The organism is Bacillota bacterium, assembly GCA_009711825.1.
Classification (GTDB): domain Bacteria; phylum Bacillota; class Proteinivoracia; order UBA4975; family VEMY01; genus VEMY01.
Map to the genome: position 1 here is coordinate 1 of VEMY01000040.1, position 55603 is coordinate 55603.

Below are 55603 nucleotides of genomic sequence, written 5' to 3' on the forward strand. Positions count from 1 at the left end.
TGCGATGAGCTGCAAGACATAACATTCACTGCTGCTCTTCAATTATTGGTCAGCCTATTCGCTGTATATGTCATGAGCAGGGCTAGACTAAATCAGGAGCACATTAGGGAGCTTTATGGCCAATTTATTGCTGACTTACCTAGTTACTTCAGGAGGTCAGCAGGGTTTTGGGTGTGCGAAACTTGAGTTACTAACCAGAATAGATTTTGCTGTTTTTTGTTCATTTAGACTCCCCTCCGGTTCCTTCCAAACGAAATAATTGATCAATCGACACATCAAAATATACAAGCATTTTCAGGGCCAGTTCCAAGCTGGGATTGTACTTATGACTTTCAATCGCATTAATTGTTTGTCTTGTTATCTGCAAATCTTTGGCCATTTGGACCTGGGTAATGCCTCGTTGCATGCGGATTTCCCTTACATAGTTGACTACCTTCATCACAACACCTCCGCAGCCACTGACAAGGTACCTTTACACATAGTATAAAAAACAAGGGCAGTAATGTCAAGATATCTTTACATAGTTGCCCTTGCCTGGAGATCAAACTTCATCCAGCTTGACTGTCTCCGGTATATAGGAGCTGGAACAAAGGTCATCGCACCCGCCAACGCCTAATGCCCGATGAAAAACTAAATGAACTCGGGTCTTGTTGTTTAGGATTACAAGTTTTAGTTGCAAAACTCTCAGAAAAACTGTATTTTTATAAGCAAGTTCTATTAGTTGGTGCTGAATATATATGTCATTCGCCGAAGTGGAGGACACAAAATTGATACATCACTCTTCTTATCGCTGGCTAGTGCTTTTGGGGGCTATATGGCTCAGCAAAAACAGTCTACGCCTGGAGCATTTACCAGCTTCCGTTGCAGGACCTATTCAGTCAGAGATTAGGGGTTCCTGCTGAATCACTGGCCACCCCAGTCAGCATGATTTTCTCGCTAATCATCCTCACATTTGCTATCACCACCTTGTTTGGCGGCATGCTTCAGGACCCGATTGGCCCACAAAAAGTAACATTAATCGGAGGTCTTTTGCTGGGTGGCGGTTTAATCCTTGCCAGCCAAGCATCAACGATTGGCCAGATATATTTATTTTATGGAGTTATCAGTGGAACCGGTATGGGATTCGCTTATATTACCCCCTTGGCCACCTGTAACAAATGGTTTCCGGATAAGAAGGGGATTGTATCTGGGTTTGTTGTTGCTGGAATGGGTATTGGCACTTTGGTATTCACTCCGATTGGCCGGCTAATGGTTCTAAATCGAGGAGTTTTATCTACATGGCTGATCCTGGGTTTGGTTTTTATGGCGCTGATTAGCTTTGGCGCCCTATTTCTGAAACTGCCGCCTGATGGCGCTACTGACGCGAAACCGCCGGGCCGACAGCAACTCAAGTCGGACACCCGACTTAAGGACTACTCGCAAGCTCAGATGCTGCGGACAAGCGCTTTTTATCTGATCTGGTTTATGTTCTTGATTGGCAGTGGCGCCGGCCTGATGGTTATTGGCCTGGCTGCTCCAATTGGACAAGAATTGGCTGGATTAACCGCGGGACAGGCTGCCGGGGTAGTTAGTTTGCTGGGAGTGTTTAACGTCTCGGGTCGAATCCTCTGGGGCGCAGTCTCAGACAGATTCGGACGCACCAAAGTCCTGTTTAGCATGTTTATCTTAACTTCCTTATCTCTATTAATGCTTTCGATAAGTACTTCCCTGTTTCCACTCGTCTTCGCATTTGCTTCAATTACCCTATGCTTTGGTGGTTTTCTTGCTGTTTTCCCGGCGACGACGGCTGAATTCTTTGGAACCAAAAACCTGGGCGGAAATTATGGACTGGTCTATATCGCCTATGGAATCGGGGGGACAGGCGGCATGTACATGGGTTCTATACTGCCCCTGACCACCGCATTTGTTGTGGCCGGCATATGTTGTTTGGGAGGCGCCGGCCTGGCCCTGATGACCAGGGCGCCTGCTAAACCTACCCAGTCCTAGCCCCCTAACAATCCATAACCAAGAGGGCCACCGGAATAGTTTCCCGGTGGCCCTGTTTATGTTTAGCTATCCAATTTTACAGTCTCGGCCATATAGGAGCTGCGAACATAGGGCCCGGCGATTACATATTTAAAGCCCATTGCTCTGCCTGTCGCTTTGTATTCCTCATAGACCTGCGGCTCCACATACTCTTTTACTGGCAAATGATTTTTACCCGGACTCAGGTACTGGCCGATGGTGATTACGCCACAGCCCGCATCCCGCACGTCCTGCATTACCGCTTCCACTTCCGCCTTGTCTTCCCCCAGACCCAGCATCAGACCGGATTTGGTGATAATATCAGAATTTAACTGCCGGACCTGACGTAAGAGCGCCAAGGAACGCTGATAGTCAGCACCAGGGCGAACCTCCTGATACAAAGAGGGCACCGTCTCCACATTATGGCCAAAAATATGGGGCCGGGCGGCGACCACCGTCTTCAGGTCCTGCCAATTACCACGAAAATCTGAGGTGAGTATCTCTATTGTCGTGTCGGGATTAAGATCCCTTACTGCATTTATTGTCTTGGCAAAGTGTCCGGCACCGCCGTCTGCCAAGTCATCCCGAGTAACACAGGTGATAACAACATGCTTCAGTCCCAGTTCCCGGGTTGCTTTAGCGACATTCTCAGGCTCGGCAGGGTCCGGATTGACAAGCGCGCCGGCCTGCACAGCACAAAACCGACAATTCCGGGTGCACTGATTGCCAAGAATCATAAACGTTGCCGTTCTTTTACTGAAGCACTCCCCGATATTAGGGCAGCGGGCATTTTCGCAGACAGTATTCAGCTCATGCCGGGAAAGCAGTTGGTACATCTCATGGAGCTCTCCCAGGTTGATCTTTTTCCGCATCCATTCCGGTCGTTCCGGGCGTTTAACCATTGGCACTCATTCCCTTTTGGTACTCAATTTCCGTAAAACCAAAAACCTGGGCAAATTTCTCCCGCAACAAGTCTTGAACTTCTGTCATTTCTATGCGCATCCCCAACTCCAGCTCCATGGAAGTTACTCCTTTGTCCGTAATCCCACAGGGATTGATATGTCGGAAATAGCTGAGATCAGTGTTGACATTCAGTGCAAATCCGTGCATGGTTACCCAACGACTGATGGCAATACCGATGGCGCAAATCTTGTTATCCCCAACCCAGACACCGGTGTACTCAGGATTCCGCCCACCGTGAATCCCGTAAACAGATAACGTTTGGATTATTGCTTCCTCGATGTTTTCGACAAAGCCGGGCACATCCCGACCATAACGGCGAAGATCAAAGAGAGTGTAGCCGACAATCTGACCCGGTCCATGATAAGTAACTTTGCCGCCTCGATTTGTTTCGATAACCTGGGCGCCCAGCTTCTCCAATTGCTCTTTGGGAAGCAGAATGTGGCTGGCACTTTCGCTGCGGCCCACGGTATACACATTGGGGTGCTCCAGCAAAAGCAGAGTATCTGGGCAGAGCTCGCGGCTAATTTTCTGTTGCAAATCCCGTTGGAAGTCAAAGGCTTGAAGATAGTCCAGCTTTCCGCAATCAATAACTCTCAGTGTTTTCGTCGACATTTTTATCACCTGGCCTTAAAAAATGATTGCCTTAGTATTGTAACATAAGAGCCGCAAGCTGTGTGTCATATGCAAAAAATGGGAGGCAGGGCATCATTCAGTTATAGTCCAATCTATGGTAAACTGGACAAGTGTACTGCTTACAGGAGGGACTGAAAATGCTTAAACAATTTATACCCGGTGTGGTATTTGTCTATATCCTCACCTTGACAGCGCGGCTGCTGGCAGGTCTCATTAGTCCGGTGTTAGAGCTAGAAGCTCTAACAATAGGGATTATTTTAGGTATTATTCTGGCGGGGACAGTTAAACTGCCAGAAACCTTGCGACCTGGACTGAATTGGAGCCAAAAATACCTGTTGGCCGCGGGCGTCGTGTTGCTTGGTTTTCGCCTAAACCTGCAGGCTTTATCCGAGGCCGGCATCCGGGTCTTATTATTGGTTCTAATATTTGTACCGCTGGTTATCCTGGCGGGAGTATTGATTGGCAAATTGACAGGCACCGATACTAAAGTAGCTACGATGCTCGGCCTGGGCACCGCCATCTGTGGTTCATCAGCGGTGGCGGCCCTGGCGCCTACACTGGATGCAGACGAAGAAGACACGGTGCTGGCAGTCTCTGTGGTCAGTATCCTGGGTGCCGCCGGACTATTAATCTACTCTGCCGCCGCTGTGGGTTACCAGGGGTCAGACACAGGTTTTGGCGTCTGGTCCGGCCTGACTTTGCATAATGTCGCCCATGCCATTGGCGCTGCCTTTGCCCGCTCTGAACTGGCGGGGGAGATTGGCACGGTGGTGAAACTGGCCCGGGTCGCGATGCTTGCGATAATCGCTCCCCTACTAGGCGTGATGTTTAAATCGCAAAAAGCTGGCGCCAAAGCCGGCATCCCAAACTACGTATTGCTCTTTGTTGCCGCTGCCATACTGGGCAGCATGCTGCCGCTGTCGGGCGTGGTAACGGATGTCGTCAGCGATATAAGCTCAACTTTAATCACCATGGCGATGATCGCAATGGGTCTGGCAGTCAATTTTGGCACCATCAGGGCGAAAGGCGGCCGGGCCCTGTTGGCAGGAACAACGCTATTTGCCGGCGCCTCCCTCGTCGCCTTTTGGCTTACGATTCAGCTATTCTAGCAAAATCAGCCCTCCCGAAATTTTCACGGGAAGGCTGATTTTTTTGATGCGCTGCTTAGGGGGTGCAAATATAACAAGCTGTTCTAGGCCCCAAGGGTCTAATCGCCAGAGCTGCGAAATAAGTCTCCATTTCGTGCCGAGCCTGCCTGACAAACTTAAAATAGTTGCCCCCTTCTAACCACTCGACGATATTGACCGCCAGCGAACGTTGCTGATTATAGTCAATTATCAGGATTTTATACCGGGTTATTCGGCTCAACTCTGCGTACATCTTTACCCGTTCCGCTGCCGGTAACCCATGGGCCACAAAAGTGCAGAAAGAAATATCAAAGCTTTTATCAGAGAAGGGCAGACGTTCCGCTGCGTTAGCCCTGATGAAATCCACGCCTTTGTTAGCCGGCCGCTTCGCAGCTGCAGCCAACATTCGCCCCGCAGGGTCTATCCCCGTCACCTGCAGCCCCTTCTGTTTGAGCACCGCGCATAATGCCCCAGTGCCACAACCAACATCAATTGCAGAGGTATAGCTGGAGATGGTCAAATCCCGCAGGGGACCGTCTAGCACATTGCCAAAGTGCTTGACCTGATACTTGTAAAACAATGCATATATAAGCGCAATTCGATCAAATAAACCGGGACTACCCATTCTTATTATTACTCTCAATTATAGTTTTCACCCTGCCCACCAAACCGTTTTCCAACTTGACCTTGATGCCGTGGGGATGGGTGCTGGATTTGGTAAGGATCCGGGCAACTCTGCCATCTGTGAGTTTGCCCGAATTTTGATCTTGTTTTAGAACCACTTGCACCGTATCTCCCACATTTATATTGCTGCGTCTTGTGCCGTCCATTTCCCGTCTCCCCTACAAATCTGCCATCAACCGTTGCAAATCGGTCAGGAAACCGTTTACAGCAGCCTCTGGAGTTGCCCAGGAAGTAACAAGCCGGATTGCTGAATGCTCCTCGTCAACCGGGGCCCACCGATAAAACGCATACTTGGTCTCTAGCTCATGGATGACCCCATTAGGCAGTATCGGGAAAATCTGGTTGGATGGCGAATCGGTGAGGAAATGTCCACCAAGTTGGGAGATGCCCGTGGTGAGCATGGCCGCCATCTTATTGGCATGACGGGCAAGCTCAAAAAACAACTCATCCCGAAAAAGCTCCCGGAATTGTATGCCCAGCAAGCGGCCTTTTGCAAGCAGCGCTCCCTTTTGTTTGATAATATAGCGAAACTCCGCTTTCAGTTCTTCGCGGCAGAGCACCAAGGCTTCGCCAATCAGGGCCCCGTTCTTTGTGCCGCCAATATAGAACGCGTCAACCAGCGCCGGCAAGTCCGAAAACTCCAGATCATTCACCGGCGAGCAGAGCGCTGAACCCAGCCGCGCTCCATCCATGAACAGCAACAGGTCATGAACCCGGCAAAAATCGCTAAGCCCGGTCAATTCCTCCTTGGAATATACGGTGCCAATTTCGGTGCTGTTGGAGACATAGACCAGCTTTGGCTTTACCATATGTTCATCGTCGCCATGTTCATCAAGAACCCGCCGGATATCCACCGGCCGCAGCTTGCCATCGGCAGACTCAACAGCAATGATTTTATGTCCGGTGGCCTCTATGGCGCCGGTCTCATGCACGCAAATATGTCCGGTGCTGGCCGAAATCACTGCCTCGTGGGGACGGAGGAGTGCCGAAATCGTGGTGAGATTTGTCTGGGTGCCGCCAGCAAACAAATGGATGTCCAGATCCTCCCGGCCCAATTTCTGCTTGAGCACCGCCACCGCCTGGCGGGTAAAGCTGTCCTCGCCGTAGCCGGCCTCCTGTTGCAAGTTGTGCTCCATCAATGCCTTGAGAATGTTGGGATGTGCTCCCTCGCTGTAATCATTCTGGAAACTATACAAATTTACACCACCCTGATTAAACTATCGAATACTAAAATATTAGCTCATTGATTCAGTTCCGTCAAAATCTGCTGATACAAATCCCTTGTCTCCGCTTCATCCGCGGCGTTGAATATTAGAGACGTATCCGTAGTTTCCAAATAAATAAAAGGCGGCCTGTCGATGTTGACAAACAACCTGGCTCTGCCAATTCCAGAAATGCGGAAATCTCCCTTTTTTGCATTTCCAATTGCAGCACCATTGGACCGATAGCCCACTTCCGGCATTGTCTCTAGTAGCTCCACATCGGTAACTGTGGAAAACTCAACCTTCCGGCCGTACATGCCAGAGATGTTAAGCACACCATTCTCAATCGTGTAGCTTGGCGGGGTAACTGTATGGTAATAAAGTACGCCCAAACCGATGGCGACTAGCGCCAGAATACCAACAACCACGTAGGCAGTCCCTTTCGATTGTGGCGTCATTTTTCCCTCGGCATCCCGGGTATTGCCATCAAATTTCTGGGCCCGGATAACAATGTAGATGACAATCGGGATATAAAGCATGAAGGTGGCGGCCGGCATGAAAACAACACCAAGCTCCGAAAGCACTCCCCCCGCTAAGGTTACCCCTGCCAGGACAAACATCGTATTGCCAATAAACCGCCCCAGGCCTTCGGTGTCAACATTCTTCTGCTTTTCCCGTGGCATGGTGTTATACCCGGCAATCAACCAATACGCCTGCTTATATTTTATCAACAAGCCGAACACGACCAACATCACGCTGATGAAGCTCGAAACAATAATCATTGCAATACCTCCCCAATTTGACCTATTGTACTAATACTATAGTACACCTGAATTGATTGTCAATGACTGAATACTTACAGATCAGTTACTATTATGTACAACAAAACAGCACCGTAGTGGCGCTGTTTTGTAGATCACCCAGTTTAGTAACTAGGCAGGTTCATAATCCCAATTAAAGGCAGGTACCGTACCTTGCCAAACATACTGTTCAAATCGCCCATCCCAAGAAGTCGGGGATACCGATTCCCCAATTCTACAGTGATGCTGGGAATGCCAATAACCCGGGACCCCCAATAAGTTGAGGTGGAGGAAGGATCTGCATTATGGTTAATCCCTTCCATCCTGAAACCGGAATAATTCCGCATCGCTGTGACAATTGCCCGGTCCCTGTTTAGCTGAGAGCCGGACTGCAGGTACCACCAGAAGAGAATTTCTCCAAAGGAGTGGTAATCAAGAAGTAATTCCGGATTGTTGCTGCGAACCCAGTTTGCCACTGCCCGGGTCTCCGGCTCCGATTCGGCGCTGGGGCCCGGGTGCCAAGCATAGTAGGGATCAGGATTTTCACTCTGCCCCGGCTGGGTGGACCAGCGGACATCAAAATTACGGTTTATATCAACGCCGCGAATATTCGCTTTCCAGCGAGAAAAATCCTCGCCCCAGTTCCCATTTAAAGCCAGCAGTTCCTCGGCACGGTCAGGAAATGCACTTACCCCCTGCTGCACCAAAGTCACACCGTCGGGATTGACCATGGGGATAAAGGTAATGGAATACTTGTCCAGAATATCTTTGACAGACTCGCCACTGACGGTAATGTTCTGGTCATACTCCCATAGTAATGTCTCTACTGTTCGCATGACCACAGGCGTAGTCATCCACTCGGAAGCGTGGAGAGAGCCCAAAACCAAAACATCCCTAGAGCCCTTGCCGACTGTGATTGACCAGATATTTCGACCCTCCACCGACTGACCGACAACTGCCGTGCTGGCCAAATCCGGGTAATGTCCGGCAAGTTTCTGTAAGTCGTTGGTGAGGTTGCTATAAGTATAGCGCTGCCGGTTAAAGTTCAGACGCACTTCTGCCCATTTTGCATTCAATTGCTGTTGGGCCTGGTCGATTGCAGATTTGACTGCATTTATCCGACTGGAAAGAGAGTCTTTAACGGAACCATCGTGTAGATTTCGGACCAGGTTGTTGGCGGGACTATATGCGCTGTTGGCCGAGTTGATTGCACCCTGGTTGGAGAGGTTAGAAATTCGGGATTCAGCCCTTTCTACAGCTTCGGTAGCTGCCTCTTCCGCCTTACGGTGCAACTCCTCCTGGGCTTCATCTATCTCCTCCAGAATCTCCTCCAACTGTTCATGTAACTGCTCCTGAACATCACCCTCAGGCAATTCTTCAACCAGTTGGTAAGCTGCATCGTAAGCTGATTGAGCCGCATTGACCCGGCTCTGGCTGGAAAGATCGCTCAAAAGCGCTTCAACTTCCTCGACTGCTTCCGTTGCCGCAACTTCGGCATCAAATTGCTCCTGGACGGTTTCCAAAAGTGTATCAATAGCTGCTATTTGTTCCAGCAACGCAGCTCTAATATCCCCGTCATGCAAGTCTTCGACGAGCAAGCGGGCAGCTTCATATGCCTCCCTGGCCGCGTCGATTTGCTCCTGGGATTCAATAGTTTCGAGTTTACCCTGCACTGCACCAACTGCTTCCGTGGCAGCTTCTTCGGCCGCGAGTTTCGCCATGGCAATGTCTAGGGCCTCCTGGGTTTCGTCAATAACCTGCTGGATTCCGGCAAGGCGCTCCAATAACCCATCACGCACCGTGCCTTCCTTTAAATCTTCAACCAGTTCTGCAGCATTATCCCAAGCTTCCCGGGCAACGTCAATTTCTTCCTGTGTTTCCAGGTTCGGCAGCAACTCCTTAACCTCGTCTACAGCTGTATTCGCTGCATCTTCAGCCAAATAAGCCAGGACAAAGCCGCTGCCCAAGAAAAGAACTACGCCCAAAATAGCTGTTATTACGATTAGGCCATAAATATTTGTCTTTTTGGTTAAAAACCCGCTCTTTGTATTAGCCCTTTGCTCGCTAACCCCCACTACATTCCCATCCCCCAATCAGTTAATTGTCCACCTTATAAATTTCTAGCTGTCTGAGGGAATTCCTTGTTAAGCGCCTGCTAATTGTCTCCAATTATCAAGATTGTGGCAGAAAATATAACATGCATCTTATAATGAGTGCGGGCAGAATCAGCATTGACTAATTTGAGCATGTGGTCTTCACGACTTCCTGCACCCTCTGTCAGGGTCTGACATCGGTCTGTATTTCAGAATCAATTACTTGTATACTAAAGAAATGAATTCTAATAAAGGAGGTAACATCATGGGCTTTAATAAAATCGTATCCGTTGATAATACCGGACTACTGGAATCAGCCCGGGCCAAATTGCGAAAGCTGGCCAGAGAAACAGTGTTCTATGAAGATTATCCCGATACCAATCAAGAGATTATTGCCAGGATTGGCGATGCCGATGGCGTGCTGGTATCCTGGAATACTCCGATAGACCGGGAAGTAATTGCGACTGTCGCAACATCAAGTACATAGGCATGTGCTGCACGCTTATCGATGCAAAGAGCGCAAACGTCGATATTGACGCGGCCAAAGAGCGCGGGATTCAAGTCCTTGGCGTCCGGGATTACGGCGATGAAGGGGTCATCGAATTCATAATCAGCGAGCTGGTCCGACTATTGAAAGGCCTCGGAGAACATCAGTGGCAGCCGGTGGATTTAGAGCTGACAGGCCAGACCCTGGGAATCATCGGCATGGGCACTCTGGGGAAAATGCTTGCTGAACAGGCACAATCCTTTGGAATGAATGTCTTCTATTACAGCCGCACCCGTAAACCTGATATAGAAGCAAGCGGGGTCACTTATCTAGAATTAGACGCCCTTCTGCAAAAAGTGGATATCATTTCCACCCCAAGGCGAAGCCGTTAATCATTTTATATTTTGTTTTCATTTACTTACATTCCCTCCCGCAAGGATTTTCTCCGCATAGGCAATCAATCGTCGCTTACGGTCAACTTCTTGTTGCAAGCGTTCGTAACCCAGTTCTGTTATAACATAGGGCTTCTTGTTATCGTCAGTCTCCTCCACCAACTGGATCAAATCTGCCTTAAGTAGTTTTTTCAATGTGGTATACAGCGAAGCCGGCCCGATTGTAATTTCATTGTTGGTTAGTTCCTCAATTGTTTTCATTATCAAGTAACCGTGTTTTTGTTCTGTTAGCGATAGCAGAATAAAATATGCCGGGTCAGTTAGCTCCCCCATATCCATAAAATCTTTTCTCGGCAAGCCCAAACCCTCCATATATCATATAGTGATATATCATTGTTTGATATATATGTCAATAACCCCCCCCCCGCTGATTTCTCAGCAGAGGGATTACCTCATTTATTCTTTAGATAAAATTTCGCTAGTTTTAACTGTCAGACAGCGGTTTCCCGGCGGAGTTTGCGCATCCATGGCACCAAAACAGAAACTGTGTTCTGGTACTCAGCATAATGCGGTTTGTTCGCGAGGATGTGTCTTTCCATTAGCGGTATGCTGATGAATACAAATAGAAGCGTCATAGCGGCTGGTCCAATTACCGTCCACCAAATTGACGTGTTGACGCCGACTTGCATTACCCACAATCCCCACCAGAAGAGGAGTTCTCCAAAATAGTTGGGGTGACGGGAGTAGCGCCAGATTCCCTCATCAATATACTGCTCACGGGACTGGGCACGTTGTTTAAAGCGATCCATTTGTTTGTCGGCGATGAGCTGGATTGCGGCAGCAATGATACAGAGGACAAATCCCAACGCCAGCAGCACGCCAGTTCCCGGCCCAGGCTCAAATAGAGCGAAAAATACCGGAGCAATGCCCAAATATACAACGATTGTCGGTATCAAGTGTATGCCGCCCAAATTGACCAATTGCCACCAGTTGCCAGACCGTTTCTTAAAGTAGGTATAGCGCCAATCCTGATGCTCAATACCTTGCCAGCGCGTAGCCCAGTTGAATGTCAGGCGTATCCCCCAGACAAAGAGCGCGAATAGGAACAAAATATCGGGAGTACTAGGACTGCTTCCTCTGACCAACAACCAGAAGCAGACAACATACAGGGGCGCCACCGACCAGTACGGGTCGTAGAGACTGGAGTTCTTGTAGACAATACCGAAGAGCCAAATGATGACAGTGGCAGCGACGTCACCCCAGAAAGTAGACAACAAGAGACTTCCCCCATTGGTCAGGCGTTGAAATAGATAAAAACCGAGAAAGGCCAATACATAGACAACAAACACAAGTCCAAACACTCCAGACCGATTTTTTACAAACCGCATTGCAACCACCTCCTGAATTAGTACCTATTTTATATCGGGCAGTGAACCAACTCTTTTCCACATAATACCAAAGCCCAAACAAAAAGCCAACCAGATAATGGTTGGCAGACAGGGAGCTTCTGCTGGAGGGTGCAGAATGCTCCCCTGTTAAACAGATGGATATTGGGCATTTATCAGCAGTCTCGATAAATCCGCAGACAGGAGAGGTTTGTCATCATTCCAACCTGCTAAACGCAGCTGCTGCATTTCTTTGTGAATTCGCTCCATTTTTTCGTCCAAAATGGTCATTGCTTCGGCGGCCTCTTTGAGATCGGCGTGCAAAGAATGGGGAATATCCTGTCCGTCCTGAAACTTATAATAGATTTTGTGCTCCAGACTAGCCCAAAAATCCATAGCAATGGTCCGAATTTGCACTTCAACATACACTCTCTCGGTGTGATCAGACATATACACTGGTACTTTAAGGATTATATGCAGACTCCGATAGCCGTTGTATTTTGGCTGCTCGATATAATCTTTGTATTCGACTACCTCAAGATCTGGCTGCTGCATCAACATCCCGGCGACACGGTAAATGTCAGAAACAAAGGAACAGGTGATGCGAATACCCGCTATATCCCGGACATTCTCCCGAATTGCCGCAAAAGACCACGGACAACCTCTACGCCGCACTTTTTTCAGGATGCTTTCCGGAGTCTTGAGCCGCCACTTCACATGCTCAATTGGATTATATTCGTGTATATGCTGAAATTCTTGCTTTAAAGTATTAATCTTTGTATTGACCTGATCCATACCCAAATTATAGCAAAGTAGAAATCGATTCATGGCCTTGCAGAGATCTTGCATTTGCTCCGGGTCAGAAAACTCGCTTGTTTCACCCGGTTGTATCAGTACAGCTGAAGTCTTGGCCTCCATTTCCATCGCTCCTTGCTTGTGCCCGGTGGCCCCCCGTAGGGGGCCCGCCGCGCTATTTAAACGTCCGGGAGGCGGACGGTGAACGTTGAACCCTGCCCGGGGACACTTTCCACATCAATCCTGCCACCATGCATCTCGATAATCCGTTTTACCAATGCCAGGCCCAGACCACTGCCCTCCCGAAAATGAGCTTTTTCCCCCTGGTAAAATTTCTCGAAAATCCTGGATTGAACCTCAGCGTCCATACCAATGCCCTGATCAGCAATCTCAATGAACACCTGCTTCTCTTGCTGCCAGAGGCGGATATCAATTGTCCCACCCTTTTCCGAGAACTTTATCGCATTGCCCAGCAGATTCAACCAGACCTGATGCAGCAACTCCTCGTTACCTTGGTACATAACTGAAACCAACTCAATATTAAAGGTAATGCCCTTAGTTTCCCATTCCGGTTCGAGGAGCACAATACTCTTTCTGATTTGCTCATCCAAGGCAAAGGGCGTTCCCCGCTCAACAATTTCTTGGGTTTCCAGTTTCGATAACTTCATCATATTTGATGACAGGCGGGAGAGCCTGCCGGTCTCTTCGACAATGATTTCGGCATACTCTGCCCGTTCCTCGGGACTAAGTCCGTCGCTTTGCAACAAGCGGGCAAAACCCTGAATGGATGCAATCGGGGTCTTGAACTCATGGGAAACATTGCTGATAAAATCTTTACGCAGATACTCAATGCTCTTCAGTTCCCTGACCATGCGGTTAAAGTTCTCTGTCAGCTGCCCAATCTCATCATTGCTCACTGCATCCACCTGAACGTCAAAATTCCCCTTGGCAATTTCACGGGTAGCTTCACTGAGTCGGCGAATTGGCTTGACAACAATATTCACCATAAGCACCACCAGCAATACAGCAATAGCAACATAAAAGAGCAACGAATCCCACATTCGGGAGGCCATAACTGTAAAAATCGTGTTTTGCGGTTGAAGACCAATCCGGATATAGTCGCCATTTACGCGAATCAAGGTTGTTGTCCGAATAAATCTCCCGGTGGTCAAGAACACCGCTTCTCCATGCTCCAACTGGTCCCAGTCCACCTGCCGCAGTTCCAGTTCACCTGGTTCGACGGCTCGCACTTCATACATTGATGTGGAAGTGATGCAGAGAATTTCGTCAAGGCTCAAATTTGTCTTGGCATACAACTCCCGGACCGATTCCGCGATATCCCGCTGGTCCTGCCGGATTTCCCCTGCTACTTGCTGGGAAAAAAGGGTCGAGGCCAGAAACGACAGGGAGGAGGAGACCAGGACGATGAACACAAAAAACAGGATCAGCTTGATGCTGAATTTTCTCATTCGAGCCGTTCCGCCTTATAGCCCAGGCCGCGAATAGTGAGAATCTGAAAATCTTCTGTATCGGCAAACCGAGTCCGTAGGCGTTTAATATGCACATCTACTGTGCGTTCGTCGGTTTCCACATCTATCCCCCATATTTCGTCCATCAACTGCCTGCGGGTGAATATCTGTTTTGGATTGCTAAGTAATTTAAACAGCAGGTAAAATTCTTTTTGCGGCAACACAAACGAACCGGTATTTGTGCTTACAGTAAGCGTGTCGTAATCCAGCTCTATATTGCCAAAGTTGAGACGCCGTTCATTTTGAATCTTGGCCCGGCGTAAAAGCGCCGATACTCGCAATAGCATCTCGTCCATATCGATTGGCTTGACCATATAGTCATCTGTACCCGCCAGAAAGCCCCGTTTCTTATCTTCTAGGGTTTCCCGGGCGGTAACCATGAGAATCGGCAGCTCGCATTGCGCTTTCCGCAGCTCATCTGTCAATTGATAGCCATCCATATGCGGCATCATGATATCACTGATTAATAAATCCACATGTTGGCTGTCCAGGATATCTAATGCCTCCCGACCATCTTTACAAGTCAGGACATGATAGCCGTTCCGCTTCAAGACGGCGGCCATTAGTTTTTGTAAATTCTTATCATCTTCGACGATCAGTAATGTGAACATGCACTCACCTCATTGTTTATCAACACTTACGATGACAGTATACCCCCAAAAAATGAACTCAGCATGAACAATTCAGATTTTTCTCAGACCAGAAAAACAGCCCATGCCGAACAGGACGGCATGGGCTGGTGCTATTGGTTCTGTCCAGTGTAGATGTGAACGGCGTCTCGCAGAAAAGCGGCCAGTCCCGGCTGCGCTTTGTCGTAATAAGAGGTAAAACGCTCGTCATCGACATACATCTGGGCCAGGCCGGCATGGGCTTCCTTGTTGTATTCGGGCCAGTAGTAACTGAGCCACTGGCGATGCAAATCAGCTGCCTTTTGCGCCAGCTCGCCGGCGGGATCGCCGGTTTGATAAGCTGCCTGTAAAATAGCCATTAACTCTTCATTAAGCTTGGTTACTTCAGCATACTGTTCTTCGGTCATATTCATGACCTTGGCGTTGGACGCTTCCACAGTCTTGTCGCCATATTTTTCTCGTACTTCTTTGCCATATCTTTGCTCGTTCTCTGCCACCAGCTTCTTCTTAAAGCCTTGGAATTTTTCCTTGTCTGACACCGTAATTCTCCCTTCATTGTGCGCAATCGTTTTGTCCACATTGGCGATCAACGCATCCAATTGCGCGCGTTTTTCAAGAAGCTGCTCACGGTGTTCCCGCAGCGCCCTTTCCTTGTCAAAAGCAGGGGCAGTAATAATTTCGCGGATTTTATCTAAAGGAAACCCCAATTCTCGAAAGAAAAGAATTTGCTGAAGCAAATCAACCTCGGCCTGGCCGTAGATGCGGTAACCAGAGGAATTGATTCTCGCCGACGTCAGTAACCCCACCTGGTCATAATACCGCAGTGTCCTGGCGCTGACTCCAGCCAACCGACTGAGTTTTTGCACTGTGTATTCCATGAGCTCACCTCCTGAACATAGTCTACACCTTTACGCTACGTAAAGGTCAAGGATTATTCGGGAGTAACTTTAACAATATGACCGCAGAGACAAGTTGTCAACGTGGCAAATAGAGTTGAAAGTGAAAATGCCCATTCAACCTCCGTCCCTAAATGGGCAAAAAAGTTAGCGCCGGCAAGTACCAGCGCTGTTTTTTAGAGCTAGAGAATTAACAAGAATACTCCTACTACAATACCTACGTAAAACAGGTTTACCAGACAATAACCCATTATATCCTTGGCTCCCAGTCCGGCTATACCCAGGGCAGGTAGTGCCCAAAACGGTTGAATCATGTTGGTCCAGCCATCGCCCCAGGCAATGGCCATTGCTGTTTTGGCTGTATCAACACCCAATTCCACAGACGCGGGCATCATAATTGGCGCCTGGACTGCCCATTGCCCACCGCCCGATGGTACAAAGAAGTTAACGATTCCAGCGCTTAAGAAGGAGAAAAATGGGAAGGTAGTTTCATTAGAAATGTTCACGAAGAAGTTTGACATTTGAGCTGCGAGGGACAAACCCTCCGCGTTGGCGCCAGTCATCATTCCCATAATCCCGGCATAGAAGGGGAACTGAATGATAATTCCACCTGTTCCTTTGGCGGCAGTAGCTACAGCTGTAAGGAATCTTCTTGGTGTGCCGTGCAAGATAATACCGGCTGTCAAAAATAAGAAGTTAACGATATTCAAGTTGAGGTCAAAACCGTTATTTGAGAAGTAGTTTACCAGGAAACCTATACCCATTAGTCCGATTATAATTGAGAGTAAGGGACTGTTCTCCAGTTTTTCTGCCGGAGTCATGTCCTCTCTGGCAACAGCAATTTCTGCTTCATCATCCTCAAGCAGTTTGGGGTCAACGGAGACTACATTCTCTGCCTTGGGATGCATAGCTTTCATCAAAAACGGCATGGTTACAAGTAAAACGAGGACAGGAACAACTGTAAACACTGCAAAAATTGTTTGACTGGTTGGTATTACTTCAGTAACTGCACCTAATGTCATTTCTGCCAAATCTGCTGTTGCGGTAGCAACTGTAAGCGGAATAGAGCCAGAGAAACCGGCATGCCAGATGACAAACCCAGAGTAGCCTGACGCGATCAGTAGCCGGTAATCAACACCTTTAACTTTTTTAGCCAACTCTTTTGCGTAGAGGGCTCCAATTACCAAACCGAACCCCCAGTTAATCCAGGACGCAATAAGTGCAACCAATGTGACCGCAAAAATTGCCCATCCGGGGGTCTTGGGAATACTAGCCAACCCTCTCAATCCACGCTTTACTACCGGCGCCTGGGCTAGAGTGTGACCTGTGACCAGTACCAGGGCCATCTGCATGGCAAAGGCCAACAGGCTCCAAAAGCCGTCGCTCCAGTGACTGATCATATCCACCGGAGTTTGCCCGGTGGAAAGAACTCCCATAGCAAAAACAATGATTGTCAGCATTACAGCAAAGAGAAAGGGGTCCGGCAGATACTTCTGCACCAAAGCTACACAGGCATTGGTAAACTTTCTAAACATCAACAATTCCTCCTTTAAGTATTGCTTATTTTCAGGGCTTGTCCCTAAAAACCATCAAATTAGATTTTCATGCTTTTTACATTATCGGGGATAATCAGTTTGGCCTCTGTGTTCGACACAACATCTTCAATTGTCGCTTCGGGGCCCAGTTCTTTTAATAATAGACCGCGCTCTGTCACTTCAATAACAGCTTGTTCGGTAATAATTAAGTTCACTTCATTGGCTGCTGTCAGGGGAAGATTACACTCCCTAAGAATTTTATGCTTTCCTTTGGCAGTGTGCTCCATGGCGACAATTACCTTCTTGGCGCCAACCACTAAGTCCATTGCTCCCCCCATGCCGGGAACGAGTTTGCCGGGAATCATCCAGTTAGCAAGATTACCTTTTTCATCAACCTGGAGCGCACCCAGGACAGTAACGTCTACATGCCCGCCCCTGATGATTGTAAAGGATGTAGCGCTATCAAAGAATGCTCCACCTTTATTGATTGAGGACGGCCTTCCTCCGGCGTCGGTCAAATCCATGTCGCAATTATCCGGGTCAGGCGCGGGCCCCAAACCAACAAAGCCATTTTCTGACTGAAATAGAACATCTATTTCTGGTGGCACATAGTTTGCCACCAGTGTAGGTAGTCCAATCCCCAAGTTGACGATATCGCCATCATGCAGTTCCTGTGCAACCCGTTTCGCGATTACCTCCCTGATTCTGGCCTTATCCATTAGTTCACACCTCCCACAATATAATCAACAAACAAGCCAGGTGTCATAACGTCATTTGGAGCGATTTCTCCGACCTCAACAATTTCCCTTGCTTCAACGATAACAATGTCAGCAGCTGTGGCCATTATTGGGTTAAAATTCCTCGCCGACTTTTGGTAATAGATATTGCCTTTCTTATCTACCTTCGCGCCTGCAATTAGGGCAATATCAGCTTTCAACGGCAATTCCAGCAAATATGCTGTATCGCCGATAGTCAACTTTTCTTTCCCTTCCTCCACTACCGTTCCCAAGCCTGTGGGAGTGAGAAAGCCTCCCAAGCCAGCACCGGCACAGCGAATTCGTTCAACCAATGTTCCCTGTGGAACCAGCTCAACTTCGGTCTCTCCCGCATTCATCTGTCTGCCTGTTTCCGGGTTAGTGCCGATATGCGAAGTAATTACCTTACATATCTGTTTGTTGGCAATTAACCGGCCCAAACCATACTCGGTTGTCGATGTGTCATTACATATCACAGTCAAGTCGCCCGTGCCCTGTTCAGTCAATTTGTCAATCAAGCCATGGGGACTGCCACAGCCCATGAAACCACCAATCATCACAGTGGCGCTCTGTTTGACCAGTTTCACTGCTTGCTCAGCTGAAATTATTTTTGCCATCTCTACCACCTCCATTATTGCCTTTCAACTACTAGTGCCACGCCTTGTCCGCCACCGATACATAACGTAGCTAAACCATTTTTACTGTTCCTTTTTTGCATTTCGTAGATAAGCGTAATCAATATTCTGGCGCCGGAAGCGCCAATCGGATGCCCCAGCGCAATTGCTCCACCATTTACATTCACCTTATCCGGATCAAGGTGCAAATCCCGCACAACTGCCAGGGATTGAGCGGCAAAAGCTTCATTGGCCTCAACAAGATCGATATCCTCCACGGTCAACCCAGCTTTGGCAAGCGCTTTTTTGCTGGCGGGAACCGGCGCGTAGCCCATAATTTTAGGATCCAGGGCTGCCGACGCGTAAGATTTAATTGTTGCCAGCGGTGTCAAGCCTAATTCGTTGGCTTTTTCCCGGCTCATTATCACCAGAGCAGCTGCGCCGTCATTAATCCCCGAAGCATTGCCAGCGGTAACAGTGCCATTCTTTTTAAATGCCGGCTTCAGTCTGGCTAACTTTTCGATTGTCAGTCCATGCTTTGGGTACTCATCGGTGTCAACCACAAGTGGTTCTCCCTTACGCTGCGGGATTTCAACAGGAACAATTTCAGCGTCAAACTTGCCGGCCTTTTGTGCCTGCTCCGCCTTCTGTTGGCTGTACAATGCGAATTGATCTTGCTCTTCCCGGGTCAGGTTCCATTGCTCAGCGATATTTTCAGCGGTTACTCCCATGTGGATATCATTAAATACATCCATCAAGCCATCAACCAGCATACTATCCACTAGCTGGCTGTTTCCCATCCGCTGTCCCCAGCGGGCTTTGGGCAACAGGTACGGAGCATTACTCATGCTCTCGAGGCCGCCGGCCAGAACAACATCAGCGTCACCCAACATAATAAATTGTGCTGCCATGCTCACCGCCCGGAGTCCAGAGCCACACAGCTTATTTAGGGTTAAAGAAGGGACTGTGTCAGGAATTCCACAGCCGATAGCCACCTGCCGAGCCGGATTTTGTCCGAGACCGGCTGAAAGGATATTGCCCATTATTACTTCGTCGACCGCGTCTGGAGCTAACCCGGCCCTGTTTATCGCTTCTTTTCCGGCGATTACACCTAATTCAACTGCAGATAGACCGGATAGACTACCGCCAAAGTTTCCAATCGGTGTCCGGGCTGCACCAACAATTACCACTTCCCGCATATCTATTACCTCCCGTGATTTGATTGCACATTAGTATTTTGCAAATTGCGTGCCAGACAAATAAGGTGAGCCATTGGTGAAAAACACCGATTTTAAAGGGTCTCTGATGCGCACATACATTCAGGAATTTTATTGTGTAGCTATTTTGCTACACCGTTGACCACAATTTTATTTGAACCGGCAATCCACCATGTATTACCGACCCTGCCGAATGTAGCAATTTGTCTACACTCATCAAGGCCTGTGTAGACAAATTGCTACACAACAAAAAAACGAACCGGAATTCACACTTCCAGTTCGTATTTCTCCATCTTTTTGTACAGGGAGGTACGATGAATGCCCAACTTTTGCGCTGCGAGTTTTCGGTTACCGTCCGCTTCAATAATTGCAGCCCTGATTGCTTGCTTTTCGGCTTCCATCAGTATCTGTTTGAGTGATCTATCGCGCGCGCTTGGTGATGGTTGGTGACTTGCCCGGATATAATCCGGCAAGTCTTCGGGAACAATCACTGATTGCGGTGCGAAGTTAATGGCACGTTCTAAAACGTTTTTCAGTTCCCGGATATTGCCTGGCCAGTGGTAGCTCTTCAACATCTCGATTGTCTCTGGGGCAAGAAGCTTATTGCCCACCGGCATATGAGCAATCAGCTTGCTGACTATATACATGGAAAGCTCATCGATGTCCTCTACTCGCTGGCGCAAGGGAGGGATTACCAGCTTTATCACATTCAATCGATAATACAGGTCGCTCCGAAACTGACGATTTTGTACTTGGGCTTCCAGATCTTCGTTGGTTGCTGAAATAATGCGGGCACTCAACTTGACTGGTTTTGTACCGCCGACCCGCTCAAACTCCCGGGCCTCCAAAACCCGAAGCAATTTCGATTGCATCGGCAGGGGCATAGAACCGATTTCATCCAACAGAATAGTGCCATCCGCCGCAAGCTCAAATTTTCCAACTTTACCGCTTTTGCGGGCTCCTGTGAAGGCGCCTTCCTCATAACCGAATAGCTCAGACTCTAATAACTCTCTAGGAATTGCAGCGCAGTTTAATGTAATAAAATTGCCATGCCTCCGCAAGCTCTCTTTATGAATCGCATGGGCAAATAACTCCTTGCCCGTCCCACTTTCACCCTGGATTAGCACAGTTGAGTTTGTTTGCGCAACTTTTTTGGCAATGCTCTTTAGTTCGAGCATACGTGGGTTTTTACAAATTATATCGTTAAAGGAATATCTGGCTTCATAAATTTTACTCAATTCGCCTTTGTAGCGATCCAGAGTTTCTTCTAATTTACGTACTTTTGTGGCCAATGATTGAAGCTCGCTGGTATCGCCAAATAGAATCGTGCCAATAGCGCCAATAATAACCCCGTCCCGGATAATCGGTATGCGCGAAGTTATCACATTGTGACCATTTATCTCCTGCACCTGGCAGATTTCTTTTTTTCCAGTTTTCACAACGATATGCAATCGCGTATTCTCAATTACTTCCTGAACCGGCTTACCCAACACATCCTCTTCCGGGACACCAAAAAACTTTTCGTAGTTCCATTTAACTATAATGCCATCCTTATTCACAAGGACCATACCGTAATAAGCATTGACCAATAGCTCTTCTACCATATCAATGCTAAACTTTAGTTGCTCAAAATTAGCATCATTTTCGATTAGACATTTGGTCATGGAAATCCCCCTTGTTGCGCAACTACTATGTACCATTATACCATTCTTAAGCGTAGTTCTTTTATTTAATAATTTGCCATCGATACAATAATCTTTCTTTAATCTTTAATAATAGCCAGTTTCCACAAAAAATGCAATACGTTTACTTGGCTGAGATAATCCTCGGTAGTGTTACTCCTTCGCCGTAAGTCAGGAACAACAAGCAAAAAGGAGAGAACTGCTCTTGCAGCCCCTCCCAGATTAAACCACTTTACCTGATAATGCCTAGTTTATCGGCTCGCTCAGTCAGGGCTTGCTTGATTCGCTCCAGGGCATTATAGCAGACCTCATCATCCCAGTAGCAGCCGATGACGATTCGCAGGTGGCCATGGCCCTGTTTGCCATAAGGCTTGCCGTCATTGCAGGCCACCTTCGCTTCTTTAATTAAGTACTGCATAATTTCGGTGGAGTCCCCCAGCTTTGAGATATTGGGCCAACATAAAAACCCCGATTCTGGCATCAGCATCGACACACCCGGTATCGAGTTGAACAGCTGAAACGCATATTTACGCCGGTCATCGTGTTTTCGATTGTATTCCTGAACAAATGACGAATCCTCAAAGGCAGCAATCGCCGCCAGCTGGGACATTGTGTTTGTGGCGCCGAGAACGTTGACAGCGCCGCCATAGAGCACATCCATAATTTCATCAGCGGCAACGATATATCCCACCCGGAAGCCACTGAGTCCCATCCCCTTGGAGATGGAGAAGACCGTCAGCGTGCGTTCCCACATTCCTGGCAACGTCGCCATGTTCACCAACTCTCGGCCGTCAAAAATCGTACTCTCGAAGGCCTGATCTACGACACAGATCAAATCGTTTTCAACAATGAAGGATGCGAGCTTTTCCAGGGACTCGCGCTTAAACACTGTGGTCGTCGGATTGTTGGGATTGGTGAGCAGGACCATTTTCGTTTTTGATGTCAGCCGCTTTTTAAACTCCACGACATCGATATCAAAATTGTTTTTCTCATAGATCGGCACCGGTACGGTAATGCCGCCCAAGAGTTCCGCGTTGAGAAAGTTAGATGGATAGCTGGGATCGAGAACCATCACTTCATCGCCAGGATTTATAAAGGGCATCATTGCGTAAAGAAGTCCGGAATCGGAGCCCGGCGTTATGATAATATTCCGCTGGGCCTCCACTGTCATGCCGTTTTCCCGAGCCAGCTTCTTTGCGATCTCCCGCTTTAAATCGGGATTGCCAATTGGCATCGTGTAATGGGCTGGAAACCCGCTCTTGAGTGCCTCGGTGGCTGCCTTGAGCACGTGGGGTGGAATCGCCGGGTCCGGGAAAAAGGGGTCGGCCCATCCCATCAGGGCCACCCCTTGCTTAGCCAGATCGGTATAGGCGCTGCCCACATCAGCTTTGGTTACCTCAGAGAATAGTCCACCTTCGAGTCTTTGAAAGTTTGGTCGCATCTTGCTCTTGATGTCCATTCATATCCCTCCAATTATAAAGAGGGAAGGCACAGAGCCTTCCCAATATAACACTTAAATGCAGGTCTTTACTTGTATTCGCCAATCCAGTCTGATTTCCCTTTAATCACGCCTCAGGACGGCCACAAAATTGGGTAACACAGTAAAACTCAGCTTGTCCCCAACCTTGCACATTTCCTCAGGATGGACGTGCACCAAAAGGTCCTTAGTCTTTCCACCCGCAAGGGGCACCTCGAGAACGGCATCGATAGACTCCCCAGTATAGGTGTATTCCTTCATAATTCCCTGAATCTGACCATCGTCAGCCAGCTCGAGGCTGTCAGGGCGGACTGAGATGTATACTTTTTCCCCCGGCCTCAGGTCATGGGTATGGGTGCAGGGCAAAATGCCCAGTTCGGTATCCACCGACTGCCCGTCGTGGCCAATTCTACCTTTGAGAATATTCGTGTTGCCGACAAAGGTGGCAACAAACTTGTTCGCCGGGAATTGATAAATTCCCCGGGGCGAACCATTTTGCTGGATTACACCATCCCGCATCACCACAACCCGGTCGGAGATTGCCAGGGCGTCTTTTTGATCGTGGGAGACAAACACCGCGGTAGTCCCCGCCTCCTTGACGATCCGCTTTATTTCCATACGCATCTGCGTCCGCAAATCTGCGTCTAAATTGCTAAAGGGCTCGTCTAAAAGTACCACCACCGGCCGTCGGGCCAGCGCCCGGGCCAGAGCCACCCGCTGTTGCTGACCACCGGAAAGCTCATGGGGAAAGCGGTTATCAAATCCGCCCAGGTTTACAAGCTCCAGGACCTCCCGAACCCGCGCTGTCCGGTCTTTGCCCTTGTAACCAAAGGCGATATTGTTGAACACGTTCAGATGGGGAAAGAGGGCGTAATCCTGAAATACCATGCCAACGCCGCGTTTTTCCGGTGGAATTGACGTGCGCTCATTGCTGACGACTTTGCCGGCCAGGGAAATCTGGCCGGAGTCAGCCCACTCAAAACCGGCAATCAGACGCAAAGTCGTTGACTTGCCACAACCGCTGGGGCCCAGCAAAGTCACGATTGAGCCTTTCTCAACTGCCAGGTTTATATCCTTAACCGCCGGCGCCGAAGCACCCCGGTAGGTTTTAGTTACCGATTTCAATTCAATATCATACATAGCACTCACCCCTAATATTTGCTCAGCATATAGCGCAACGGGATTATTGATACCAGGATAATCAGCAGAGCAGCCGGAGCCGCCAAATGGTAAATGGCCTCCGATGCCTCGCTATAGATGCGTATCGCCAGAGTGTCAAAGCCAGGCGGGCGCAGAACCAAGGTCGCTGGCAGCTCCTTGATTGCGCTGACAAACACCAGCGCTCCACCGGCCAGCACTCCTGGCAGCATATTGGGGAGCACCACCTTGAACATCACCTTCCAGGGCGGACAACCCAAGCTACGAGCAGCTTCGTCAATCCGCGGAGAGACAAGGCTCAATGACGCTTCCCCCGCCTGCATTGCCTGGGGTAAAAAGCGGACGACAAAAGCCAGGGCCACAAGCCAAAACGTGCCGTAGAGGAAGGGCAAATGGTTGTTAAAGATAAATACGAAGCCCAAAGCCACAATCACACCGGGCAGGGCGTAACCGGCATAGGCGAGTCGGTCGATGGCAGCGGAAATAACCGAGCGATATCTGGTCTTGAGGTAAATAACCGGAATCGACAACGCCATACAGAGCAGAGCCGCTATCCCGGAAACCTGCAAACTGTTTAGCGCAAAGCCAAAGAATCTGCTGTCCAGCGCACCCATCCGAATCCCAATATTGGACCAGTAGACGAGAACAGAGATTGGCAGCAATACCGACAGCATAAATACCAGGCCGACAAAAACCACTGCCAGCGGCTTCCACTTGCCCAGGGGCAGAATCAGCGGTGCCCGATAGCTGTTCCCGGTCTGGTAGTACTTGCTCTTACGCCTGGTGTAGGACTCCAGCCAGAGTATGAGCACGGTGATTACCACCAGGACAAGACTGAGCACCGCGGCAGCGGCGGTGTCCATGCCCGCCCGCTGGTAATAAATTGCCGCCGTAAAAGTTACATAGCGCAACATGGCAATGGCGCCAAAATCCGAGAGCACATAGAGGGCGACGAGAATCGCCCCGGCGCCGATGGCGGGACGTAGGAAAGGCAGGCTCACCTTCCAGAACACTTGCCAGCTGTTGGCGCCCTGGGAGCGGGCGGCCTCCTCAAAGTTCCTGTTCATCTTGCGCAGTGAAGCGCTGGCAATCAGATAGACGTAAGGATAGGTAAACATGGTCAGGACGAAAAACACACCCCAAAATGAGTATATATCCAGGGGATAATCTCCAAGTAAACTTAAACGCGCCTGCCAGAGATCCCGGGCCCAACCACTGCGGCCAAAGACAATAATGTACGTGACCGCGCCGACATAGGGCGGGATTACCAGCGGCAATGCCAAAAGCCACCGCCACAGCCTGCGCCCGGGAATATCCGAACGGGTGACTAGCCAAGCTAGAGCCACGCCAAGAATAACAGCCGCCACAGTCACTGCCACAGTCAGCGACATGGTGTTCCAGAGCAACTGAGGTATTCTTTGATCCAGTAGCCGCAGCCAGTTATCGGCACCGGCAAAGATGGAGCGCCAGATCACATAGACAATTGGAATCGCCATGAATAGAGCCACTGCTAAACCGATCAACAGCAAAATCGACCCTGGGGGATTATCCTGCCAAAGCTTAAACCACTTTTTCCGCAGGTAAAAGAAGCCAGCCGGGGCGAACCCTGATGCGGCCCCGGCTGTTTCAGTTTTGTTTGTATTTGTGTTGGTGTGTTTCATCTGACCAACTCCTAGACTGCCGTTATTATCTGAGATCCAAGTCTAGACCCGACTGCTCAATTAGGGTCCGGGTATCCTCAAAATATTCACCAAGTGCAGTTACAGGCATATCCTGGATCCTCAGATCAGTGAATTCAACAATATGCGGTTCGACGACCTCCGGATACTGGGCACCGTACTGGGAGTTAATTAAAAGCTCCAGCGACTCACCCACAAATGCCACTTGATTCTCCGGAAGCAACAACCACTCCAGAAACGCTTCCGCGTTTTGCTGATTCGGTCCATTCTTAATCAGCCCGACACCGGCAGCGTTGGCAACTGCCCCCATCTGGCCCTCATCTTGATCGAGATAGATAAAGCCAACGTTGTTATTGTTCGGTTCCAGCAACTGTTGGTGGAAATAGTAGTTGTTCACCAGGCCAAAGGCGTGCTCACCGGCGCCCACGGCGCGGCGGATGTCGCCGTGACCTTGAAAAATGCCGGCGGCATTTTTCCGGATGGCAGCAATCCATTCAGCGGTCTTGGCATCTCCCCACTGGTAACGCAGGGCAGATACATGGCCAATCATGCCACCATTTCCCCCTCTGGTGATGGCAAAGCCACCGGGCAAATCAGCCCACTTGGCATCGAACAAGTCTTCATTAGTCCGGGGTAGATCTTCGGGGGAAGTCAGTTCTTTATTATATATCAGGCCCCGGGCCCGGGCAGAGATGGCAAAGTAAGCATTGTCCTCCGAGCGAAACTCTGCCGGTATTGATTCGATCCCTTCTGGTGTAGAGCCCTGTAGCAGGCCTTCCCTGTGCAAGTAACCCAGAGCGCCCAGGTCATTTGAGATAAAGACATCTGCCTGAACATTGTTTGCTTCCTCGACAATCTGCAATGGGTTGGCGTCATGCAAAGCCACAACCTCAATGCCGGTATCCTCTGTAAATTTGTCCAGCAGGTCTTGGACAAACCGTTCGTTTCTGGCGGAGTAAACAACTAACTGATTATCGCTTTCTCCTGTTGAGCTGCAGCCAACTAGGAAAAGTGCGGCAGCAATCATTAAAGCTAAAGCTATTGAGATTTTTCTGTTCATATAAGTACCTCCTGAGACGCATACTTTGATAATTATTCTCAATACCATTATACGCTTGCCCGCTTATCCCGGCAAAAGGCGTATAAGCTACTCCAGCCGCTTTAGCTCGCCAACGCTTGCAATTAGTCGTCTTTGCTCCACTATTCTTCTTTGCTCCAAAAAAAAGAGGCCCTCGGCCTCCGCTACCAATTATTAAATGTGCCCCCTGACATATCCCCATCCGGACCAACTACGTCAAAAGTACGTTGCTCCCAACCGGGAATTTTACTCCATACCAGGCGGCCGCTTCGGGCCACCATGGCCAGATTGCGCAAATCGGAAATATGCTCATCCGGCTTGCCCCGGACGACAATGATATCAGCTTCAAGACCAGCCTGCAATGAGCCCGTCACAGTTTCCAAACCACAGAGCTCAGCGCTTGTGTAGGTTGCTGCCCTGATTGCCGCCAGCGGTGTCATACCCACCTCGGTGAGCAGTTCAAGCTCCCGGACAGTGGCATTGGTCCCGTTTATTGGGTCCGAGGGCAAGAGATCGGTGCCACAGCAGATTTTCACGCCATGCTTGACCGCGTAGCCAATACCGGTGCGATGTGTGCGGGCAGCTTCCCGCCCCTTACGGATTTGATGCTCCGGGCAGCCATGGGCCTGGAGATAGTCCTCACCATTGGAAACGCAGAGCGTCGGTACCAGAAACGTGCCCGTTTCAGCCATCATCCGAGCCGTTTCCTCAGACAAAGCATAGGCATGCTCCACCGAGTCCACACCCAGACGGATGGAATCACGGATCGGTCCGTCGGACGAGAGATGAACGGCGACCTTTTTGCCGGCGGCGTGGGCTACTTCAATCACCGCAGCTATCTCCTCATCGGTCATCTGCTTATCTGTCATGCCTTCATGCTCCCCGGCCAGACCACCGGTGTAGCAGAGCTTGAGCATGTCCACTCCCTTGGCCAGCTGGCCCCGGGCAGCCCGCATAAATTCGGCAGGTCCGCTACATTCGATTGAACCCCAGACATTGTGGCCATGGCCGCCGTGGGCTATCATGATGCTGCCACAGGTGACAATCCGCGGGCCCCAGAGCATGTTTTTGTCCACTGCCTTTTTCAGGGCAAGATCGTAATCGTCGGCACCGCCAACATTGCGAACCGTGGTTACGCCACAGTGCAACGCCTCCGCCGCCCGTCGGTATGCCAGTAACGTCCGATACGCCGGGCCAAGATCGTCATATTTATAGGGCAAATATGGCAGTTTTAAATCCAGATGGGCGTGCACATTAAAAAGGCCGGGGAGCATTGAGTACCCGGAAAGATCAACCACTCTGTCCGCCTCAGTGGCCCCTGCCACCAGTTCAGCGGACATCTCGCCCACATACTCCAGTGTGCCTGCGCCACTAGCCTCTACAGAAATTATGACCAGACCAGAATCAACTGCCGGCGCGCCGGTTCCGTCAATAACGCGTCCATTTGTCAGGTAGATATTCGCCATGTCGATTCCCCCTCAACCGGTTCATCAATAAAACTTGTACTATCCAGTATAACATACGGTTTGCCAGAGTTATCTGCAAAAGTACAAACACGAAATGCTTACGTACAAAGTAAGCCCCCATAAAGAGGGCTTACTTTATTCCCAGCGGAAATACCGAACAGACACCGTGATACAAACGGCTGTCAGCGCAACCATGACCACCAAGGGCGCAAGCACATTTTCCACTGGCATTCCCAACGCCGCCCCTTTTAGCAACTTAATACCCTGGGTAAGGGGCATGAAGTCAGCAACCCTTTGCAGGGCAGATGGCATCACCTCGTAAGGTAAAGTGGCCCCGGAAAAAATCAGCATTGGGAAATACAAAACGACACAGAGCAGGTTGGCGGTTTTCATGTCTGCTGCGACCCCTGCTACCATCATGCCAAGGCTGTAAATCGAAAGCATTACCAGCAAATATGCCCCCAAAAATCCCAGCACAGACCCCACCAGTTGAAACCCAAAGAACAGAGCAGAGACTACGTAAATCAAGATTAGAGACATCAGCGAGTAAAACATGTTCACAATAACCTGGGCCACTAGGATCAATACCGGGCTAACCGGTGTGACATGAAACCTTTTGAGGATTTTTTTGTGGCGATAATCAGCGACAACCAGGGGCAGTCCCATCACCCCGGCGGCACAAACACCTATTGACGCAAGCGCTCCGAATGACTGCTCAAAAAAGGTAAAACCTGCGCCGGCAAATGCCGGTTGTTTTCCATAAATCATCCCCAGGATTACTGCAACCACCAAAGGCATGCCAACGGCAAATATCACCATATCCATGCCCCGCAACGAGAGCTTAAACTCGCTTTTTACCATTGCCAGCAATGTGCCCATTATTCTTCACCTTCCTCTTCGTCGGTGTACCACAAATATGCGTCTTCGAATCGCTGGTAAGGGCTGTTGGCAACAGCTTCAACAACAGTCCCAGAAAAAATGATTCTGCCCCGCTTGAGTATACAGATTTCATCACACAGGGCCTCAACTTCATCCATGTAATGGGATGTCAAGAAAATGGTCAGTCCCTGCTCCTTCAGGGCTGCCAAATGCCTCCAAACGTCCCTGCGTGCCCTGGTGTCTAATCCAGTAGTTAACTCATCCAGGAAGACAATCCGGGGATTGGCAATCAGCGCCAAGACTATAAACAGACGCTGTCTGAGTCCGCCAGAAAGCTCGGCGACAAGATCGTTCCGTTTATCAGCCAGGCCGAATTGACTGAGCAAACTAGCATAATCTGCTGCCTGAGCATACAGGGACTGGTCACTTCACACAGTTCGCGGACAGTGATCTTATCTTGGAAGCTGGACTCCTGAAACTGAACGCCGACCTCTTCAAACAGCTCTTTGTTCCGGACCTGAGGATTGACCCCCAAAACCTCAATTGTCCCCTGGTCTGCTTTCTTTACGCCCAAAATACATTCAAGCGTTGTTGTCTTGCCTGCCCCATTTGCCCCCAGCAGACCAAAGACCTGGCCGGACCGGACTGTGATATCAACACCATCCACGGCCTGCAGGGTCCCATAGGTCTTACGTAACCCTTTAACTACTATCGCTGCGCCCATTTCATTTCCTCCTTGTATCTGATACAAAAAAATATAACACCTGAACAAAGTCTGGTGTTATAGTGGAGGGTTTTGCCCAAACTCTTTTTTCATATTGCGGATTTGCGCCAGCATTTCTAGCACATCTTTCTCCAACCGGGCTAATGAAGTGAGCAAGCGGTCGCAAACCGAGATAATATCTTCTGAGTTTTGGGGGGTGTCCAGCGGCCTCTTACGTCTACCTCAGACGTGTCCGCCAAGACTTGAAGCAAGCGCAAAATCGCGGACAGGGAATAATTGGCGCAGCGAAGAGAGCGGATGAGCTTCAGCCTTTGCACATCCTCATGGTTATACACCCGATATCCATTCTTCATCCTTTTTACCCTCAACAAACCGTTCATTTCCCAATTCCGCAGGGTGTCAATTGTAACCTCTAGATAGTCTGCCGCCTCCTGGCGCAGCAAGTGCACGGGACAAGCTTCCGGACTTGAGTCAGACAAGAGTTCTTCCGTAATCTCAATGGCCTCTTCGGCGTTACGCTGCTCTTTTCTTACCTGCCCCAGATAAGACCAGGTCAACTCGATTGCCCTGTCATAGTCCCCAGTTGCCGAGACCTTGATAATCTCGATTGCCCTTTTTCGCAACCCGTTCTGGGTTACCTCAGCGCGTAAAGCCAACCGGGCCAACTTGAACTGTTCCACATGCACTTCAGTAAATACACGGTATCCATTCTTCTGCCTGAGTGCCGGCGGTATCATGCCAAGCCGCTCATAGAGTCTGACCGTATTGGGATGCACGCCAAACATCCGGGCAATCTGAGCAGTTCTATACAACCACACTACCCCCTTGGACCTAACAATCCCCAGACAGAGGGACAGGCCCCTCGTCCGGAGCGAGGTTAAACTATGGTTTTTCTTGCCATACGCAGAATTGATTCCTCAGTACTATATTCTTTGATATCGCTTAATCTGACCCACTTCAACGCCCGTGATTCATGACTTATAATCAGGGACTTGTTATCATCACCCTCAGCCAGAAATCTGATATCATAATGCAAATGTTCAGGCTTGCCCATGCTCTCGGGTATGGTGTGCACATCGATATCAAAGATCTGCTCAGACAGTAGCCTCAGGTCTTCCAAGCCCGATTCTTCTCTGGCCTCCCGCAGTGCTGCCGAGACAATATCCTCCCCCTCATCAGTATGCCCACCCAATTGAAGCCATTTGCCCAACAACCTATGGTGGGTGAGCAGAACCTTGGTTCTTTCAGTATTTATTATCCAGACAGAACCGGTCAAATGTCCCCTTGGGTTACCACTACCGAGAACAATATCATTACTTGCTAAAAAAGACATAGTCATTTGCTTGGAGCGAGCATCCACTGGAGTTGCAGGATTATAGCCATTCAGAAGCTGTAGCAGTTCCTCTATCGTTTTCTGCATTCAAGATCCCCTTTTCTCTATACATTTATGGTCACTCTCCGGGCCTGTGGTCCCCTTGTCCGGGAGTGCTACCTATCCGAACGAGGGACCTGTCCCCCTGTCCGGGAACACTGCGCCAATTCTTCTTTACGCTGTTCCAGCTCCAGCCAGCGAGTCATCTTCTGTTCCAACTCCTGCTCCAACTTTTCCTGCTCTTTATGCAGTTCCGCCAGGCGCACAAAGTCGCTGCCTGCCTCAGCCTGCTCTTTCACCAGTTCATCGACACGCCCCTGAAGCTCGTCAATCTCAGCTTCCAGCCCGTCGTATTCCTGCTGCTCCCGATAGCTGAGCTTGGTCTTTTGCCGTCGGGGCCGCTGCGGGCGCTTATCCTTATCTGCATCGCCCTGCTGCGCTGGTGCCTGCCGGGCGAGGAAATCACTGAAACTGCCGGTATAGCGCTCTATGCCGCCCTGGCCGTCAAGGCAAAACAAATGCTCAGTTGTTTTGTCCAGAAACCAGCGGTCGTGGGACACTGCCACCACGGCACCGGGAAAATCATCGAGATAATGCTCCAGCACAGTGAGTGTGTCAATATCCAGGTCATTGGTTGGCTCATCCAACAACAGCACATTGGGCTCTTCCATGAGAATGCCCAGCAAGTACAGGCGCCGCCGCTCGCCCCCAGACAAGTCCCGAATATATGTCCACTGGCTGGGGCCGGTGAACAAGAACTGTTCCAACATCTTACCAACCGAAATCATCTCTCCTGAGGCCGTCTTCACCGCCTCGCGGATTCCCCGGGCATATTCCAGCACCCGCTTATTCTCATCCAACTCGCCTGCCTGCTGACGATAATAGCCAATCTTAACGGTCTCACCCCGCTGAACATCTCCCGACTCAGGAGGGACCAAGCCAGCAATTACGTCCAGGAGCGAGCTCTTGCCGCTGCCGTTGGGCCCGACAATGCCAATCCTGTCCCGGGGCAGCAATGTATAACTAAACTCACGAACCAGCTGTTTGCCACCCCGACAGATGCTGATGTCTGCCAGCTCAATAACCTTTTTACCGAGGCGGCTGCTGGCAATGTCCAGCTCGACCGCAGATTTATCGGCTAGAAAGGTCTGATCCTTCAATTCCTGATACCTGTCCTTGCGGGTTTTTTCCTTGGTAGAACGGGCCTTGGCGCCCTGAAGCATCCAGGTAAGTTCCCGTTTGAGGGCTGCCCGGTGCTTACGCAGCGCCGCCTGCTGCTTTTCTGCCCACTCGGCCTTCTGTTCCAAAAACCGTTGATACCCGCCGGAGCAGTCTAAAAATCCGCCCCGGTCCAACTCAAGAATCCGATTCGATACCCGACTCAACAACCAGCGGTCGTGGGTAATCATCAAAAGCGCCCCGGTGCGCTTTTGCAGAAAATCCTCCAGCCAGAGAATCGCGCCGGTATCTAGATGGTTGGTCGGTTCGTCCAAAACCAGTAAATCGCAGGGGGTAATCAGGGCCCGGGCCAGCGCCACCCGCTTGCGCTCCCCGCCGGACAAAGAAGATATTTCCCGGGAAAAATCCTCGATACCTAACCGGGTCAGGGCCGCCTTGGCGCTGCTCTCCACCTGCCAGGCATTGAGATTGTCCAGCTGAATGTTAAGACGAGCTAGTTCAGGGGCAAGTTCCTCTTGGCCCGTCTCAACTTGTGCTGTTAAAGAGTGATAGCGACACAAGGCCTGCAGAGCTGGGTCCTCTCCCCGGAATACTTCCTGGATGATGGTGCTATCGGAATCAAACTCCGGAAACTGGGGTAGATAATGGACCCGGACCTCGCCACCGAGTACAATCTCACCCGAGTCGGGTTGCATATTGCCGGCAACAATTCCGGCTAGCGTAGACTTTCCCGAGCCATTGCTGCCAATCAGGCCAATCTTGTCCCCGGAGGATATACCAAAACTAACCCCTTGGAAAAGGGGTTGGTCGCTGTATGCTTTGCTTATATTTTCTGCATTCAAAACATGCACTATTACTCACCTACCTAGAACAGTTATCGGACGGTTCTCCCGGAGCAGCGGGACGGTTCTCGTGCTCCCAAATTGACGCAACCTAATCATCCAGAATATGACATCATCATTCTGCCTCAATATCCAAATCAGGTTTAGTGAACATCAGTGCCAATTGCAACCCGGAGGCAACATATCCATAAATAAAAATCCCGACAAAAACCACCACCGGATGCCAGATGCCATTGAAGATTAAGCCAAAAATAAAATTGCTCACCAGGATAGTTATAATCACCCCTGCTAGATGGTGGGACCGGTTTGCGAAGTGCTCGCGACTGCGAGTAAAGGCGTCAATGACCCCCATGTCCTCAGAAACAATTGTAAACTCCCAATATATATAACGAATCCTCAAGATTACAAACACGACTAGGAACAAAAGAACGCCCAGTATCGAAAGAACTAAGGCAGATACCAACCCTCCGATAAATATAAAGGCCAGGATCAAAAGCCGCAGGCCCAAAAAGCGCGGCCAATAGCGACCAGCATAGGCGAAGAACTGTCCTGAGGACACCGATTGCCTGCGGACGACGTCGTAAAGCAAACCAACAAACCCCGCCTCTACAAAAGCAGAGAAAATCATAAATACTGCAAACAACAACAGGGCCGGACCCATGATACCTAGTCCCTCATCCAGATTAAAAACTAACCCGTTCATCATTACATAATGTTCCAAAATATCGGCGATGGAAAGCAGCCCCACATTAACTGAAAACTTGAAGGTAAAAGCCGCCTCGCCGACAAAACCGACAGTAGCAAGGCCCATCAGAAAAGATATCAGATCCATAACAACCGGAACGATAAAAAGTCCCAAATTCCGTGTCAGTGTAGAAAAACCGCGTTCTACGTATTCCAACCCCCTGTTTATTTGTTTGGAGCACAGGGACGGTTCTCGTGCTCCCAATCTCGACACGCCTGTGCCCCAAGACGCTCTAGTGTTTTTGCGCATGAATCTGCCAATAAGAACTAAATTGCTTGCTTCCTTCATTTAGCCAATAATGCTCTTCCTTGTCTCGGTCAACTATCGAAAACCCTGTTAACAGTTCGTCCAAGTTTTGCTTCCGTCCTTGTCCTCCGCTACTGCTTCTTGCGCGAATAAACAGCTGTGCGCAATTCAGTCTTGTATGCTTCCAGCTCCGGAACCGCATGCTCCTCAGCTTGCAGGATAGCCTGCTCGATGTCGTAGGGCACTCTACAAAAGTGGGTCGAAAAAGCGGCGGACTGCTGGCTCTCGTATTCGCCTTCCAAAATAACATACGATGCCATTGTCAGGTCAAGCGGGTTACCGACACTGCCAGCATTGAATAAAATCTTCCCCTGCACATTTTGTATGTAAGCCCAATGGATATCGCCATATCCAGCTATATCTGATACTCCCTGATACTTCTGGGGCCCCGCCAGTGTTGGCTCAGCAAACATATTCTCCCGTTCACTCAACTCACTGGTCGGGTGGATGCGTTTAAATACATCCAAGGGGTGGGCGTGAAACAATCGTACCAGCTTGCCGCTCAAGTAGAACTCGGTATACTCCGGCAGCTTGCGGAGATACTCCAACCCCGTGGTCCCCAGCTGCCGTCTGAAATAATCAATTCCACTGCTGCTCTGGTCGGTATTGGCGAGGAATTTATCCCAGTTCCCAACTACGATCTCGTCACATTTGGCGTGGCAGAGCTCAATCGCTTCCATTGTGCTTGGGCCCTTACCCACCAGATCCCCCAGGCAAATTATCCTGGAGACATCTTTTACTTCAATGTCCGCCAACACCGCTTCTAGTGCAGGCATATTTCCATGGATATCCGAAATCACTGCTATTTTCATAGGCCACTCCTTTTCTAATACTGGTACAGAGACAGGAGCCAAATAACCGTCCGTACTACCCAAGCTCCGCTGTCAAGCAACGGTGCCATTGTTCGTCACTCTGAGTATACACGCTTAAGGACTTGGCCCTTAATGGCAGAGGCTGCTTGCCGAATTGGGCAAAGTAAGTAGCAATTATCTCTTTGTTCTGTGGCTCCGGGTTACCCAGGGCCACTGTCATATGAAAAACTGGAAACCCTGTTTGAGGGCGAAACTCTGGAAATACGCGGTACAGACGTTGCGTTAGCTCTTCTATCGGAGCCAGCGGCGAAGGTGTCAGATACAAGACATTTGTGGTGGGAAAACTGGATATAGGGTTGGCCACAAACTCAAATCTGGATGTTTCCCGAGCAATACGTTTTAACTTGTTTGCCTCATCAACAGCTGGCAATGGAAAGCTATCCAAAAGAGTGACATGAAAAGGAATATCCCTGCCAGAATGGTTTATGTACTGCCTGCGAAAGCGCTCCAACCCCTGAATACCATGTTCCGGGATTAAACAAAGTACGCTGCGTTGGTGAGTTCCCATGCGTTAAGCCCCCTTTGGGATATACCATTATTATGACAATAGTTCGGGGTATGCACAATACCCCGGCCAAGCGGGGTATTTGCGATTGGGATAGAACTATTCTGCGCTGACGACCCGTCCCTGCAAGATCACGGGACCTACCCGAACTCCATTCAATTGCGGCCGGATAAAAGCATTGATAGTTGGCAGCGTACCGCCAAAGGTCAGCAGGGTAGAGCCAGCCCAAACTGCTTCATCCGGTGTCGGCAAGAGCACTATTTCTTCCTGGGGAGCAGACTCGCCAGGGATCTCGAGAGTTGCCACATACTGATCAAAGGGACCAAAGGTATCGGGATCAGGCAAATTAATCGCAACAAGTGTTACCCTCTGAAGCGGGGGCTCAAAAATAGTAATCTCAAAGATTGATACTCCAGAGATAAACAATTGACTGGCCGGACCCACGGGTTCGAGAACATTGGTTGTGATAAAAGGAGTCGGCTCACAACAATTCATTTGTTCCATAATTTACACCTCCACAAGCATAATATTGTCGATGGAGGATTGATGGACTGGGCTTAGTGCCCGCCCAAGCCCAAAGATAAAGCCCCCAGCGGGCTGAGGGCTAAACAAACTCTTGCAAGCGTGGACTAGAAAATACCGGCGCCCACCCAGGTGGTGCTCCATAAGGTAATCATAATCAGAAAGTAACCGATAGCAATACCAGCCACCACCAGGGAATTGCGTATCCGCCTTTCAGAACTGGAGAAATCGCGAATCAGTATATACAATCTGGCGACCATTAAGTAGCAAGCAAAAATAGCAAATAAAAACACGAAAAGCCAAAGCCACACTGCCATCCCTCCCCTAATTCATTATAACTTATTAGACAGTTTATGTTACCTATCCTGCAGCAATAAACAATGTAATTATTTTGACACACTAAATCTATAGTCGTCAGTCAATAATCTCGGAACGCCTAGGCATTAGATGTTTACAGTTGCGTTACCAGCTTGTGCCCGGCAAAGGTATGTGTTAGAATTAGCCGTGATTATGGAGGGATTTCCTATGCTGTACGTTAAACAATGCAAATTGACCTTAACAGCCAGCTCCGTACAACTATATACGATGAAGCGTTGTGTGGAGCTTAATCAGGGAACCCCGGGTTTCCAATATTCATCGGCTTATAGTCTGTAGAGAGTGTAGCATAGCTACGCTTAGTTTCCTATGACTATTGGCTGTTGAAAACGGATTAACGAGCCATGGGCAATGCTTTGTCCCATGGCTCTTTGTTTTTGACAGTCTGTTATCCATAGACACCAAAGCAGAGGGCCGGCATCAACTGATGCTGCTACTCTGCTTTTTTATTCAGGAAGGAGAATTTACATGAGCTTACTAGAGGTAAAAGATTTATCACATCGTTATGGAGATAAAATGCTATACAAAGATGCCGCCCTTGAGCTGTACAAAGGCGAACACATGGGCATGGTGGGACAGAACGGCGCAGGCAAAAGCACTCTAATAAACATTCTGATTGGGGACGTGATCCCGGATAATGGGTCAGTCAAATGGCAGTCAGGCGTTAGGATAGGCCATTTGGACCAATATGCTGTAATCGATGGTGACATAACTGTATCCCAATACCTTCACTCAGCATTTGCAGATCTGTATGCCATCCAAAGAAAGTTGGACGCTGTCTATAAGGAGATTGCAGACACCGGTGATGAGAGCCAGTTGCGCCAGGCGGCCATTTACCAGGAACAGCTTGAGAGCCGAGATTTCTACGCCATCGAGGGCAAGATCAACCAGGTTGTCCTTGGTCTTGGCATTGATGCAATTGGCGTTGAGCGACCGCTGCAAAAGCTAAGCGGCGGCCAACGGGCCAAGATTATCCTGGCCAAACTGCTGCTGGAAGCTCCCGATGTCCTGCTCTTGGATGAGCCGGTTAATTTCCTGGACAAAGAACATGTGGACTGGCTGGCCGAATTTTTAAAGTCCTTTAGTGGCGCTTTCATCGTCATTTCCCATGACCACGCCTTTCTCGAATCCGTCTGTACCTGCATCTGCGACATTGAGTTCACGACGATTAAAAAATACTGTGGCACCTATTCAGATTTCCAACGCCAAAAACAACATTTGCGCAAGGAATACATGCGTCAATATGCCGCCCAACAGAAAATGATCACCAGAACAGAAGACTATATCCGCAGGAACATCGCCGGCATAAAGAGTAAAAACGCCCGGGGGCGCCGCAAACAGCTGGATAGAATGGAACGCATTGCGCCGCCAAACTTTCAGCAAAAGCCAAGCATCAAATTCCGAGAGCTGCCCATCGCCCCCCAGGCGGCGCTTAAAGTAAATAACCTTGAGGTCGGCTACAATTCCGCCCTGCTGCCGAAACTGAATTTCTCGGTGGCAGGTGGCAAGAAGCTGGTGATTACCGGCTTTAACGGTATAGGCAAATCTACGTTGCTGAAAACCCTGATTGACGAAATCCCGGCTATCTCGGGAGGCTTCAACTTCTCCCCGCAGGCAAAAGTCGGGTATAACGCCCAGGAATTGAGCTGGGCGAACCCGCAGATGACGCCGCTCCAGATTGTCCTCCACCAATACCCTGACCTGACACAAAAGGAAATTCGCCGCCAGCTCGCCCAATGTGGCGTCAAAGATGACCATGTCACCCAGGCAATTTCCACCTTGAGCGGTGGAGAACAGACAAAGGTAAAGCTCTGCCTCCTGCTTCTTACCCCCTTTAACTTCTTAATCCTCGACGAGCCAACCAACCACTTAGACCAGGAAGCGAAGCAAGCACTGCAAACCGCCCTTGCCCAGTTTAGCGGCAGCGTCATCCTCGTTTGCCACGAGGAGTCGTTCTACAAATCCTGGGCAGACAACGCTTTGGATATTGCCGAATGCGTTAAAAACCCTGAAAGAATGTCCAGTTGATAAAATGAGAGCCAACGGAAGTGCCGCTCGTGCATTTCGTTGGCTCTCTTTTAGTTATCTACCCCGGGATGCCAGTTTCACAGGGCACGCCTACCTGGCACTTCCCGCAACCATAGCGGGGAGCAAAACGCTCTTTTACCACGTCGAGAAAATCGCAGCAGATAGTATGATCCTTACCCTCATCAAATGAGATTGCGCCAACCGGGCACTGCCTTATGCATCCGCCGCATAGAGTGCAATACTCATAAACATCCTCATACTTACGCTCAGTCGGGCTTAAGGCCAGCTCGGTTATCACGCTGCCAAAGCGGCCGGCCATGCCCTTTTCGGTTATCAGTCCCCGGGACAGGCCGAAGGTGCCCAGGCCACAGACAAAAGCCACATGCCTTTCCGACCAGTTGGAGGTAAACGAATATTTATCATTGTCATCGGGTTTCTGTTTGGACCAAATCCGCTCATCAAGGGGCGGGGCGATGCTGGCGAAGCCGGCAGCAATCAGCTCATCCTGCAGAAACTTAGTAAGCTTGTTTAGCACTTTCTGTCCTTCAATGCGCCCGTGCAACCACTCCCCGGACGGCCACCGCATCTCACTGCGGTTGCTATTCCGGACAGCATCCGTATATGGCAGAAAGAATGATATTACAGTTCTCGCCTCAGGCAGCCAGTCCTGCGGCAGCATGAAATGATCACCAACCGCGTCCTCTTTCTTCAATAAAACAAAATGCTCATCCTGGGCCACGCCAAACCCGAAGAGGGGCGCCTCATAAATCCGCATTCCCGCCATCCTATCCTCAATGGCGATTTCCGGTTTAAGATAATTGTCCTCACAATTCTCCAGGAAATTACAGGCCTTCTGAATCAGCGCTTGCTTATTCAATTTATCCCCTCCCAGTGTTAAAGTTAACCTACATATGTTACAGCTCATTTCCCCACGATGCCAACGTACACAACTCATCATTCCATACGTTATAATTATTTTACTACAAAACCAAACCGGACTCCAACTGGCGCGTATTACTTAAGGGAAGGGGGGGAGCGCTCTGGAGGACTCAACATTGATTCGTCGCTGTCAGACCGGTCAACTCAAGATGCTGGAAGTTTTAATCCAGAGGTACAAGGATCCCCTTTACCATTTCTGCCTGCACCTGTGCAAAGGGAAAAGCGCTGCCGACGACCTCTTCCAGGATACCTGGGTCCGGGTCCTGGCCAATATCCAGCGCCTGGACCCCGACCGCCCCTTTAAGACCTGGCTATTTACCGTCGCCGCCAACCTCTACAAAGACCGGTGGCGAAAACGCAAGCGCTGGCTGGAAATGGTCAAGGACTACCATATTGCCGATGTATTGGAACAACAACTTGCCAACTTGGTAGCAGATACCCCCGCCCCCGACCAGGACATCCTCGACTATGAACAGGCAAGCGAGTTACGCCGCTGCTTGGAAACACTGTCAGATAACCTGCGCATCCCTGTAATCCTGTATTATTTCCAGGAACTCACTGTTCAGGAAATCTCGCAAGTCCTGGGCATTCCACCGGGGACAGTAAAAACCAGACTGCATAGCGCCCGAGGTAAACTCAAAACCCTACTGGAGGTGACGTGATGAAGAAAAACCTGGACGAATTGTTATATGCCTATGGAAAAGCGACCCGGTTTTCACCACCGGATGAGCTCATCGAGCGCACCACCAGCAGATTGAGGAAACGAAAATCGCTGAAACTCTGGCTGCTATTGGCCGCGGCCCTAGGCCTCCCCTTACTCTATGCGCCGTTTGTTATACTGATAGTTGTGCCAATGCCAACGCCCCAGTTGCTGCTGTTTATCTCCGCAACCACCACATTCTATAACGCTTTGATTGCTGTAATGTGGTTGACCCGAACCCAGCTTAGTAAATTAGCCAAGGAGGTTTTATAATGGGAGCCCCATTCGGACTCTTTAACTTTGTCTTCTTTTCCATGTTCATCCTGATTCCGCTGCTAATCGGCATTTTTGTCTGGCGAGATGCCGGGCGCCGGGGTATGAACCAACTGCTTTGGACCCTGGTGGCCGCGCTGATTCCCTACTTGTTGGGCCTGATTGTCTACTTAATCGTTGCTTCTCAATACAATCCGCTGACGAAATGCCCCGGGTGCAGAAACAAGGTTGAACAGGAATTCCAAATCTGTCCCCACTGCGGTTACCAGCTCCAGGAAGCCTGCCCCCAGTGCAATAAACCTGTTTCCCCGGACTGGAATCTCTGTCCCAGCTGCGGTAAACATCTGCGGGAGAACTTGTAACTGGTCCACCAAGTTTGTTTCTGCTTTATCGAAATATCCCCCGACGCCTGCCGGGGGATATTTTTATGTCAGTAATACAGCTCAAGATTTGCTTTCAAACATACTTCATACACGCTGATAAATCATAAAATCTCTGCCCGAGCAAACAATAGTTATAGTTTACGTGGGGGTGATAGTGATGGCAAACACCGTCCTAATAATCGGCGCCGGCATTGGTGGACTTGCTACTGCAGTAAGACTGCTGAGCAAAGGATATAATGTGAAAATTTTTGAGAAGGAAAGCAAAGTTGGCGGCAAGACGAATCAGATTGTTCACGCCCCCTTCACCTTTGACCTCACAGCTTCCATCCTGATGAACCGGGATATTTATGAAGAAGTCTTCCATGACGCTGGTTTAAATCCGCAGGAATATCTGGAGTTCAGCAGAATTGAGCCCACTTACCGCTGCTTTTTTCCTGACGGAGACCGGCTTGACATCTCCCGGGATATCGCAGAATTGACCAAGACCCTGGAATCAATTGCTCAGCAGGACGCAGTTGGCTACTTGAAGTTATTCGCCGAGGTTTACCAGCGGTATGTAATCGCCAATGAACACTTTCTGCGCAAGACCTTTGAAAAACCGATAGATTTCATCAAGCCGTCAACGGTAGCCAATGCCTTAAAGACTAAATCTTTGTCGACCTCTGCTAAACTCATTGCCAAATACATTAAAGACCCCAAGCTTCGCAAATTCCTGGCCTATCAGGCCCTGTATGTGGGGATTTCCCCCTTTGAGGGGCCCGGCACCTATACCTTTGTGCCGGTTATCGCCCAACTCTATGGCCTCTGGCATTTGCGGGGAGGATTCTATACATACATCAGGGCCCTGGAAAAAGCGATTGACCACTTGGGCGGCGAAATTATCCCCAAATCTGCCGTTGATGAAATATTAATTTCCGATTACCGGGCGGTGGGAATCAAAGTCCATGGCGAAACAGTCCATGGCGATATCATTATCAGCAATGCCGACTTCCCCTACACAGTGAGCAGTCTGATAAAAAACAAAGCTCATCAAGGAGAGCACACAGCTGACAAGCTGAAGAGCATGCAATATACCTGCTCGGCGTTTATTCTTTATCTGGGCCTGAAGAAACAATATCCAGAGCTTTCTGTCCATAATCTCTACCTAAATGAGAATTTCAAGGAAAATATTGAGCAGGCTTTTCGCGGCCAAATACCCACAGAGCCCTCCTTCTATATCTATTGTCCCTCGCGGATAGACAACACCATGGCCACAGAAGGAGAATGCTTGAGCGCCGTCGTGCGCGTGCCCAATTTAACAGCCAATAATATTACCTGGGGCCAAGATACAATCAGCACCATCAGAAACAGAATTCTCTCCGCGCTGAAAAGCATCCCCGGACTCGCGGACATTGAAGATAATATAAGTTTTGAGAGCCAGCTGACCCCGAAAGACCTGAAGCAGCGGTTCAACTCCTATGCCGGTGCCGCCTTTGGCCTCAGCCCCACATTAACACAGACCAACTACTTTCGCCCCCATCTCCAGTCGGATGCGGTCAACAACCTTTATTTTACAGGTCAGTCCGTGCACCCCGGTCCTGGTGCATCCCTGGTCCTGCTTTCAAGCAAGCTTGTCGTTGAAAAAATCCTCGCCAAACGCTAAGCATGAACATCAGTTGAGACGGATTTAAACGCTGTAGCGCAACAATAAAAGCGGGGTATATGCCCCGCCTTTATGTTGCTTAATTTTGGCTAATGTTACTTGCAATAATCTAACGATCCTGTTCCAGGACTCTGACCTGGATTGGCTCCAAGCCGGCTTCAATCCGCTCCCGCATCTGTTCATACTGGGGCGGCAATACAAGTTCCCCGCCCAAGCCCTCTAGAGGTTCGTCGATTGTGAAGCCTGGCCCATCGGTGGCAATCTCATAAAGGATTCCCCCCGCTTCGCGGAAGTAGATGGAGCGGAAGTACTGGCGGTCAATCACCGGCGTCGGTCGAAAGCCGTAGTCCTCCACCGCCACTCTCCAATCACTCTGTTCCTCTTCATCCCTTGTCCGCCAGGCAATATGGTGGATTGTACCGGCGCCGCCACTACCCCGGTCCTTCGCGCCGGTGTAGACGTCAACAATATTGCCATACTCTCCCAAGGAACGGAAACGGACATACTCCCTATCCTCACCTATGCGCTCAAAACCCAACAACTCTTCCAGCGCCACCATTGTATTCTCAGGTTTGAGACTAAAGAGAACGGCGCCGCCAAACCCCTTGATTGCATGCTCGGAAGGAACGCCACCAAATGTCCAGTTACTATTGGGGATATCGTCCCTCTCGACCAGCTCCAATTGTAAACCATCCCAGTCCCGAAACCTGAGATAAGTCTCGCCAAAGCGTTCGCTGCGCTCAAAGGGAATCCCGAATTTAGCAAACCGCTGCTCCCAGAAGGGTAATGACCCTGCTGGCACGGCGAAAGTTGTAAAGCCAACCTGACCGGCACCCACCTCTCCCCGCTGATTATCATTGGACAGGAAGAATGTCATGGCGGTGCCGGGACTGCCCGCTTCATTGCCAAAGTACAAGTGATAAATCTCCGGCGCATCAAAATTGACCGTCCGTTTGATCATGCGTAAACCCAATATCCCTGCATAGAAGTCCACGTTCGCCTGGGGGTTACCCGCAAAGGCAGTAATGTGGTGAATGCCTGCGGATTGCCGTTTCATTAAAATAACCTCCTGTTAATTAGCTTTGGCCGCGTGTCCCAGCTTCTTTAACAGTTCTATTGTTTTAGCCTGTTCTACCGGGGAAAGTCCGGCCGTTATCTGCTGAACCGCTGCCTGGTGCTGGGGAAAAATGTCCTCAAACCGAGCTTGCCCCTCAGGGGTCAGCTCGGCATAAGTCACCCGTCTGTCTTCTGGGCAGGCAACCCGTCGCACCAGTCCCTTCTTTTCCAACTTATCCACTGTGTAGGTGATATTGCCACTGGTCATGAGCACCTTATCTCCAATCATCTGCATGGGAATGGTTCCTTTGTGGTACAAAAGCTCCAATACACTAAACTCCATGACTGCTAGTCCGTAACCCTTAATGTCTTTTTCCACCTGTGCCATCACAGACTTATATGACCGGGACAGGACTATAAGCAATTTCAGAGCCAAATCGCCCCCTTGCATATAGCACCTCCATTACTTTAACCTTAAGTATCTTTAGCTTAAGATAATTATACAACAAAAAGCCTTTATTCAAATACATCAATAAAGGGGTGCGGTGAGCAGGTCACTTACATGTCTATAATGTATTGTCCTGATTCCTCATGAAGCTGCTTATAAACATCCCTTCGATGACTGATTTTAACGATAATCACAACACGCTCTTCATCCATAATCTCATAGATAATCCGGTAGCTTCCCTGCCGGAGACGATATCGCTCCTGGGTTGATAGTTTTTCACTGCCAGGCGGTCTCGGCTCAGATTTCAGCTTATCTATACGCCTGACAATGTGCTCCACATCTTTAACAGGAAGATTGCGCAGGTCCTTGGCAACAGATTTTTTAACCCGAAGCTCATAACTTGCCATTTGCTTTCAGGTCTTCCAGGACTTCCTCGTAACTGATTGTTGGCTCGAGAACCCGTTCCTCAAACGCAGCCAAATCAGCCATATCTTCACGGAGCATATCCCTAACCGCGTTATTAACTAACTCTGACACCGAGCATTGAGTAGAAGCCGCTTTCAACCGAAGCGCCGCATGAATCTCCGGAGCAAAGTAGATTGTGGAACGCTTTACAGGTTTGCTCAACATAATCCCCCCTCAAGAACACCATAACACTATGACGTTTCAGCGTCAAGTCACCATCGCCCATCTTGACAAGCATCACACATATCAGTATCATGAAGACAAACACAATACCTCGCTCCGAGTCTACATTTCTAAGGGAAACTATGAAACGTAGACCGATAGGGTATCGTTGGAAACGGCGCTGCCTCCCGGATTTGGAAAGGAGTCGTACATACAAGCCGCTTTGCTTCTTGCTAGTTACATGTATGTCAAGCGCAGACTCTGTTCCAGGGTCTGATTTTTGTTTCAGGGAGCTCTATAGTGACGGGGATTGTGAGCTAAAGTACAACATCAGGGAGAGTGGAAAATGAAACTAACTAGTAAGTGGGCTCTGTTGACGATTGTCCTTGTCCTTACACTCGGCCTAGCAGCCTGCGGAGGCACTGGCGGGGAAGTGCCCGGCGACGATTATACTAGCGAGGACAATGTAGTCGTCATCGAATGCGAGGAAGCCGGAGAAATTGAGCTGTCTGTAGCAGACTTCATGGACCTTGAAGCTGTATCCGAAGAGATCGTCCGCCTGGACGATAATGGTGATGTTGAAGAGCAGTACTCAATCAAAGGAGTCCTATTGGAAACTGTACTGGCTCACCTGGAAATCGGTATTGGTGACCTGGGTACCGTGCGTTTTACCGCCGGCGATGGTTACTCAGTTGAAGTCCCCAATAATATAGTCGCTGGTGGCAAGATTATCCTTGCCTACGAGATTGATGGAGAACCCTTGCACGAAAACACCGGCCCAATTCGGATCTTTATACCCGACGAAGAAAGTATGTACTGGGTGCGGAACACTGTGAAAATAAATCTCAACCGGGGCGAGTCCGGCGGCAGCCAGGATCCTAGCGGGGAAATCGGCGTATTGGAGCAAATAATTTTCTTTGAAACCCTGCTCCCAGAATTGGAAGTACTTGACTATATCGCTGAAGCCGATGCAAAGGCTGTTAAAACAGAAGCGGTGTTTGCAGATGTACAAGCTGGTAGTCTCGTCCAAATGCTGGCCAGTGACGGATTCGAGAAAAACGAGGAATTTGCTACAGCCATCGAACAATATGTTGTTGTTGAAGGCGAAAACACCCCTGCCTTCCGGGGCCCTGACCTTCCCCGGGGCATGCATGTCCGTGACTTAGTATGGATGGGCAGTGGCGACACAGGATTCCTCTTTGTCAAAAACGGACTGGAATACTTCGATGAGGCAGAAGTCGATGGCGACAAAGGTATAAGCTTAAAGGACATTGCGGATAAGTTCAGCCTTAAGGAAGCCGACACCTATATCCTCGAGTCTGATGATGGTTATAGTGTCGAGATAAGCTATGAAGAACTGGAAGCAGGAATCGTCTTTTTCCGGGACAGTGGCGAAATATCTTCAGCCTTTGAGGGTCTTCCCAAAAATACAGCGGTAAAAGGCCTGTTGTCAATCCGCGTTGCAGACTAAACTAGCAATTAGATGCCAGAGGGGGCAATGAAATGTGTGCATTGAATTGCAGGATATTACTATCTAAGCTTCTAATTTTCTCCCTACTGGGAATGACCCTGGGTGCGCTGCTTCTGGGCTGTGATACAGAAACCGAGTTTTCCTCCGGGCTCCCCCTGGAAGTCCTGGGTGATGTAGAAAGCCCACTCAGCATTAACAGTTTGAGTGAAGCGCCAGATACCCTGAAGCTAGATTACCGGGAGCAAACGATTGAGGTGACCCCCCTGGAGCAACTCGTTCTTGAGGCTGAACCCCATGGGCAAGAATTTGAAATCCTCTTTACTGCCCATGATGGATTCAGCGTCCTAATTAGCAATGATAACATCTCGGAAAGCTACTTGGCCTTAAATAAAGAAAATGGCTGGGAGGCGATTAATCTCAACCATCCGGTAAGCAGCAATATCAAGAACATCAAGGAGATTGTTATCGTCTCCCATGATTTGCCCATAAACAGTCAATTTCACATCATTGAACCCGGGAGAAATATCTCAAGCCTCTCGGTGGGTGAACTGTATAAGAACGGATACACAGTAATCCCCAGCGAGCGTGGAACAGCGTCCGTGGATTATGAGGGTGAAGAACTACTGGCCACATCCTTCTACCGGCGCAAAGTAATAGATATCGAAAGCTATGTCAACCTGGCCGGCCGCGATTCCATCGCTGTTGTCGGCGAAAAGGGAGAAATGGAGCCATTGCGCCAGGACGGGAGCTTCGTCCTAAACAAGAACAGCCTCGATTACATGGTTGGTAGTGAGGTTATCATCTCCCGGACCATTGGGATTGTCCTCAATCCTCCCGACAGAGTTATCACCAGTGTCTATCAAGATGCCAAAGACTCTCTTGACCAAGGAGTACCGATTCTTGTGATTATGGTTGACGGGCTTGGCCATCATCAATATCAGTATGCCAGTGGACTTGGCTACACTCCCTTCCTAGACACATTGCCGAAACCGGAAATTGCGATGTCCGCATATCCTTCAGTTACCCCGGTTAACATGGCGGCCTCGCTGAGCGGTGAATTGCCAGATGTCAATGGCGTTTATAGGAGAGGCATCAGGCAGTTGAAAGTGCCAACGATATTTGCCTACTCTAACGAGCAAGGGAAGTCTTCTTCCGCAGTTATTGGCCCAATCGGCACAATTGAGTTGGAGATTGGCCCGATCTACTCGGTGGACCGGAACGAAGACGGCAGCACTGACGATGATAAGACGGTAAACGCACTGGAAATTATCGCTGACGGACACGATTTTCTGTACGTCCACTTCAAAGACGTGGACAGCACCGGTCATGAGTACGGTGACCTCCATGAAAATACCCTTGAGGCCATTCGAGGCAATGATGAGTACATCCAGCAGCTGGTCAGCAACTGGCAAGGCAGGGTTCTCATCTACTCTGACCACGGGATGTATGCGACAAAAACCGGAGGCGACCACGGGGCCCTGGTCACCGAGAGCATGTTCACCCCTTACTGGCTGTTTGACACAGACAAATAATTTAAAAGACCTGAAGGGCACACCTTCAGGTCTTTGTATTCCTTCTTATTAGTCGAAGGCCAAATCAATTCCTACCTGAATCAGATTTCAATGGGTTTATCACAACAAACTGGACAACAGCCTGTCATAGATTAGATGAATTGACATGATCATCAAACTGTATATCTGGTGTGCCAGCTATTAGGGAAAGAAAGCTGATTGCCATAAATATAACGAATAAGCTGACCATGGTGCTGAACCTCGTGCTCCAATAGCGAGATAACAAACTTCAACTTTTTCTCACTGAGTTCCTCTGTGCCAAGGTATTCCAGGAGCTTGTCAGCACTCCTATTCAGGCTTTCCATAACCAAGTCTTTAGAAGTTGTTTCCCGCAATGAGCAGGTGAAGCCCTCCCATTGTCCGCTTACTATCGCCCTGCTGTAGCTTTCTCTAGCGCCAATAATGCACCAGAGCTGCTGGCCGATGGTATTAGATGGCAGATTGCCCAATCTCAGTTTAAGGTTATCTTCGGATAAATGCTGAACCAGGTCAGCCGTAAGGGTAAATACATCCCGCAGTCGCTGAGTTAAGATTTGCATCAGGTTCTCTCCTTTCTCCTATTCACCATTGGCTCCTGCCACTGTATTGGGATACCGGCCTCGCTCATCATGCAGTTCAAATAGCCCACATGGTGCTGGATATGCCGAATCTGGCTGAGGATAATGTCCAGATTAGTGACTTTGTCATAAAACCAGTATGGCTCTAACAGCTTACCCTCGATAGCACAAAAGAAAGCGTCTGCCCGCTCCCGCACTTCTTCGGCGAATTAAAGCACTTCTTCTTTTGTCAGACAGTCAGCGGGAATAGTCTTTAGCTCAGCAACTGCCTCTCCCAGCCGAGGTTCCTGAAATGGCGAACCCATCGGCCGAAACCAAACCCAGGAACCGGCCAAGGTATGGTAGATAATCTGCCAAGGGGGAGGCCCCTGGCTTTTTTCGTCCCAGAGTTGATCGGGGCAAAGCTCAACTATCCTTATAAGCATGTCCAGACAAGGTACATAATGGTGCTTCTGAATCAGTCGGATTTCATTCATCTTGTTGCTCCTCTCCATTATGGTCTTTTCAGATAATCTAATAACCCTTTCCTGCTTGGGGTAGCTCATCAAATCAGTATAGATTACAATGTTTTGAGTATATTTTCGGCCCGTGATTCAAGCTCGGGTAAAGCATTAAGAGGAAAGTATTTTAACTCCAAGCTTTCATCATCAATGGGAGCTAGCACCCCGCTTACTTTAGATGCCTCAAAGAGAACAATCACTGTATGGACCTGGTCGCCATTGGGGTATACAAAGAAAAACTCGGGACCTGAGAAGACGTTTACGAGCTTTAACTCTCCTGCTCTCAGGCCAGTCTCTTCGATTAGCTCCCGCCGGGCTGCTTGCTCCAAGCTTTCTCCCAGCTCCAAGCTACCGCCAGGAAGTCCCCAGGTTCCCGTGTCAGATCTGCGTTGGAGAAGGATTTCTTCCAGATTTCTGACTAATATTGTGGCTCCAACGATAATTATTGGCCGATTGCCAATAAGGCTGCGTAGTTCCTTAATGTAGTCACTCATTGTATTCCTCCCAAAGCTTCTCAGGATAAATTGCTTCGAAATAGCAATCCAATTCATAAATTAAAATTAACCTAATTAATATATTCTGTTTGAATATAAAAACACCTCTAAGCAAAAAAGTACCCCTGGATTGAAAAATTATCTCTTCCTTACGGGGTTTAACCCCTCCTGTTACTGGGGGAGGGGAGAAATCTATTGACCGTCCGCGAGCGGAGCATCGAGCCAGCTAATTGTTAAACCGGCTGCATCATGATCTGTTCCGTTACATCAATGTTAAATGCACTAAATATTCCCCACTCGCTTGAAAAGGCATGGTATATTGACAAGGGGGCGCTTTCGGAACTTTTTGACATGAAATTTTATGCTCCCTCAAGACATGTCATTAGTATTTAGAGATGGTAATGCATTCAAAGTACATTTCAAGCATGGGAGATGATTCAATGATCCGAGACTACACCAATAAAGATGTTGAAGCAATAATAAAGCTCTTCGATTTACATACTAAACTTACAGAAGCTGAAGCAGAATCGAAGCGAAAAGAATTAGAGGCTGGTGCAAAAGTTCTAGTTTATCAGGACGACGATGAAGTTAAAGGAATCTGTTCTCTTACCTTTTGGAATCACCCGGAATTAGGCAGCTGCGCAGAAATTATCATGTCCGCGGAAGCTGGACCCGGCTTCAAAGAGCGGGCTGAAGCATTATGGGAACATGCTCAGGCTCCTTTAAAAGAAAAGGCAGTAGTTTATCTGATTACCAATTATAATCAAAGCCAGGTCCATTGGCAGGAATTTTACTCGGATAAAGGACTTGAGAAGTGGTTCAGCCTTCATGGGATGATTTATAAAGGCGAAGCATTCGCAGAAACGAATTTAACAGTACGAAATTATGAGGCAAGTGATTTTGACACATATCATACCATTATGGGCGAGTGCTTTAGCCCAATGAGAGAAGCTAATGATATCAAGCCTTATAATACCTTCAAAGACGTGACCCCTGAGAAAGCTGAAAAGATGAAAAAAGCAGCGCTGGAAATGAAAGATAATATATACATGTTTTATGATGATGAGAAATTTGTGGGGTCTTCAATGCTTCAGGACGAAGAAATTGATGATTTATTTGTTGTGCCTGATTATCAGGGTCAGGGCTATGGCAGAAAGATTATGGAAGCCACTTTAAACCTGGCAATGCAAAAAAACCTTGCTAAAATTACTTTGGGAGTAGTCGCTTGGAATACACAGGCGGTTAAGCTTTATACAAGTCTCGGGTTTGAGATTTATCAAACTTTTGAGTTCAACCGGGCCAGGTCTTGGAGATGATGCAGGCAGTTGAATATCAAGAAATAAGGCACAATCTCACTGATAATAAGATGGTCAGCATGAGCGCTTGGACTTTCGGCATGGAATCACTACAAATAAAAATGCTCCCCCTCCATCCGCAGGCGCTTTTTTTTTCGCCTAGCAACTTCTAGGGGAGCATTTCAGCTAGCTGCTCCTACTTTACTTATTTCCCTTGCGACTATGCTCGACCTTTTCCGAAACACATTCCATCAGATCTAAGATTCCGGCAGAGCTTGCTTTAAAGGCAATCGCATTGTCTGTATCTATGCCAATATTTGCAGCAACAGTGGCTGTATCAATATTGGCGCCAAAGAACAGGAACTCCCAGCCATACTTATCCCGTTGGTGAGCTATCATCTCCTTGACTCGCTTGCCGGAGAACTCCCGGCTGCTATTCTCTGCCCCATCAGTGGTGATAATCATAATGACCTTACCCGGGCGCTCTGCTTCCGGTATCCGGGCCAGACGCGTCCCTACGTCGAGAATAGTCTTACCGACAGCATCGTAGAGCGCAGTCATTCCCCGAACGAAATATTGTTCCGGGGTAAGTCTAGCCCGGGATACATCCACACCGTTATAAAGAATCTCATACTGGTCATCAAAAAGGACTGTAGTGATATGAGTATCCCCCGTGAGTTTCTTCTGCTTTTCCAGGAAACCGTTGTAACCGCCAATGGTATCAGACTCCAAGCCACCCATTGACCCGCTGCGATCGAGAATAAAGATAACCTCTGTAAGACTTTTATGCATAGCTTTCCTTCCTTTCATTTGTTTCTTGCCCCGATTATAATAGAATCACAGCTAAGAAAGGTCGCCGGGCAGGCGACATTTAGGGAGGGGACAATAATGCTGTCCAAAGCTATTTTAGAGGAACTAAAGCAATATATTGACGGACCATCAAGTTAGCATAACCATTAGGATGTAACTACAGGAATGTATAAGCTCGCCCACTATCCTTGAGAAAGACTCGGGACTAGACACATATATCAGGGGACGGAAAAAGCCAGGCTTCACAAAGACCTTGCTGCATATGATCGATGCCCAAAGCTGCAAGGACAGCGAAATTTACACCAAGGCTGGATTAGACCGGCGGCATTTCTCTAAAATCCGCTCCAACCCCGTAATTATTATCCACCGCCAGCGGATCTTAAGTTCATCATCTGGATCTCCGGGAGGATAGACTTCCAGATCAAATTCATAAGCTCGTTCATAGCCAGTGGTAGGAAACCACTTTGAATAAATCCGTGTATTTAGGTCGTGAATTGCGTTAGGCATCGGCCCCACTGATCTACACCAATAACCAACTCATATTTTTCCTTAAAAATTACATTTCTAAAAGCAATAAACCTCCTCCCAAGCCCTGTTATAAGGCTTTAGAGGAGGTTTCCACTTCATTAACCGTTATAGTCAAGAATAAGTCTTGTGAACTTAGAGATGTTTAATCATTTGCCGATACTTAGCTAGGGTTTTCTCATTTTTCTCACTGCCGCCATCTATGTTGCCGCTTATCAACACTGGCGGTTCGAAGCCTTGTTTTGTTAACAGCGACAGGGTTTCTGCCAGGATAGCATTAATTATAAATGCTCCGACAATTGTAGAGCCGGGGATAGCCCGAAAGGCACCGTAATCCAATAGAGCATCTCCATAATCAACGCCACTGTCAATAACTATATCAGCCACTTGGTGAAGGTTTTTTCCAGAACTATGACGGGAGCTAACCCGGGTGGAGTAGGCCATGGAAGTAACTGCGATTACCGTCAGTCCCTTTTCCCGGGCATAGAGGGCGGCATCTACGGGCACCGGGTTGCGCCCAGAGGTGGAGAACACTGTAAAGATGTCTCCGGCCTGCAAATTATACTGATCTAAAACAAAGGGGGCGTAATTTTCTTGTTTTTCCATATGCGAACTTTTGACTCCCCCATGCTGAACCATTAGCCCGGGGTCAAAAATCGGGTTCATACAGGCTAGGCCCCCGGCGCGATAGAATACTTCTTCGCAAAGCATTAGCGAATGACCGCAGCCAAAGTAATGGAGAATTTTGTCCTCCTTGATTGCATTGGCCTTACATTGTGCAACTTTTTTAATTACCTGCAGTTGGGAGTCGTTTGTATTCTTAAGCATCACCGAGATGCGGCTGTAATAAGTCTGACTATCCATTATTATCCCTCCGATACTGTTGATATATTTTAATCATTGTGTGAACAATTCCGTTGAGAATAGTGTCGCCCTTGCATTTAGTAGCAGCCGTGGCATCACCCAAGACTCCACTCTTGGTCACATCTTCCCAGCGGACAGGCGTATAGTCAAACCAAATCGGGAAGTCCGGGTATTCTTTGACCGCTAAATCCATGTCCACATGTTCAGGGGCGATGGACAGCATCATCGATGTTTCGGTCTCATCTGCATGCATGTATGAAGGATGGCACCAGGATGTATCCGTGACAGCACTTGCGTGTTTTTTAAGTTCAGGATGCGTAAATGTCATAGTCTTAATTGTAGAGGCTTGGGCCAGCTCACGGGCTGCGGCTTTCATGGAGCCCAAGTTACCGTAATGGCTGTTCACTATCACCAGGTACCGAACTCCTTGTCTGTCCAGACTCATGGCGATATCAACTAGGATGTCTGTCAATGTTTGTTCACGTAAACTGAGGGTGCCGGGAAAGTTGGCCGTAGACCATACTTGGCCGTAGGGGAGAGTGGGCAACAAAAAGGCGTTGACCTGCTGGGCAAAAGTTGCGGCCAGCCAACTGGCGATATAGTTATCAGTGGCTAAGGGAAGGTGGGGGCCATGGCCTTCCAGGGCACCAATTGGCAGTACTGCTGTGTCCTTCTCAACCAGTGCTTGCCGGAATGCAAACATACTGAGATTTTCCATCATTGCCTCCAGGTTAGGGCTTGGTGTGAGTTTTCCCTAATCATCCGATCAGCCATTGCCGGATCGAGACCATTAGCCGCAAATTCATGATGAAGGCGGGGTATAAATTTGCTGATTAGAAAACGGAACCCCGGTCCTCCACCGTAGGCTTCCAGGTAAGACTGACGGGCCATGTCACCGGAAATAACTATCTGTTTGTCAAAACCTGCTTTCACCAATCCGATTATTGCATCTACCCGTGCCTGATCCGGGTAGTATTTAATTTTCGAAGGACCGTCGAACTCCACATAAGCGCCTCGGGCAGCAATTTCATTCATCACATAGCGGTCAATATTTCTGTCAGCATGGGCAATAATCACTTGGTTTAAATTTACCCCCAATGATTCCATCAATGTCAGTTGCTCAAGAGGCATGGTGCCTGCTTCAGTATGGGCGGCAATCGGTGCGCCGGTTTCCTTGTGGGCGATTGCCGCCGCAGTTATTACCTTCCTTTCGTCGGTGCTAATTGTATTATAACCGGTGCCAACTTTAATCAAGCCAGCCTTGTAGTCTGTGCCCTCAATCCCAACGGTCAGCTCACTAATCATCCAGTGGGCGATAACATCCGTGGTGGATTGACTCACCCATTCAGGGAAGAACAATCCTTTATTAAAACCGGTTGTGACTACTAGGTTAACGCCGGTCATTTTTGCAATCCTGGCTTGGGCATGAATGTTGCGCCCATAGTCCACGGCGGTCATATCCACCAAAGTGTTGCCGCCAGCGGCTAGAAATATCTCGACTTCCCTGGCTGATGCCTGTAAATCTTGCAAAACCAGATCGGGATCTTGCTTTTGTAGCCAGAGGGGTGGCTCAGACAATAGGTGCTCATGAATATAGGTGATGCCAAGATCATTGGGAGTCACTTGTTTGTTGATAGTTTGGACAAACATCTTATCCCTCCTGTAGAAAAGAGGGGGGTAGCCCCCCCTCAGAATAATTAGAAGATCATGCTAAATAGGTTGGTCACCCAGCGGAGAATACCGCCAAAGATAAACATGTCGGTGTCGCCTCCCCAGAGGATGAAGTCTGAGACTGTGGTAGGTGTAGCCAGGGTAACAAAAACCGCCTGCCCGACAGAGATGATTATACCTGTGATTATACCGGCAACCACAGCTCCCCGAATACCACCTGTAGCATTGCCAAACACCCCAGCTGCAGCAGCATGGAAGAATAAGGCAATCATTGGCGGCACAAACACATAAATGCCGTTAAAGCCCATAACCACCATGGCGATAATTACAGTGATAAACGATGCGCCAAAGCCGATGATTGTCGCCACGGGTGCAAAAGGAAAGACAATTGGACAGTCCAAAGCAGGTTTAGCGTCGGGAACAATTTTGGTTGCAAAACCTTTAAAGGCTGGGACAATCTCTGCTATTAACAGCTTGACGCCAAAGAGTACAATTGCAATACCGCCGCCAAAGGTTAATCCCTGCATAATACCATAAATGATGTAGTTGATTTCTCCGGAAAATTCTCCGACAATAGATGGACCTGCCAGGATAGAACCGAGGGCGTAAAAAATGCCCATGACCAGAACAATAATTACGTTGCTATCCTTGAGGAAACCAAGACTTTTAGGAACTTTGATGCTCTCCGTACTTTGTTCGGGGTTGCCTACCCATTTGCCTACAACTGCACCCAACCAGGCAGCAAAGGAGACTGTGTGCCCCAGAGCGATATTATCCTTACCGGTTACCTTTTTCATATACTTATGCACATAGGCAGGCTGCAAGGTCCAGTAAAGGCCCACAAGGATCGAGCCGAAGAGCAAAATTTTCCACTGCTCAAATTGGAGCCCAAATGACTCAACAAAAATGCCTGCGACCACAAAGCATACCCAAAACATCATATGCCCTGTAAGGTAGATAACTCAAGTTTCGCACACCCAAAACCCTGCTGACCTCCTGAAGTAACTAGGTAAGTCAGCATTAAATTGGCCATAAAGCTCCCTAATGTGCTCCTGATTTAGTCTAGCCCTGCTCATGACATATACAGCGAATAGGCTGACCAATAATTGAAGAGCAGCAGTGAATGTTATGTCTTGCAGCTCATCGCA

Annotated in this window: 57 protein-coding genes, 3 pseudogenes and 1 riboswitch; of the genes and pseudogenes, 12 read left to right on the plus strand and 48 right to left on the minus strand. The window is 48.9% G+C overall.

Annotated elements, in window-relative coordinates:
* Positions 1-220: 220 nt before the first annotated feature.
* Positions 221-439 (minus strand): helix-turn-helix transcriptional regulator, encoded by a 219-nt coding sequence (locus FH749_12375; GenBank protein MTI96252.1) that lies wholly within the window; start codon positions 437-439, stop codon positions 221-223.
* A 422-nt stretch (positions 440-861) separates the two neighbouring features.
* Here FH749_12375 and FH749_12380 point away from each other — a divergent pair, with 422 nt between their 5' ends.
* Positions 862-1986 carry an OFA family MFS transporter gene (locus tag FH749_12380; GenBank protein ID MTI96253.1) on the plus strand — a complete coding sequence of 375 codons (1125 nt, stop codon included), beginning with the start codon at positions 862-864 and terminating at the stop codon, positions 1984-1986.
* A 62-nt stretch (positions 1987-2048) separates the two neighbouring features.
* Here the strand turns inward: FH749_12380 and lipA are convergent, their stop codons facing one another.
* Both lipA and lipB read right to left on the minus strand, forming a co-directional pair.
* Positions 2049-2906, minus strand: coding sequence for a lipoyl synthase (gene lipA, locus FH749_12385; GenBank protein MTI96254.1), 858 nt, complete (start codon positions 2904-2906; stop codon positions 2049-2051).
* Complete coding sequence (lipB, locus tag FH749_12390) at positions 2899-3579, minus strand: lipoyl(octanoyl) transferase LipB (protein MTI96255.1); 681 nt, start codon at positions 3577-3579, stop codon at positions 2899-2901. Before lipB ends, lipA begins: the two co-directional genes overlap by 8 nt.
* 158 nt (positions 3580-3737) lie before the next feature.
* Between lipB and FH749_12395 the strand changes: the two genes are divergently transcribed.
* A complete protein-coding gene (locus tag FH749_12395) occupies positions 3738-4709 on the plus strand; it encodes a putative sulfate exporter family transporter (protein ID MTI96256.1) in 972 nt (323 codons plus the stop codon).
* 55 nt (positions 4710-4764) lie between these two features.
* Here the strand turns inward: FH749_12395 and FH749_12400 are convergent, their stop codons facing one another.
* The 5 genes from FH749_12400 to FH749_12420 all read right to left on the minus strand — a co-directional run bounded on the left by FH749_12400 (position 4765) and on the right by FH749_12420 (position 9488).
* Positions 4765-5352, minus strand: coding sequence for a class I SAM-dependent methyltransferase (locus FH749_12400; protein MTI96257.1), 588 nt, complete (start codon positions 5350-5352; stop codon positions 4765-4767).
* The gene (locus FH749_12405; protein MTI96258.1) at positions 5345-5557 is read right to left on the minus strand and encodes a YwbE family protein; all 213 of its coding nucleotides are present in this window, start codon (positions 5555-5557) and stop codon (positions 5345-5347) included. The genes FH749_12400 and FH749_12405 overlap by 8 nt, the downstream gene beginning before the upstream one ends.
* Before the next feature lie 12 nt (positions 5558-5569).
* Complete coding sequence (locus FH749_12410; protein ID MTI96259.1) at positions 5570-6607, minus strand: aminotransferase class I/II-fold pyridoxal phosphate-dependent enzyme; 1038 nt, start codon at positions 6605-6607, stop codon at positions 5570-5572.
* A gap of 44 nt (positions 6608-6651) precedes the next feature.
* Complete coding sequence (locus FH749_12415; protein ID MTI96260.1) at positions 6652-7395, minus strand: DUF3784 domain-containing protein; 744 nt, start codon at positions 7393-7395, stop codon at positions 6652-6654.
* Between the two features lie 143 nt (positions 7396-7538).
* Positions 7539-9488 (minus strand): hypothetical protein, encoded by a 1950-nt coding sequence (locus tag FH749_12420; GenBank protein MTI96261.1) that lies wholly within the window; start codon positions 9486-9488, stop codon positions 7539-7541.
* Positions 9489-9771: 283 nt separating this feature from the next.
* Between FH749_12420 and FH749_12425 the strand changes: the two genes are divergently transcribed.
* Together FH749_12425 and FH749_12430 are read left to right on the plus strand one after the other, a co-directional pair.
* Positions 9772-9993 (plus strand): hypothetical protein, encoded by a 222-nt coding sequence (locus FH749_12425; protein ID MTI96262.1) that lies wholly within the window; start codon positions 9772-9774, stop codon positions 9991-9993.
* 2 nt (positions 9994-9995) lie between these two features.
* The gene (locus FH749_12430; protein ID MTI96263.1) at positions 9996-10385 is read left to right on the plus strand and encodes a hypothetical protein; all 390 of its coding nucleotides are present in this window, start codon (positions 9996-9998) and stop codon (positions 10383-10385) included.
* 18 nt (positions 10386-10403) lie between these two features.
* Here FH749_12430 and FH749_12435 read toward each other — a convergent pair whose 3' ends face one another.
* The 26 genes and pseudogenes from FH749_12435 to FH749_12560 form a co-directional block, all read right to left on the minus strand.
* Positions 10404-10742: a PadR family transcriptional regulator gene (locus FH749_12435; protein ID MTI96264.1), complete on the minus strand. Its 339-nt coding sequence runs from the start codon at positions 10740-10742 to the stop codon at positions 10404-10406.
* A 134-nt stretch (positions 10743-10876) separates the two neighbouring features.
* Positions 10877-11773, minus strand: a complete 897-nt coding sequence (locus FH749_12440; GenBank protein MTI96265.1) for a DUF1295 domain-containing protein — start codon at positions 11771-11773, stop codon at positions 10877-10879.
* 147 nt (positions 11774-11920) lie between these two features.
* Complete coding sequence (locus FH749_12445; GenBank protein ID MTI96266.1) at positions 11921-12688, minus strand: GTP pyrophosphokinase family protein; 768 nt, start codon at positions 12686-12688, stop codon at positions 11921-11923.
* Between the two features lie 56 nt (positions 12689-12744).
* Entirely contained in the window at positions 12745-14034 is a 1290-nt protein-coding gene (locus tag FH749_12450) for a HAMP domain-containing histidine kinase (protein MTI96267.1), read from the minus strand.
* The gene (locus FH749_12455) at positions 14031-14705 is read right to left on the minus strand and encodes a response regulator transcription factor (GenBank protein ID MTI96268.1); all 675 of its coding nucleotides are present in this window, start codon (positions 14703-14705) and stop codon (positions 14031-14033) included. Before FH749_12455 ends, FH749_12450 begins: the two co-directional genes overlap by 4 nt.
* Positions 14706-14836: 131 nt before the next feature.
* Positions 14837-15601: a MerR family transcriptional regulator gene (locus FH749_12460; protein ID MTI96269.1), complete on the minus strand. Its 765-nt coding sequence runs from the start codon at positions 15599-15601 to the stop codon at positions 14837-14839.
* A gap of 200 nt (positions 15602-15801) precedes the next feature.
* On the minus strand, positions 15802-17154 hold the full coding sequence (locus FH749_12465) for a TIGR00366 family protein (protein MTI96270.1): 1353 nt from the start codon (positions 17152-17154) through the stop codon (positions 15802-15804).
* Positions 17155-17213: 59 nt separating this feature from the next.
* Positions 17214-17873, minus strand: coding sequence for a CoA transferase subunit B (locus FH749_12470; GenBank protein MTI96271.1), 660 nt, complete (start codon positions 17871-17873; stop codon positions 17214-17216).
* On the minus strand, positions 17873-18526 hold the full coding sequence (locus tag FH749_12475; GenBank protein ID MTI96272.1) for a 3-oxoacid CoA-transferase subunit A: 654 nt from the start codon (positions 18524-18526) through the stop codon (positions 17873-17875). Before FH749_12475 ends, FH749_12470 begins: the two co-directional genes overlap by 1 nt.
* Positions 18527-18540: 14 nt before the next feature.
* Complete coding sequence (locus FH749_12480; protein MTI96273.1) at positions 18541-19722, minus strand: acetyl-CoA C-acetyltransferase; 1182 nt, start codon at positions 19720-19722, stop codon at positions 18541-18543.
* A 284-nt stretch (positions 19723-20006) separates the two neighbouring features.
* A complete protein-coding gene (locus FH749_12485) occupies positions 20007-21404 on the minus strand; it encodes a sigma-54-dependent Fis family transcriptional regulator (protein ID MTI96274.1) in 1398 nt (465 codons plus the stop codon).
* A 250-nt stretch (positions 21405-21654) separates the two neighbouring features.
* Complete coding sequence (locus tag FH749_12490) at positions 21655-22881, minus strand: pyridoxal phosphate-dependent aminotransferase (protein MTI96275.1); 1227 nt, start codon at positions 22879-22881, stop codon at positions 21655-21657.
* Positions 22882-22983: 102 nt separating this feature from the next.
* A complete protein-coding gene (locus tag FH749_12495; protein MTI96276.1) occupies positions 22984-24039 on the minus strand; it encodes an ABC transporter ATP-binding protein in 1056 nt (351 codons plus the stop codon).
* Positions 24040-24050: 11 nt separating this feature from the next.
* A complete protein-coding gene (locus tag FH749_12500; GenBank protein MTI96277.1) occupies positions 24051-25718 on the minus strand; it encodes an iron ABC transporter permease in 1668 nt (555 codons plus the stop codon).
* Between the two features lie 25 nt (positions 25719-25743).
* The gene (locus tag FH749_12505; protein MTI96278.1) at positions 25744-26796 is read right to left on the minus strand and encodes an extracellular solute-binding protein; all 1053 of its coding nucleotides are present in this window, start codon (positions 26794-26796) and stop codon (positions 25744-25746) included.
* A gap of 182 nt (positions 26797-26978) precedes the next feature.
* Positions 26979-28280, minus strand: a complete 1302-nt coding sequence (locus tag FH749_12510) for an amidohydrolase family protein (protein ID MTI96279.1) — start codon at positions 28278-28280, stop codon at positions 26979-26981.
* Positions 28281-28415: 135 nt separating this feature from the next.
* A complete protein-coding gene (locus FH749_12515; protein ID MTI96280.1) occupies positions 28416-29159 on the minus strand; it encodes an ABC transporter permease in 744 nt (247 codons plus the stop codon).
* A pseudogene (locus FH749_12520) lies at positions 29159-29883 on the minus strand (ABC transporter ATP-binding protein). The gene FH749_12515 and the pseudogene FH749_12520 overlap by 1 nt, the downstream one beginning before the upstream one ends.
* Before the next feature lie 57 nt (positions 29884-29940).
* A pseudogene (locus FH749_12525) lies at positions 29941-30701 on the minus strand (MerR family transcriptional regulator).
* Between the two features lie 59 nt (positions 30702-30760).
* On the minus strand, positions 30761-31303 hold the full coding sequence (locus FH749_12530; protein ID MTI96281.1) for an NUDIX hydrolase: 543 nt from the start codon (positions 31301-31303) through the stop codon (positions 30761-30763).
* A gap of 68 nt (positions 31304-31371) precedes the next feature.
* The gene (locus FH749_12535) at positions 31372-33285 is read right to left on the minus strand and encodes an ABC-F family ATP-binding cassette domain-containing protein (GenBank protein ID MTI96282.1); all 1914 of its coding nucleotides are present in this window, start codon (positions 33283-33285) and stop codon (positions 31372-31374) included.
* 106 nt (positions 33286-33391) lie between these two features.
* Positions 33392-34177 (minus strand): hypothetical protein, encoded by a 786-nt coding sequence (locus tag FH749_12540; GenBank protein MTI96283.1) that lies wholly within the window; start codon positions 34175-34177, stop codon positions 33392-33394.
* 221 nt (positions 34178-34398) lie between these two features.
* A complete protein-coding gene (locus tag FH749_12545) occupies positions 34399-35139 on the minus strand; it encodes a metallophosphoesterase family protein (GenBank protein ID MTI96284.1) in 741 nt (246 codons plus the stop codon).
* 55 nt (positions 35140-35194) lie between these two features.
* Positions 35195-35707 (minus strand): 2'-5' RNA ligase family protein, encoded by a 513-nt coding sequence (locus FH749_12550; GenBank protein MTI96285.1) that lies wholly within the window; start codon positions 35705-35707, stop codon positions 35195-35197.
* 96 nt (positions 35708-35803) lie between these two features.
* The gene (locus FH749_12555; protein ID MTI96286.1) at positions 35804-36208 is read right to left on the minus strand and encodes a hypothetical protein; all 405 of its coding nucleotides are present in this window, start codon (positions 36206-36208) and stop codon (positions 35804-35806) included.
* 125 nt (positions 36209-36333) lie between these two features.
* Positions 36334-36537 (minus strand): hypothetical protein, encoded by a 204-nt coding sequence (locus tag FH749_12560; GenBank protein ID MTI96287.1) that lies wholly within the window; start codon positions 36535-36537, stop codon positions 36334-36336.
* A 532-nt stretch (positions 36538-37069) separates the two neighbouring features.
* On the opposite strand from FH749_12560, the gene FH749_12565 reads away from it, so the two are divergent.
* Positions 37070-38629, plus strand: coding sequence for an ABC-F family ATP-binding cassette domain-containing protein (locus FH749_12565; protein ID MTI96288.1), 1560 nt, complete (start codon positions 37070-37072; stop codon positions 38627-38629).
* Between the two features lie 58 nt (positions 38630-38687).
* Here FH749_12565 and FH749_12570 read toward each other — a convergent pair whose 3' ends face one another.
* Positions 38688-39506 (minus strand): epoxyqueuosine reductase, encoded by an 819-nt coding sequence (locus tag FH749_12570; protein ID MTI96289.1) that lies wholly within the window; start codon positions 39504-39506, stop codon positions 38688-38690.
* Between the two features lie 178 nt (positions 39507-39684).
* Here FH749_12570 and FH749_12575 point away from each other — a divergent pair, with 178 nt between their 5' ends.
* The 4 genes from FH749_12575 to crtI all read left to right on the plus strand — a co-directional run bounded on the left by FH749_12575 (position 39685) and on the right by crtI (position 42566).
* Complete coding sequence (locus FH749_12575; GenBank protein ID MTI96290.1) at positions 39685-40230, plus strand: sigma-70 family RNA polymerase sigma factor; 546 nt, start codon at positions 39685-39687, stop codon at positions 40228-40230.
* Complete coding sequence (locus FH749_12580) at positions 40230-40541, plus strand: hypothetical protein (protein MTI96291.1); 312 nt, start codon at positions 40230-40232, stop codon at positions 40539-40541. The genes FH749_12575 and FH749_12580 overlap by 1 nt, the downstream gene beginning before the upstream one ends.
* Positions 40541-40903 (plus strand): hypothetical protein, encoded by a 363-nt coding sequence (locus FH749_12585; protein MTI96292.1) that lies wholly within the window; start codon positions 40541-40543, stop codon positions 40901-40903. The genes FH749_12580 and FH749_12585 overlap by 1 nt, the downstream gene beginning before the upstream one ends.
* Before the next feature lie 178 nt (positions 40904-41081).
* Positions 41082-42566 (plus strand): phytoene desaturase, encoded by a 1485-nt coding sequence (gene crtI / locus FH749_12590; protein MTI96293.1) that lies wholly within the window; start codon positions 41082-41084, stop codon positions 42564-42566.
* 109 nt (positions 42567-42675) lie between these two features.
* On the opposite strand, the gene FH749_12595 is transcribed toward crtI, so the two are convergent.
* The 4 genes from FH749_12595 to FH749_12610 form a co-directional block, all read right to left on the minus strand.
* Positions 42676-43623, minus strand: coding sequence for a ring-cleaving dioxygenase (locus FH749_12595; protein MTI96294.1), 948 nt, complete (start codon positions 43621-43623; stop codon positions 42676-42678).
* Between the two features lie 15 nt (positions 43624-43638).
* On the minus strand, positions 43639-44073 hold the full coding sequence (locus FH749_12600; protein MTI96295.1) for a MarR family transcriptional regulator: 435 nt from the start codon (positions 44071-44073) through the stop codon (positions 43639-43641).
* A 107-nt stretch (positions 44074-44180) separates the two neighbouring features.
* Positions 44181-44477 carry a type II toxin-antitoxin system RelE/ParE family toxin gene (locus FH749_12605; protein ID MTI96296.1) on the minus strand — a complete coding sequence of 99 codons (297 nt, stop codon included), beginning with the start codon at positions 44475-44477 and terminating at the stop codon, positions 44181-44183.
* Positions 44464-44697, minus strand: coding sequence for a CopG family transcriptional regulator (locus tag FH749_12610; protein ID MTI96297.1), 234 nt, complete (start codon positions 44695-44697; stop codon positions 44464-44466). The genes FH749_12605 and FH749_12610 overlap by 14 nt, the downstream gene beginning before the upstream one ends.
* 103 nt (positions 44698-44800) lie before the next feature.
* A riboswitch (molybdenum cofactor riboswitch) is annotated at positions 44801-44918 on the plus strand.
* Between the two features lie 125 nt (positions 44919-45043).
* Between FH749_12610 and FH749_12615 the strand changes: the two genes are divergently transcribed.
* Complete coding sequence (locus FH749_12615; protein MTI96298.1) at positions 45044-46168, plus strand: hypothetical protein; 1125 nt, start codon at positions 45044-45046, stop codon at positions 46166-46168.
* A 32-nt stretch (positions 46169-46200) separates the two neighbouring features.
* A complete protein-coding gene (locus tag FH749_12620; GenBank protein ID MTI96299.1) occupies positions 46201-47700 on the plus strand; it encodes a hypothetical protein in 1500 nt (499 codons plus the stop codon).
* A gap of 152 nt (positions 47701-47852) precedes the next feature.
* Here the strand turns inward: FH749_12620 and FH749_12625 are convergent, their stop codons facing one another.
* The 3 genes from FH749_12625 to FH749_12635 form a co-directional block, all read right to left on the minus strand.
* The gene (locus FH749_12625) at positions 47853-48278 is read right to left on the minus strand and encodes a hypothetical protein (GenBank protein MTI96300.1); all 426 of its coding nucleotides are present in this window, start codon (positions 48276-48278) and stop codon (positions 47853-47855) included.
* 227 nt (positions 48279-48505) lie between these two features.
* On the minus strand, positions 48506-48772 hold the full coding sequence (locus FH749_12630; protein MTI96301.1) for a hypothetical protein: 267 nt from the start codon (positions 48770-48772) through the stop codon (positions 48506-48508).
* Positions 48773-48855: 83 nt separating this feature from the next.
* Positions 48856-49290, minus strand: coding sequence for an NUDIX hydrolase (locus tag FH749_12635; GenBank protein ID MTI96302.1), 435 nt, complete (start codon positions 49288-49290; stop codon positions 48856-48858).
* Between the two features lie 395 nt (positions 49291-49685).
* On the opposite strand from FH749_12635, the gene FH749_12640 reads away from it, so the two are divergent.
* Positions 49686-50606: a GNAT family N-acetyltransferase gene (locus FH749_12640; protein ID MTI96303.1), complete on the plus strand. Its 921-nt coding sequence runs from the start codon at positions 49686-49688 to the stop codon at positions 50604-50606.
* Positions 50607-50786: 180 nt separating this feature from the next.
* Here FH749_12640 and FH749_12645 read toward each other — a convergent pair whose 3' ends face one another.
* The 6 genes and pseudogenes from FH749_12645 to FH749_12670 form a co-directional block, all read right to left on the minus strand.
* Positions 50787-51377 (minus strand): VWA domain-containing protein, encoded by a 591-nt coding sequence (locus FH749_12645; protein MTI96304.1) that lies wholly within the window; start codon positions 51375-51377, stop codon positions 50787-50789.
* 315 nt (positions 51378-51692) lie between these two features.
* Positions 51693-51902 (minus strand): hypothetical protein, encoded by a 210-nt coding sequence (locus FH749_12650; GenBank protein MTI96305.1) that lies wholly within the window; start codon positions 51900-51902, stop codon positions 51693-51695.
* A gap of 153 nt (positions 51903-52055) precedes the next feature.
* The gene (locus FH749_12655; protein MTI96306.1) at positions 52056-52784 is read right to left on the minus strand and encodes an SIS domain-containing protein; all 729 of its coding nucleotides are present in this window, start codon (positions 52782-52784) and stop codon (positions 52056-52058) included.
* Complete coding sequence (locus tag FH749_12660) at positions 52777-53505, minus strand: creatininase family protein (protein MTI96307.1); 729 nt, start codon at positions 53503-53505, stop codon at positions 52777-52779. Before FH749_12660 ends, FH749_12655 begins: the two co-directional genes overlap by 8 nt.
* Complete coding sequence (locus tag FH749_12665; GenBank protein MTI96308.1) at positions 53502-54434, minus strand: phosphotriesterase-related protein; 933 nt, start codon at positions 54432-54434, stop codon at positions 53502-53504. The genes FH749_12660 and FH749_12665 overlap by 4 nt, the downstream gene beginning before the upstream one ends.
* A gap of 47 nt (positions 54435-54481) precedes the next feature.
* Positions 54482-55414, minus strand: a pseudogene (locus tag FH749_12670) (PTS ascorbate transporter subunit IIC).
* Between the last annotated feature and the right edge of the window lie 189 nt (positions 55415-55603).

Coding starts and splice junctions, on each gene's coding strand:
- FH749_12375 (MTI96252.1), bottom strand. CDS start 439: ATGAAGGTAGTCAACTATGTAAGGGAAATCCGCATGCAACGAGGCATT.
- lipA (MTI96254.1), bottom strand. CDS start 2,906: ATGGTTAAACGCCCGGAACGACCGGAATGGATGCGGAAAAAGATCAAC.
- lipB (MTI96255.1), bottom strand. CDS start 3,579: ATGTCGACGAAAACACTGAGAGTTATTGATTGCGGAAAGCTGGACTAT.
- FH749_12395 (MTI96256.1), top strand. CDS start 3,738: ATGCTTAAACAATTTATACCCGGTGTGGTATTTGTCTATATCCTCACC.
- FH749_12400 (MTI96257.1), bottom strand. CDS start 5,352: ATGGGTAGTCCCGGTTTATTTGATCGAATTGCGCTTATATATGCATTG.
- FH749_12405 (MTI96258.1), bottom strand. CDS start 5,557: ATGGACGGCACAAGACGCAGCAATATAAATGTGGGAGATACGGTGCAA.
- FH749_12415 (MTI96260.1), bottom strand. CDS start 7,395: ATGATTATTGTTTCGAGCTTCATCAGCGTGATGTTGGTCGTGTTCGGC.
- FH749_12425 (MTI96262.1), top strand. CDS start 9,772: ATGGGCTTTAATAAAATCGTATCCGTTGATAATACCGGACTACTGGAA.
- FH749_12430 (MTI96263.1), top strand. CDS start 9,996: ATGTGCTGCACGCTTATCGATGCAAAGAGCGCAAACGTCGATATTGAC.
- FH749_12440 (MTI96265.1), bottom strand. CDS start 11,773: ATGCGGTTTGTAAAAAATCGGTCTGGAGTGTTTGGACTTGTGTTTGTT.
- FH749_12445 (MTI96266.1), bottom strand. CDS start 12,688: ATGGAGGCCAAGACTTCAGCTGTACTGATACAACCGGGTGAAACAAGC.
- FH749_12450 (MTI96267.1), bottom strand. CDS start 14,034: ATGAGAAAATTCAGCATCAAGCTGATCCTGTTTTTTGTGTTCATCGTC.
- FH749_12455 (MTI96268.1), bottom strand. CDS start 14,705: ATGTTCACATTACTGATCGTCGAAGATGATAAGAATTTACAAAAACTA.
- FH749_12460 (MTI96269.1), bottom strand. CDS start 15,601: ATGGAATACACAGTGCAAAAACTCAGTCGGTTGGCTGGAGTCAGCGCC.
- FH749_12465 (MTI96270.1), bottom strand. CDS start 17,154: ATGTTTAGAAAGTTTACCAATGCCTGTGTAGCTTTGGTGCAGAAGTAT.
- FH749_12470 (MTI96271.1), bottom strand. CDS start 17,873: ATGGATAAGGCCAGAATCAGGGAGGTAATCGCGAAACGGGTTGCACAG.
- FH749_12475 (MTI96272.1), bottom strand. CDS start 18,526: ATGGCAAAAATAATTTCAGCTGAGCAAGCAGTGAAACTGGTCAAACAG.
- FH749_12480 (MTI96273.1), bottom strand. CDS start 19,722: ATGCGGGAAGTGGTAATTGTTGGTGCAGCCCGGACACCGATTGGAAAC.
- FH749_12485 (MTI96274.1), bottom strand. CDS start 21,404: ATGACCAAATGTCTAATCGAAAATGATGCTAATTTTGAGCAACTAAAG.
- FH749_12490 (MTI96275.1), bottom strand. CDS start 22,881: ATGGACATCAAGAGCAAGATGCGACCAAACTTTCAAAGACTCGAAGGT.
- FH749_12495 (MTI96276.1), bottom strand. CDS start 24,039: ATGTATGATATTGAATTGAAATCGGTAACTAAAACCTACCGGGGTGCT.
- FH749_12500 (MTI96277.1), bottom strand. CDS start 25,718: ATGAAACACACCAACACAAATACAAACAAAACTGAAACAGCCGGGGCC.
- FH749_12505 (MTI96278.1), bottom strand. CDS start 26,796: ATGAACAGAAAAATCTCAATAGCTTTAGCTTTAATGATTGCTGCCGCA.
- FH749_12510 (MTI96279.1), bottom strand. CDS start 28,280: ATGGCGAATATCTACCTGACAAATGGACGCGTTATTGACGGAACCGGC.
- FH749_12515 (MTI96280.1), bottom strand. CDS start 29,159: ATGGGCACATTGCTGGCAATGGTAAAAAGCGAGTTTAAGCTCTCGTTG.
- FH749_12530 (MTI96281.1), bottom strand. CDS start 31,303: ATGCAGAAAACGATAGAGGAACTGCTACAGCTTCTGAATGGCTATAAT.
- FH749_12545 (MTI96284.1), bottom strand. CDS start 35,139: ATGAAAATAGCAGTGATTTCGGATATCCATGGAAATATGCCTGCACTA.
- FH749_12550 (MTI96285.1), bottom strand. CDS start 35,707: ATGGGAACTCACCAACGCAGCGTACTTTGTTTAATCCCGGAACATGGT.
- FH749_12555 (MTI96286.1), bottom strand. CDS start 36,208: ATGGAACAAATGAATTGTTGTGAGCCGACTCCTTTTATCACAACCAAT.
- FH749_12565 (MTI96288.1), top strand. CDS start 37,070: ATGAGCTTACTAGAGGTAAAAGATTTATCACATCGTTATGGAGATAAA.
- FH749_12580 (MTI96291.1), top strand. CDS start 40,230: ATGAAGAAAAACCTGGACGAATTGTTATATGCCTATGGAAAAGCGACC.
- FH749_12585 (MTI96292.1), top strand. CDS start 40,541: ATGGGAGCCCCATTCGGACTCTTTAACTTTGTCTTCTTTTCCATGTTC.
- crtI (MTI96293.1), top strand. CDS start 41,082: ATGGCAAACACCGTCCTAATAATCGGCGCCGGCATTGGTGGACTTGCT.
- FH749_12595 (MTI96294.1), bottom strand. CDS start 43,623: ATGAAACGGCAATCCGCAGGCATTCACCACATTACTGCCTTTGCGGGT.
- FH749_12600 (MTI96295.1), bottom strand. CDS start 44,073: ATGCAAGGGGGCGATTTGGCTCTGAAATTGCTTATAGTCCTGTCCCGG.
- FH749_12605 (MTI96296.1), bottom strand. CDS start 44,477: ATGGCAAGTTATGAGCTTCGGGTTAAAAAATCTGTTGCCAAGGACCTG.
- FH749_12615 (MTI96298.1), top strand. CDS start 45,044: ATGAAACTAACTAGTAAGTGGGCTCTGTTGACGATTGTCCTTGTCCTT.
- FH749_12620 (MTI96299.1), top strand. CDS start 46,201: ATGTGTGCATTGAATTGCAGGATATTACTATCTAAGCTTCTAATTTTC.
- FH749_12625 (MTI96300.1), bottom strand. CDS start 48,278: ATGCAAATCTTAACTCAGCGACTGCGGGATGTATTTACCCTTACGGCT.
- FH749_12630 (MTI96301.1), bottom strand. CDS start 48,772: ATGAATGAAATCCGACTGATTCAGAAGCACCATTATGTACCTTGTCTG.
- FH749_12635 (MTI96302.1), bottom strand. CDS start 49,290: ATGAGTGACTACATTAAGGAACTACGCAGCCTTATTGGCAATCGGCCA.
- FH749_12640 (MTI96303.1), top strand. CDS start 49,686: ATGGTAATGCATTCAAAGTACATTTCAAGCATGGGAGATGATTCAATG.
- FH749_12645 (MTI96304.1), bottom strand. CDS start 51,377: ATGCATAAAAGTCTTACAGAGGTTATCTTTATTCTCGATCGCAGCGGG.
- FH749_12650 (MTI96305.1), bottom strand. CDS start 51,902: ATGCCTAACGCAATTCACGACCTAAATACACGGATTTATTCAAAGTGG.
- FH749_12655 (MTI96306.1), bottom strand. CDS start 52,784: ATGGATAGTCAGACTTATTACAGCCGCATCTCGGTGATGCTTAAGAAT.
- FH749_12660 (MTI96307.1), bottom strand. CDS start 53,505: ATGATGGAAAATCTCAGTATGTTTGCATTCCGGCAAGCACTGGTTGAG.
- FH749_12665 (MTI96308.1), bottom strand. CDS start 54,434: ATGTTTGTCCAAACTATCAACAAACAAGTGACTCCCAATGATCTTGGC.